This window comes from Marinobacterium sedimentorum (assembly GCF_024267675.1).
In the GTDB taxonomy this organism is placed as follows: domain Bacteria; phylum Pseudomonadota; class Gammaproteobacteria; order Pseudomonadales; family Balneatricaceae; genus Marinobacterium_A; species Marinobacterium_A sedimentorum.
This window is the reverse complement of record NZ_JALDYX010000003.1, coordinates 228,212-271,140: the sequence shown is the minus strand read 5'-3', so window position 1 is coordinate 271,140 and position 42,929 is coordinate 228,212. Positions and strand designations below refer to the sequence as shown.

At 58.9% G+C, this 42,929-nt stretch carries 31 protein-coding genes (1 of these 31 cut by a window edge); 25 read left to right on the top strand and 6 right to left on the bottom strand.

From position 1 onward, the window contains the following. Positions 1 to 130: 130 nt before the first annotated feature. A complete protein-coding gene (locus MRS74_RS05455) occupies positions 131 to 745 on the bottom strand; it encodes a riboflavin synthase subunit alpha (RefSeq protein ID WP_254579263.1) in 615 nt (204 codons plus the stop codon). Between the two features lie 79 nt (positions 746 to 824). On the opposite strand from MRS74_RS05455, the gene MRS74_RS05450 reads away from it, so the two are divergent. After that, on the top strand, positions 825 to 1,733 hold the full coding sequence (locus MRS74_RS05450; RefSeq protein WP_254579262.1) for a TIGR01777 family oxidoreductase: 909 nt from the start codon (positions 825 to 827) through the stop codon (positions 1,731 to 1,733). Between the two features lie 119 nt (positions 1,734 to 1,852). Here MRS74_RS05450 and MRS74_RS05445 read toward each other — a convergent pair whose 3' ends face one another. Further along, on the bottom strand, positions 1,853 to 3,607 hold the full coding sequence (locus MRS74_RS05445) for a BatD family protein (protein ID WP_254579261.1): 1,755 nt from the start codon (positions 3,605 to 3,607) through the stop codon (positions 1,853 to 1,855). 535 nt (positions 3,608 to 4,142) lie between these two features. On the opposite strand from MRS74_RS05445, the gene MRS74_RS05440 reads away from it, so the two are divergent. Together MRS74_RS05440 and MRS74_RS05435 are read left to right on the top strand one after the other, a co-directional pair. Next, entirely contained in the window at positions 4,143 to 4,367 is a 225-nt protein-coding gene (locus tag MRS74_RS05440; RefSeq protein WP_254579260.1) for a DUF2835 family protein, read from the top strand. Positions 4,368 to 4,454: 87 nt separating this feature from the next. Further along, positions 4,455 to 5,489 carry a quinone-dependent dihydroorotate dehydrogenase gene (locus MRS74_RS05435; protein ID WP_254579259.1) on the top strand — a complete coding sequence of 345 codons (1,035 nt, stop codon included), beginning with the start codon at positions 4,455 to 4,457 and terminating at the stop codon, positions 5,487 to 5,489. A gap of 77 nt (positions 5,490 to 5,566) precedes the next feature. On the opposite strand, the gene rmf is transcribed toward MRS74_RS05435, so the two are convergent. Next, positions 5,567 to 5,773, bottom strand: a complete 207-nt coding sequence (gene rmf, locus MRS74_RS05430) for a ribosome modulation factor (RefSeq protein WP_254579258.1) — start codon at positions 5,771 to 5,773, stop codon at positions 5,567 to 5,569. A gap of 339 nt (positions 5,774 to 6,112) precedes the next feature. Between rmf and rlmKL the strand changes: the two genes are divergently transcribed. The 3 genes from rlmKL (at position 6,113) to MRS74_RS05415 (ending at position 10,888) form a co-directional block, all read left to right on the top strand. Next, the gene (gene rlmKL / locus MRS74_RS05425) at positions 6,113 to 8,248 is read left to right on the top strand and encodes a bifunctional 23S rRNA (guanine(2069)-N(7))-methyltransferase RlmK/23S rRNA (guanine(2445)-N(2))-methyltransferase RlmL (RefSeq protein ID WP_254579257.1); all 2,136 of its coding nucleotides are present in this window, start codon (positions 6,113 to 6,115) and stop codon (positions 8,246 to 8,248) included. 367 nt (positions 8,249 to 8,615) lie between these two features. Beyond that, positions 8,616 to 9,824 carry an ammonium transporter gene (locus MRS74_RS05420; RefSeq protein WP_254579256.1) on the top strand — a complete coding sequence of 403 codons (1,209 nt, stop codon included), beginning with the start codon at positions 8,616 to 8,618 and terminating at the stop codon, positions 9,822 to 9,824. Between the two features lie 134 nt (positions 9,825 to 9,958). Next, positions 9,959 to 10,888, top strand: coding sequence for a malate dehydrogenase (locus tag MRS74_RS05415; RefSeq protein WP_254579255.1), 930 nt, complete (start codon positions 9,959 to 9,961; stop codon positions 10,886 to 10,888). Positions 10,889 to 11,011: 123 nt separating this feature from the next. Here the strand turns inward: MRS74_RS05415 and gltA are convergent, their stop codons facing one another. Further along, entirely contained in the window at positions 11,012 to 12,292 is a 1,281-nt protein-coding gene (gene gltA / locus MRS74_RS05410; protein ID WP_254579254.1) for a citrate synthase, read from the bottom strand. Positions 12,293 to 12,705: 413 nt separating this feature from the next. On the opposite strand from gltA, the gene sdhC reads away from it, so the two are divergent. The 17 genes from sdhC (at position 12,706) to MRS74_RS05325 (ending at position 40,132) form a co-directional block, all read left to right on the top strand. After that, on the top strand, positions 12,706 to 13,083 hold the full coding sequence (gene sdhC / locus MRS74_RS05405) for a succinate dehydrogenase, cytochrome b556 subunit (RefSeq protein ID WP_254579253.1): 378 nt from the start codon (positions 12,706 to 12,708) through the stop codon (positions 13,081 to 13,083). Continuing rightward, positions 13,077 to 13,424, top strand: coding sequence for a succinate dehydrogenase, hydrophobic membrane anchor protein (gene sdhD / locus MRS74_RS05400; RefSeq protein WP_067292754.1), 348 nt, complete (start codon positions 13,077 to 13,079; stop codon positions 13,422 to 13,424). Before sdhC ends, sdhD begins: the two co-directional genes overlap by 7 nt. 3 nt (positions 13,425 to 13,427) lie before the next feature. Continuing rightward, the gene (gene sdhA / locus MRS74_RS05395) at positions 13,428 to 15,200 is read left to right on the top strand and encodes a succinate dehydrogenase flavoprotein subunit (protein WP_254579252.1); all 1,773 of its coding nucleotides are present in this window, start codon (positions 13,428 to 13,430) and stop codon (positions 15,198 to 15,200) included. Positions 15,201 to 15,212: 12 nt separating this feature from the next. Beyond that, complete coding sequence (locus MRS74_RS05390; protein WP_067292746.1) at positions 15,213 to 15,917, top strand: succinate dehydrogenase iron-sulfur subunit; 705 nt, start codon at positions 15,213 to 15,215, stop codon at positions 15,915 to 15,917. Positions 15,918 to 16,252: 335 nt separating this feature from the next. Then, positions 16,253 to 19,084: a 2-oxoglutarate dehydrogenase E1 component gene (locus MRS74_RS05385; protein WP_254579251.1), complete on the top strand. Its 2,832-nt coding sequence runs from the start codon at positions 16,253 to 16,255 to the stop codon at positions 19,082 to 19,084. A 51-nt stretch (positions 19,085 to 19,135) separates the two neighbouring features. Continuing rightward, positions 19,136 to 20,353, top strand: coding sequence for a 2-oxoglutarate dehydrogenase complex dihydrolipoyllysine-residue succinyltransferase (gene odhB / locus MRS74_RS05380; RefSeq protein ID WP_254579250.1), 1,218 nt, complete (start codon positions 19,136 to 19,138; stop codon positions 20,351 to 20,353). Between the two features lie 42 nt (positions 20,354 to 20,395). Next, complete coding sequence (gene lpdA, locus MRS74_RS05375) at positions 20,396 to 21,835, top strand: dihydrolipoyl dehydrogenase (protein WP_254579249.1); 1,440 nt, start codon at positions 20,396 to 20,398, stop codon at positions 21,833 to 21,835. Between the two features lie 143 nt (positions 21,836 to 21,978). Beyond that, complete coding sequence (gene sucC, locus MRS74_RS05370) at positions 21,979 to 23,145, top strand: ADP-forming succinate--CoA ligase subunit beta (protein WP_254579248.1); 1,167 nt, start codon at positions 21,979 to 21,981, stop codon at positions 23,143 to 23,145. Beyond that, a complete protein-coding gene (gene sucD, locus MRS74_RS05365; RefSeq protein ID WP_254579247.1) occupies positions 23,145 to 24,026 on the top strand; it encodes a succinate--CoA ligase subunit alpha in 882 nt (293 codons plus the stop codon). The genes sucC and sucD overlap by 1 nt, the downstream gene beginning before the upstream one ends. Before the next feature lie 189 nt (positions 24,027 to 24,215). Beyond that, on the top strand, positions 24,216 to 24,794 hold the full coding sequence (locus MRS74_RS05360; RefSeq protein ID WP_254579246.1) for an LON peptidase substrate-binding domain-containing protein: 579 nt from the start codon (positions 24,216 to 24,218) through the stop codon (positions 24,792 to 24,794). Positions 24,795 to 25,534: 740 nt separating this feature from the next. Beyond that, entirely contained in the window at positions 25,535 to 26,476 is a 942-nt protein-coding gene (locus MRS74_RS05355; protein WP_254579245.1) for an SDR family oxidoreductase, read from the top strand. A gap of 745 nt (positions 26,477 to 27,221) precedes the next feature. Then, positions 27,222 to 33,341, top strand: a complete 6,120-nt coding sequence (locus MRS74_RS05350) for a type I polyketide synthase (RefSeq protein ID WP_306421957.1) — start codon at positions 27,222 to 27,224, stop codon at positions 33,339 to 33,341. 148 nt (positions 33,342 to 33,489) lie between these two features. Continuing rightward, positions 33,490 to 34,797: an aminotransferase class I/II-fold pyridoxal phosphate-dependent enzyme gene (locus tag MRS74_RS05345; protein WP_254579244.1), complete on the top strand. Its 1,308-nt coding sequence runs from the start codon at positions 33,490 to 33,492 to the stop codon at positions 34,795 to 34,797. A 10-nt stretch (positions 34,798 to 34,807) separates the two neighbouring features. Continuing rightward, on the top strand, positions 34,808 to 35,617 hold the full coding sequence (locus tag MRS74_RS05340) for an outer membrane lipoprotein-sorting protein (protein ID WP_254579243.1): 810 nt from the start codon (positions 34,808 to 34,810) through the stop codon (positions 35,615 to 35,617). Beyond that, positions 35,614 to 36,807: a hypothetical protein gene (locus MRS74_RS05335; RefSeq protein WP_254579242.1), complete on the top strand. Its 1,194-nt coding sequence runs from the start codon at positions 35,614 to 35,616 to the stop codon at positions 36,805 to 36,807. The genes MRS74_RS05340 and MRS74_RS05335 overlap by 4 nt, the downstream gene beginning before the upstream one ends. Positions 36,808 to 37,050: 243 nt before the next feature. After that, a complete protein-coding gene (locus MRS74_RS05330; protein WP_254579241.1) occupies positions 37,051 to 39,366 on the top strand; it encodes an efflux RND transporter permease subunit in 2,316 nt (771 codons plus the stop codon). A gap of 1 nt (position 39,367) precedes the next feature. Beyond that, positions 39,368 to 40,132 carry a thioesterase II family protein gene (locus MRS74_RS05325; protein ID WP_254579240.1) on the top strand — a complete coding sequence of 255 codons (765 nt, stop codon included), beginning with the start codon at positions 39,368 to 39,370 and terminating at the stop codon, positions 40,130 to 40,132. A 43-nt stretch (positions 40,133 to 40,175) separates the two neighbouring features. On the opposite strand, the gene MRS74_RS05320 is transcribed toward MRS74_RS05325, so the two are convergent. Further along, positions 40,176 to 40,592: a group II truncated hemoglobin gene (locus tag MRS74_RS05320; RefSeq protein ID WP_254579239.1), complete on the bottom strand. Its 417-nt coding sequence runs from the start codon at positions 40,590 to 40,592 to the stop codon at positions 40,176 to 40,178. A gap of 105 nt (positions 40,593 to 40,697) precedes the next feature. Next, positions 40,698 to 41,015, bottom strand: coding sequence for a DUF3301 domain-containing protein (locus MRS74_RS05315; RefSeq protein ID WP_254579238.1), 318 nt, complete (start codon positions 41,013 to 41,015; stop codon positions 40,698 to 40,700). A gap of 192 nt (positions 41,016 to 41,207) precedes the next feature. Between MRS74_RS05315 and MRS74_RS05310 the strand changes: the two genes are divergently transcribed. Then, complete coding sequence (locus MRS74_RS05310; protein WP_254579237.1) at positions 41,208 to 42,680, top strand: protein adenylyltransferase SelO; 1,473 nt, start codon at positions 41,208 to 41,210, stop codon at positions 42,678 to 42,680. Positions 42,681 to 42,808: 128 nt separating this feature from the next. After that, positions 42,809 to 42,929, top strand: the beginning of a protein-coding gene (locus MRS74_RS05305) for a DUF599 domain-containing protein (RefSeq protein WP_254579236.1). It continues 605 nt past the right edge of the window; 121 of the gene's 726 nt are visible here — the first part of the coding sequence; the start codon lies at positions 42,809 to 42,811; its stop codon lies off the right edge, out of view.

Genomic DNA, 42,929 nt, shown 5'->3' with positions numbered 1-42,929 from the left:
AGTGTAAAGAACCGCTTTAGCGGGGTCGCAGACCGAGGAGCCTGCGACGAGTCAAGAACAGCACAAAAAACAGCCCCTCTCATTGTTAAAGAGTCAGGTGGTTCGCAGTAGGTTGAGTTCCGGCAGCCTCCTAGTCCTTCGGCTGCGCTGCAAGGTAGCGCTCCACCGTATCCACTATTGCCTGGGTGTGCGGGTCGACTTCCAGATTGACGCGTTCACCCACCCGGGCGCTGCCAAAGCGTGTAACCGCCAGGGTTTCGGGAATCAGATAGACATTGAACTGGCCGTTCTGCACCTCCCCAATGGTGAGGCTGCAGCCATTGAGTGCCACAAACCCCTTGGGGAGAATGTATTTGCAGAACGTTGGTGGTACGGCAAAGCTGATGATGCAGTTGTGCTCTGTGCTTTCAATGCTGACGATCTCTGCAGTGGCATGGACATGCCCCGACAGCAGGTGGCCGCCGATTTCATCGCCAAAGCGCGCCGCGCGCTCGAAATTAACCTCGTCACCCAGATTAAGTTCGCCGAGGTTAGTGGCGCGCAGGGTTTCGACTATCAGGTCAAAATCGACCCGGGTGCCTTCGAAGCCGGTCACCGTCAGACAAGTGCCATTCACCGCAATACTGGCGCCCTGTTCGAGCTGGTTGGCGCGCGCGGGCGGCAAATCCAGACTGAGTTGCATAAACTGGGGGTGTCGTTGCAGTGCAACGACACGGGCTTTGCCCTGAACGATACCGGTAAACATGGCTGTCTCGTGTGGCTGAATTAAAGAGACCGAAGCTTAACTGAAAAGCAGCGCGCTTAGGAAATCCTGGGGAGCATGAATGAAGGTTTTGATCAGTGGGGGCAGTGGTTTTATCGGCACGGCGCTGGTGCGTGATCTGGTGGCCGCCGGGCATGAAGTGCTGGTGCTGTCGCGCTCGGTGAAACGTAGCGCGAGCAGGCTCGGTGTACAGGAGAAGGTGCAGGTGCTGGGCAGCCTGGATCAGATCGCCAGCAGCGATATTATCGATGCCATCGTCAACCTGGCTGGTGCTCCCATTGTCGGGCGGCGCTGGAGCGATGCGCGCAAGCGTTTGCTGCGTGCGAGCCGGCTCGAAACCACCGAGGCCTTGCTGGATCTGATCCGGCGGCTGGATAAGCGCCCGGAGGTGCTGGTGAGCGGCTCGGCGGTGGGTTACTACGGCAGTCACAACACGGATATGGCCCTCACTGAAGCTGCAGATGACTACAAGCCCGGCTTTTCGCATCAGCTGTGTGCCGACTGGGAAGCCTGTGCGCTGCAGGCCGAGGCGCTTGGCGTGCGTGTCTGTCTGTTGCGCACCGGTATAGTGCTGGGGCACGGCGGGGCGCTTGGCAAGATGTTGCCGGCTTTTCGCTGCGGTCTGGGTGGGCCCATTGGTTCCGGGCGCCAGTGGATGTCCTGGGTCGGGCTGGAAGACGAAGTGGCAATTATCCGTTTCCTGCTGGAGCAGCGTACCCTGCGCGGGCCCTTTAATGCCTGTGCACCGGAGGCGGTCACCAATAACGCTTTCGCTGCAGCGCTTGGCGCGGCACTGCAGCGTCCGGCCCGCATGCGTATGCCGGCGCCGGTACTGGAGTTGTTGCTGGGGGAGGCCAGTGAGCTGCTGGTATCGGGCCAGCGGGTTTACCCAAGGCGTCTGCTCGATGCAGGGTATGAGTTTCGCTGCACGTCGCTTGCGAGGGCGTTAAAAACGGCCATTGCACGCTGAAGTGTGTGTTATGCGATATGGCTGTGAGCTGTGGCTGTGAGCTGTTGAGCTGCCCCCGTTACTGCAACGAGCTGGTAAGGCAGACAGGGGAGCGCTCAGGTTGATGAGTGGGAGTCTCGCTATCCGGATGCGAAGTGCAGCTCCGGCAGCGGTGCGGCTTCGTAGCCTTCGGGACGTCGGTCTCGCAGTTTCTCAATAGCTTCCAGTAACAGATCACCCTGCCAGAGTGCCTTGTCGTCCTGATGAACGTGTTGTTCGAGATCAAGAATCAGGAAGTCGAGCGTCTGGCTGCGGGCAGCATCACTGATATCTTCACTGTTAAAAATATGCTGATCCGGCCAGAAATTCTGTGCCCATTCAACCAGTCGCAACTTGGCCACTGCCGGGTTGTTCTGCTGGCAGGCCATGGCCAAGGCCTGGAAAGTGTTTTTCTCTGCCATCTGATGGGCCATCAGCAGTTTGCGGCGGCGGCGCATTTCTTCCTGCTGTGCCTGCTGTTGTTCTTCCATGCGCAGCTGACGCAGGTGGTTGAAGGTGTACAGCCAGCCCAGGGACGAAATCAGGCTGATGACGGTGAGAAGGCCGATAAGCAGCCGACTTTCGTTCAGCGCCTGTTGCAGTCGCGCAACCGAAGCTGCGGTCTCGGCCGCTGTCTTGATCGCTGTATTTTCTGCTGCAGTGCCTGCGGCGGTAGTGATATCGGCTGTGGGCTGGGGCATTGCCGCGGCCATGGCCAGGGCTGCTTCGGCGGCCGGCGAGCGCGGCTTCACCTGTAGCAGGTGTTCGGGCAGGGTGACATTGCGTGCGCTGTCGGTGTTCAGATCCCACCAGGTAATATCGATTGGCGAAAGTGTCAGAGCGCCCGCTGTGTGGGGGTGCAGGACGATATGTTCGGTACGCCGGCTGGTCAGGCCCTGTTCGGACACATCTTCAACCAGTTCAACGCTGTCGACACTGATAGTAAAGTTGGCACCCGCAGGTGGCGCCAGTGAAGGCAGGCGGGATGCAGGCAATCCAGTCGCCGTCATGCTGATACTGTAACTCAGGCTTTCGCCAAGGCTGGTTGCAGCGGTGTTGGGTAGCGCGCCGGTTTGCCAGTCATCGTTCAGCGTCAGTGCGGTTGCCGGCAACCAGTAGCCGCGGGCACTCTGGTAGGCTGGAGGGATAACGGCGACTTCCAGTGGCCGTGCCTGCATCTGGATCTGGCTGTTGTCCTGCCTGGCGCGGCCTTCGAAGATAGGGCCGTCCAGTGTCAGGGTGCCGGTTTTGCCTGGGAACAAAGCATAACGTTGTTCGATAACTTTATAGTTGCGCCCGCGTACCTGCTGGGCGAAGCGTACCTGCTCGCCCAGTGGTTTGATCAACGCGCCGGGCAGGTAGGGGTCTGTCAGCTGGGTATCGGGCAGCAGTTCGATGGCGTGGTACAGGCGCAGCGTGTAGATAAGTTGGCTGTCCTGATAGACCTCGTTGGTGTCGAGGCTTGCCTCGATAAAAACCTGCTCGCCCTGCAGGCCGCTTTCACGGGCGGCGCCGCTTAACACCTTAAGGTGCAGGTTATCGCTGGATTCAAGTCCGAGCTGCAGCGGGGGGATACTGATTTCGCCGGTCGATTTTGGACGCAGCAGAACTTCCCAACGGGTACGATACTGGCTGTCACCGCCGGCGTGGCTCGAGAGCGTGAGCTGTTTGCTGCCCAGAAACTGGAAGTTGCGGTAAAGCGGAGAGAAGTCAATTTCCTGCTGTATGCGAGAGTCGGCCTCAAGCGTCAGACGAACCGTGTCCTGCGCCGTGATCGTATTTCGATCAAGGTAAGCCGACACGTCAGCGAAGACGGGCAGGCAGATGAGGTTCAGTACTAACGGCAGCTTGCGCATAGTGCCTTTAATTCAGCTGGCTGTGAAAGACCCGTCAGGGTCACTCCGGTGCATGCAATCAAGCGGAAGATACGCTCAAAATGGCCCAGAGTTTCAGGTCCGCGTCCTGTGTCATTATCAGGTAACCCCCCTCGTATATCAATGACTTGTTGGAAATCACGGCTGTTGCGAAGCCTGGCTCGGCAGATGCAGCGGCAAGCCTTTTTTACACCTGCCAACTCCTGGTGTCGTTAAAAAGAGACTGCTGCCTCAAAACAATAGCAGAGCATAGCAGCCAGGGCGCGGTTTCGGGGCTGCTAGAGCCCATTTATCAAGGGCTGCAGCGGCCAGTGCAATGTCGTCTTGCGGCACAAACGAAGGTGCTAATGTACTGCTTCGTCCTAATGGGTGCTCCCTGCGGGCGACTCGCTAAAAGCGCCTCTAAGAGCGAAGCAGTACACCAGGGTATGCCGAGTCGAAATAGGGCCTGCGATGGTGCATTATCAAGCGGCGTGAGATGGTGCATGGTGTTTTGGTTTACGAGTCAGGGTAAAAAATGGCACAGGTTGAGTTTGATCTTGCAATCAGTTGGGAGGAATACCTGAGGCACTATCAGGCACAGGGCCGACTTCAGGTAACGGTGATGGCGCTGGACGGGCGGCGGGTGCGTTTTCCTGCCGGTATTTTGCAGCGCTTTGTATTGAGCGATGGCGTGCGCGGGCGTTTCGTGATTCATTTTGATCAGCAGGGGCGGCTCAGCTCCATTGCACGACTGCGATGATGTCTGCCGTTCTGGTGGGCGGGTGTTCAGGAACCACCGTGTCGCCTATAATGCCGCCTTATTTCCGTAAACCCTATTGGATAATCCATGTTGTATCAGCTTGCGCGTTATTCGATGTTCAAACTGGAGCCCGAGCTGTCCCATGATCTGGCTCTGGGGGGCATGAACCTGATGGCGAATCTGGGCATGCATCGTCTGCTCGGAGCGAGGGCGGAAAGTTGCCCGGTGGAAGTCATGGGCATTCGCTTTCCCAATCCCGTTGGGCTCGCCGCTGGGCTGGATAAAAACGGTGTTGCCATCGATGGCCTGGCGGCAATGGGGTTTGGCTTTATTGAGGTGGGTACGGTAACACCGCGCCCCCAGGCAGGTAATCCGCGTCCTCGCATATTCCGCATTCCGGAGCACAAGGCGATCATCAACCGCATGGGATTTAACAATCTGGGTGTTGATCAGCTGTTGAAAAATATTGAACGCAGTCGCTTTGACGGCGTGCTGGGGATCAATATAGGCAAGAACAAGGATACGCCTAACGAGCGGGCGGACGAAGATTACATTTATTGCCTGCGCAAGGTCTATGCGCGGGCGAGCTATATCACGGTGAATATCTCATCACCCAATACGCCCGGGTTGCGGTCATTGCAGTTTGGTGAGTCGCTCAACAGCCTGCTGAACCGCCTCAAGCTGGAGCAGGCGCGCCAGGCCAGGCTGCATGATCGTTATGTGCCGATAGCGGTGAAGATTGCGCCAGACATGACGCACGAAGAAGTCATCATGGTGGCCAAGGCGCTGAAAACCTATGAGCTGGACGGTGTTGTTGCGACCAATACGACGCTGTCGCGCGACGGGGTCGAAGATTCCCCGCTGCGTCGCGAGGAGGGCGGCCTTAGTGGGGCGCCGGTACGCAACAGTTCTACGCGTACTATTCGACAGCTGGCGGCTGAGTTGGGCGGTGCCTTGCCCATTATTGGCGTCGGCGGTATTACCGAGGGCTTTGATGCGGCTGAGAAAATGGAAGCGGGTGCCAGCCTGGTACAGATTTACAGCGGTTTCATTTACCAGGGCCCCAGGCTTGTGAGCGATTCGGTTGAGGCGATCAGGGCGTTGCAGGCTCGGCAGCGCTAGCTTTACGGTCTGCCTGATGGCAAATGGCTCCCCGCGGGGAGCCATTTAAAATCCTAAATTAGGTTGTTCGAGCTGTATCAGTGAAGTGATGGGTTAGCTTGTATTGCAGAGACGCCGGATTGACCGCTCCAGTGGGCCTCTCGTCCCTCGCGCCATCCACTCATCCAATGTGTACGTAAAGCGATCTCGCTGACTGGACAGGTGCTTTTGGATTTACCGTCTAAGCCCGCCTGAAAGCCGCGGTTAAACAAAGTAGAGGTTTTATCGCGTTTCTGTGTCTTCATAGTACGCCTCTCTAAAATTCTAAATCCGGGAACAGGCCTAACCGTCCGTTCCCAGCAGGTGTGGCTGATCCTCTCGTGCACCACAGCTTTCATTGATAACGGAATTCGGTGGCAGTTACGATCCTAAAAAACTATGAGGATGAGCAAGGTAATAGCGTCTATTCTCAAAATGGCTAAAAACATCATGTTTATCAGTAAGTTAAATTACTGTCGCCAGATATAGTCAGTTAATGAATTATTTTCATTACTAAAGTATTTAGTTTGAATGAATTTCTCGATTCAGCTGCGTGCCGCAATTTCCGGGGCTGGCTGTGTGAAACAACTTGAAGAGCGTGGCTGATGAATTTTTTTGTGACCTGCCCCAAGGGTATCGAAGGACTGCTGCTGGATGAGCTGAAAATGCTCGGCATGGCGTCGGTGAAGGAAACGCAGGCAGGGGTCTATTTTGACGGCGAACTGAGGGATGCCTACCGGGTCTGCCTGTGGTCGCGCCTGGCCAACCGCGTATTGCTGCCGTTGCAGGTGAGTCCGGTGAATACGGCCGATGAGCTGTATGAAGCTGTGCAGCAGGTGCAGTGGCTCGATCACCTGCGCCCCCTGGGAACCCTGTCGGTGGACTTTACCGGGCGCACGGAGCAGATCATCAATACGCACTTCGGTGCTCAGCGGGTCAAGGATGCGGTGGTGGATCAGATTCGCGCGGCAACGGGGAACCGTCCGACCGTGGATCGGGCGGAGCCGGATCTGGGTATCAATGTGCATCTTTACAGTGGCAAGGCCACTATCGCGCTGGATCTGTCCGGCGGCAGTCTGCACAGGCGCGGTTACCGCAAACGTGCCGGCCAGGCGCCGATGAAGGAGAACCTGGCGGCGGCGGTGCTCTATCGTGCCGGCTGGCCGCAACTGGCGGCAACGCATCCGCAGCTACTGGATCCGATGTGCGGCTCAGGCACTTTGCTGATAGAGGCAGCCATGATGGCGGCGGATGTCGCGCCGGGTTTGCTGCGTCAGCGTTTTGGTTTCAGTCGCTGGCTGCAGCACGACAAGGGGCTCTGGCGTGAGTTGCATGCAGAGGCTGTGCAGCGCCGTGATGCCGGGCTGGCGGCGCTGACAGTGCGCTTCACGGGCTATGATCGCGATGCTTCGGTGTTGCAGATTGCGGCGCAAAATTCCGAGCGTGCGGGGCTTGCCGGGGTTATCGACTGGCGCGAGCAGGACATGGTGGAGCTGGGTGCGCCGGCGCCGGGTCCGGGGCTGCTGGTGACTAACCCGCCTTACGCCGAGCGTATCGGTGATGAAACCGAGCTGATGTACATGTATCGCCAGATGGGTGAGCGACTGAAGCGGCAGTTCGGTGGCTGGAAGGTGGCGATCTTCAGCGGCAATGCGGAACAGTGCAAGGTTATCGGCCTGAAGGTCGATCGTCAGTACAAGCTGTATAACGGTGCTATCGAGTGCGGCCTGTTTCTGTTTACGCTGCACGCCGAGCGGGATCGCCCCTTGCCGCTGGAGCAGGGCGCGCCTGTCAGTGAGCAGGCGCAGATGTTTGCCAACCGTCTGAAAAAGAACCTTAAGGCTCTGTCCAAGTGGCTCAAGCGCGAGCAGATTGAATGTTATCGCCTCTATGATGCCGACATGCCGGAGTATGCCGTTGCAGTGGACTGCTACGGTGACTGGGTGCATGTGCAGGAGTATGCGCCGCCAAGCTCAATCGACCCGCGCAGGGCCTTCGAGCGGCTGCAGGATGTCATTAGCGTTATTCCCGAGGTGCTCGGCGTCAAGCCGGAGCGCGTGGTGCTCAAGCAGCGCAGGCGCCAGCAGGGCTCAAGCCAGTATGGTCGCCAGGGGCAGACTGATCACTTTGTTGAGGTGCAGGAGCATGGCTGCAAATTGCGAGTCAATCTGCATGACTACCTCGATACCGGGCTCTTCCTGGATCACAGGCCCGTGCGGCGCCGTATTCAGGCACTGGCGCTGGGCAAGGATGTGCTGAATCTGTTCTGCTATACCGCCACCGCATCGGTGCATGCCGCTATGGGGGGTGCTGAATCCACCACCAGTGTGGACATGTCGGCGACATACCTGGGCTGGGCGATGAAGAACATGGGGCTGAACGGCTTTGCCGGTGGTGCCAATCAGTTTATTCAGGCGGACTGTATCAAGTGGCTGAATCAGCCCCGTGCGGCGGCGTTTGATCTGATTTTCATGGACCCGCCGACTTTCTCGAACTCGAAGCGCATGGAAGAGGTGCTGGATATTCAGCGCGATCATGTATCGCTGGTGCAGGCGGCCATGAAGCTGCTGCGACCGGGCGGCGTTTTGCTGTTCTCGAACAACTACAGGCGCTTCGTTCTCGATTATGAAGCGCTGGCCGATTTTGATATTCAGGACATAACCGCCAAGACGCTGGACCCGGACTTCAAGCGCAGCAAGAGCATTCATGTGTGCTTCGAGATCCGCCATCGCGCCGGCTAACGGTCGCGTTGCCAGGTTGTGTGTTGATGTGACAGAGTCTGAGCGCCGTATCCCCGGGATACGGCGTTTTGCGTTGTGGAGGGGGCAGGGCGGCGCCAGGTGAATGCCTGTGGTCGATATAGTGGCACAAATAATGCTTTAAATTAGGGCAGGTTGTTCCAGTATGCTCTATTTGAGTGCTCACTGAGTTCCAGTCAGGTGCGTCGGGCGCTCGATGAATGGCGCTTTGTGAAATTATGGCAAGGCTGAAGGGAGGCGGGTTCTGCTAAAGCGGGGCTTGCACTGGGATGGGGCGGTTAATAATAAAATGCACCCTTATGGTGCTTGTCGGGCCGTTTGGATGGCTCGAGACTCTAGGAGGCTGTTCTTGGATACTGTTAGCAGTGCGGTTGAAACCCTGGTTCAGAGTTCGAATACGCTGTTCATTCTGCTGGGTGCCATCATGGTGTTTGCCATGCATGCGGGCTTTGCCTTTCTGGAGGTCGGCACGGTTCGGCACAAGAATCAGGTCAATGCCCTGGTCAAGATCATGACCGATTTCGGCGTCTCGGCCTTGGTGTATTTCTTTGTCGGTTATTGGGTGGCCTATGATGTGACTTTCTTCGCCGATGCGGCAACGCTGGCGCAGAATAACGGCTACATCCTGGTCAAGTTCTTCTTTTTGATGACCTTCGCGGCGGCAATTCCGGCCATAATTTCCGGCGGTGTGGCTGAACGTGCACGCTTCTGGCCCATGCTGACGGCATCGGCGCTGACGGTCGGGTTTGTGTATCCATTCTTCGAGGGCATTATCTGGAACGGCAACTACGGCTTTCAGGCCTGGCTGGAATCGAGTTTTGGGGCGCAGTTCCATGATTTTGCAGGCTCGGTCGTCGTGCATGGTGTTGGTGGCTGGATAGCGCTGGTGGCGGTGCTCTTGCTGGGGAACCGCTATGGTCGTTACCGTGGCGAGCGGCTGGTGGCGCATCCGCCGTCGAGTATTCCGTTTCTGGCTCTTGGTGCCTGGATTCTTTGTATCGGCTGGTTTGGCTTTAATGTGATGTCGGCGCAGACGCTGGACGGTATTTCCGGTCTGGTGGCGGTGAACAGCCTGATGGCCATGGTCGGTGGCATCATTGTGGCTCTTGTGCTGGGGCGCAATGACCCGGGCTTCATTCACAATGGTCCGCTGGCGGGTCTGGTGGCGGTCTGTGCTGGTTCCGACCTTCTGCACCCCATTGGTGCGCTCGCGGTGGGCGGTGTTGCCGCCGCCATTTTTGTCTGGCTGTTCACGCTGATGCAGAATCGCTGGAAGATTGATGATGTGCTGGGTGTATGGCCGCTGCACGGTGTCTGTGGCGCCTGGGGTGGTATTGCGGCGGGCATCTTCGGCAGCGAGGCGCTGGGTGGTCTGGGTGGGGTGAGTCTGCTGTCGCAGCTGCTCGGAACCCTGGCCGGTGTTACTGTGGCGCTAGTGGGTGCTGCGCTGGTGTACGGCGGCGTCAAGCTGGTGGTCGGGCTGCGGCTGTCGCAGGAACAGGAATTTAACGGGGCGGATCTGAGTATTCATAGCATCGAGTCCACGTCCGTGGAGTAAGGGCACCTGAGCTTTGCATGTCACTTGGTATTACGGCCACCTTCGGGTGGCCGTTTTTGTTTAAGGGGTAATACTTCTCAGTAGAGGTGCGGCGTGCTGCGCAGAGTGCGGCGATGCCGGCCGGGAGGTGGGTGATGAACAAGATATCGATTGTGGGTGCGGGTCTGGTGGGTGAGGCGGCGGCTCAGGTGATCGCCCGGGATGAGCTATGTAGTGAATTGATGCTTATCGATGTGCAGGGGGATCTGGCGCAGGGCAAGGCGCTGGATGTTTGGCAGGCGGCGGTGGAGGCGGGGTCTGATACCTGGGTCTATGGTGGCTCCAGTGCTGAGCTGCTGCAGGACTCCGAGCTTGTCGTCATTACTGCAGGCATGCCGCGCAAGCCTGGGCAGTCGCGCCAGGCGGTGTTGAGTACCAATCTGCCGATTCTGGATGCCATCATGCAGGATGTGAATCGGCACGCGCCCTCGGCGATGGTGCTGGTGGTGTCCAATCCGGTCGATGTGCTGACCTACCGGGCCTGGGGTATTAGCGGTTTGGGGCGCAATAAGGTATTTGGTCAGGCCGGGGTGCTGGATACAGCCCGCATGAAGTGCTTTATTGCCGAAGAGACCGGTTTTTCAGTGCGCGATATCAGCGCTCTGGTGCTGGGTGGTCATGGCGACAGCATGGTGCCGCTGATGCGCTACTGTGCGGTGGCTTCGGTGCCGCTGTCGCATTTTCTGTCGCAGCAGCAGATAGCGCGCATTGTTGAGCGTACGCGTCAGGGTGGCGGTGAAATACTTGGTTTGAAAAAGCAGGCCAGTGCCTGCGATGCGCCGGGTGTGGCGATCGGGAAGATGGTTGATGCCATCGTCAACGGGCGCAACCGCATTTTGCCGGTGGTGGCGATTCTTGAGGGCGAGTACGGGCGCACTGATATTGCCATGGGTGTGCCCTGTGTGCTTGCGGCAGAAGGTGTGACGCGGGTGGTCGAGCTTGCGCTGGATGAGCAGGAGCAGGTGATGTTTGATCGCTCGGCTGATCAGGTTGCACGGGATATCGATGAGATGCGTGCGCTGTAGCCAATATCTGAGGTGGCTATGGGCTGTCGTACTGGCGGGGGCGGTCTGAAATGATCGAGCGCCAGTCCCTGGCGCTGCGGTCATGGGGCTGCAGCGGGTCTGTGACCGGCTGCAGCGGTGGCGTTAGAGCAGCGGGTAGTTGCGCTTTTTCGGGCCTGTGTACAGCTGACGCGGGCGGCCGATGCGGTTCGGGCTGCTGTGGAATTCGCTCCAGTGGGAGATCCAGCCAATGGTGCGTGACAGCGCGAAGATCACGGTGAACATGCTGGTCGGAATGCCAATGGCCTTGAGGATGATGCCGGAGTAAAAGTCGACATTGGGGTACAGTTTGCGCTCGACGAAGTAGGGATCTTCCAGGGCAATCTGTTCCAGGCGTTTGGCGATCTTCAGCAGGGGCTCGTTCTCGACACCCAGTTCCTTCAGGACCTGGTCGCAGGTCGCTTTCATGACCTTGGCGCGCGGGTCGAAGTTGCGGTACACGCGGTGGCCAAAGCCCATCAGGCGGAAGGGGTCTTCCGGGTCCTTGGCGCGGGCCACAAACTCGGGGATCATGGCTTCGTCACCAATCTCTTCCAGCATGGTCAGTACGGCTTCATTGGCGCCGCCGTGCGCCGGTCCCCAGAGTGCAGCAATACCCGAAGATATGCAGGCAAAGGGGTTGGCGCCGGAGGAGCCCGCCAGGCGAACCGTGGAGGTTGAGGCGTTCTGTTCGTGGTCGGCGTGCAGTACAAAGATGCGGTCCATGGCCTTGGCCAGTACCGGATTGGGTTTGTATTCCTCGCAGGGTGTACCGAACATCATGTGCAGGAAGTTTTCGGCGTATCCCAGATCGTTGCGCGGGTACATGAACGGCTGACCGATGGAGTACTTGTAGGACATGGCGGCCAGGGTTGGCATCTTCGCGATCAGGCGGAAGGCGCAGACTTCGCGGTGGTGCGCGTCGTTGATGTCCAGGGAGTCATGGTAGAACGCCGACAGGGCGCCGACGCAGGCAACCATGATGGCCATTGGATGGGCGTCACGACGGAAACCGTTGAAGAAGTGGCTCATCTGCTCGTGAACCATGGTGTGGTTCTTGATGATGTGGATGAATTCTTTCTTCTGCGCTTCAGTCGGCAGCTCGCCATTGAGCAGCAGGTAGCACACTTCCAGGTAATCGGATTTGTCTGCCAGCTGTTCGATGGGGTAGCCGCCGTGCAGCAGGATGCCCAGGTCGCCGTCGATATAGGTGATTTTGGATTCGCAGGCAGCTGTGGAGACGAAGCCGGGGTCGTAGGTAAACAGACCTTTGCCGGTGAGCGGGCGGACGTCGATTACGTCTGGGCCTTCCGTGCCGGAGTAAACGGGCAATTCGATAGCTTCATCAAGACCGTCGACTGTCAACCGTGCTTTCTTGTCAGCCATTTGCGGCTCCTATCTTGTCGTAAGTATTACCGTGGCACGCTCATGGCATGCCACATCCCAATGTCTGGGCCCGATTTGGACTCACCCAATATAGAGATTGAATCAGGATTGTCAATTAGCTGAAGGGGTCTTATCTTCGCAGTGCAGCAAAAATCGGAGAAAGCGGCAACGAGACTGCTTGCGGCTATACGTCATTAGTTGTAGAAGCAGGCAGAATGGGTGTTGGCGGGCATTTGGCGCGGTTAGCCCGGTCGCTGTTGCATTGTAATCTGTGGGGGGAGTGCTTATACTCTCGCACCGAAGTTGCGGCGCCAACGGTGGTTTTCGCGGCTTCGACGACAGGGGTATTTACTCTCTGAGCACTTCCTAGCAACCCTGTTCTGCAATAGAACAGCAAAGTGTGAACTAGAGCCGTGAACAAAAAAAGACCTGTAAACCTAGATCTGCGAACTATTAAACAGCCCCTTCCGGCGATCTCTTCAATTTTGCATCGCATTACGGGTGTCGCGTTGTTCTTCGGCGCCATCTTTATGTTGTATGCATTGGGATTGTCACTGGAATCCGAGGCTGGATTCAACGAAGCAGTTGTCATGTTTGAAGACAGCTTCTTTGCAAAACTGATAGCGTGGGGATTGCTGTCAGCACTGGTATACCACTGCCTGGCGGGCGTTAAACATCTGGTGATGGACGCTGGCTATTTTGAAGAACTGGAAAGCGGTCAGCTGGCAGCGAAGGCAACTCTGATTGCCGGCGGTGTTTCGATCCTTTTGGTGGGGGTGTGGGTATGGTAACCAGTATCACGAGTTTTGGCCGCAGCGGCCTGTATGACTGGATGGTACAGCGGGTAACCGCTGTCGTTCTGGTTGCCTATGCCGTGTTCATGATTTTCTATCTCGCGTTTGGTGATGAGCTGACGTTTGAGCAGTGGAAAGGACTGTTCGACGGTACTGCAATGCGCATCTTCACCCTGCTGGCTCTGTTGTCCATGGCAGCGCATGCCTGGATCGGGCTCTGGTCAGTATCAACCGACTACATCAAGCCGACTGGTGCGCGTTTTCTGTTCCAGTCCGTCTGTGGTCTGCTGACCTTTATTTATGTCGTGTGGGGCATTCAGATTCTGTGGGGTATCTAAGCGATGACTAAGCTGCGTACGCTAACTTTCGACGCAATTGTAGTCGGTGGCGGTGGTGCGGGTATGCGTGCAGCACTGCAGCTGGCTCAGTCCGGATTGAATACGGCCTGTGTCACCAAAGTGTTTCCGACCCGTTCGCACACAGTGTCCGCCCAGGGCGGCATTACCTGTGCGATTGCCAGTGCTGATCCGAATGATGACTGGCGCTGGCACATGTACGACACCGTCAAGGGCTCCGATTATATCGGTGACCAGGACGCGATCGAGTACATGTGTTCAGTCGGCCCCCAGGCTGTTTTTGAGCTGGACCACATGGGTCTGCCTTTCTCCCGTACGGAAATCGGTCGTATCTATCAGCGTCCTTTCGGCGGTCAGTCGAAGAATTTCGGTGAAGGTGGCCAGGCTGCTCGTACCTGTGCAGCGGCCGACCGTACCGGTCACGCGCTGCTGCACACGCTGTATCAGGGCAACCTGAAAGCCGGCACGGTGTTCCTGAATGAATGGTACGCCGTTGACCTGGTGAAAAATGCCGAAGGCGCAGTCGTTGGCTGTATCGCCATCTGCATCGAAACCGGCGAAACCGTTTACATCAAGGCCAAGGCTACTGTTCTGGCGACCGGCGGTGCGGGTCGCATCTATGCGTCCACCACCAATGCGCTGATCAATACCGGTGACGGTATGGGCATGGCGCTGCGCGCAGGCGTGCCGGCGCAGGATATGGAAATGTGGCAGTTCCATCCGACCGGCATCGCCGGTGCCGGTGTGCTTGTGACTGAAGGTTGCCGCGGTGAAGGTGGTTACCTGATCAACAAGGACGGCGAGCGCTTCATGGAGCGCTATGCGCCCAACGCCAAGGATCTTGCCGGTCGTGACGTGGTTGCGCGTTCCATGATTCTGGAGCTGCTCGACGGCCGTGGCTGTGGCCCGGACGGCGATCACGTTTTGCTGAAACTGGATCACCTGGGTGAGGAAGTGCTGCACTCCCGTCTGCCGGGTATCTGCGAGCTGGCCAAGACCTTTGCTGCTGTGGATCCGGTGAAAGAGCCGATCCCGGTTGTTCCGACCTGCCATTACATGATGGGTGGCGTTGCTACCAATATCGGCGGTCAGGCGATCGGTATGGATGCTGATGGCAATGACATCATCATCGATGGTCTCTTTGCCTGTGGTGAAGTGGCCTGTGTATCCGTACATGGCGCCAACCGTCTGGGCGGCAACTCGCTGCTGGATCTGGTGGTATTCGGCCGTGCGGCCGGTATCCAGATCGAGAAACAGTTGCAGCAAGGCTACGAATGTCTGGATGCGACCGAAGCCGATATCGAAGCGGCCATGACGCGTCTGAACCGCCTCAACAACAGCACCGGCGGCGAAAGCGTGGCTGAGGTTCGCAAGGATCTGCAGAACACCATGCAGCTGTACTTCGGCGTGTTCCGCGATGGCGAGAGCATGCAGAAGGGTCTTGAGCTGCTCAAGGGACTGCGCGAGCGCGTTGGCAACCTCAATCTGGAAGACAAGTCCGGCGCCTTCAATACCGCGCGTATTGAAGCTCTGGAGCTTGAAAACCTGATGGAAGTGGCTGAGGCGACTGCCATTGCTGCCGAGGTCCGCAAGGAATCCCGCGGTGCGCATGCGCGTAACGACTTCGCCGAACGTGACGACGAAAACTGGCTGTGTCACTCCCTGTTCCATCCGGGAGACAAGCGCATCACCAAGCGTGCGGTGAATTTTGCGCCCAAGACCATGGAAGCTTTTCCGCCGAAAATCAGAACTTACTAAGGGGCTGTTACGATGCTGGTAAGTGTATATCGCTACAATCCTGAGACTGACGATGCGCCTTACATGCAGGATATCCATATCGATATCCCCGGTGGCAAGGACATCATGGTGCTGGATCTGCTTCAGCTTCTGAAGGACAAGGATCCGTCCATGGCCTATCGTCGCTCCTGCCGTGAAGGCGTGTGCGGTTCAGATGGCATGAACATGAACGGCAAGAACGGTCTGGCCTGCATCACGCCGCTGTCTGCGGTGGTGGAGAAGGATAAGCTGGTTCTGCGCCCGCTGCCGGGTCTGCCGGTCGTGCGTGACCTGGTGGTCGACATGGGTCAGTTCTACAAGCAGTACGAGAAGATCAAGCCGTTCCTGATCAACGATACGCCGGCGCCGGCGATCGAGCGTCTGCAGTCGCCCGAAGAGCGTGCTGAGCTGGACGGTCTGTACGAGTGTATTCTCTGTGCATGCTGCTCCACTGCCTGCCCGTCTTTCTGGTGGAATCCGGACAAGTTTGTCGGGCCTTCCGGTCTGTTGCAGGCTTACCGCTTCCTGGCGGACAGCCGTGATACGGCAACCCGGGAGCGTCTGGCGGAACTGGATGATCCGTTCAGCGTCTTCCGCTGCCACGGTATCATGAACTGTGTCAGCGTTTGTCCCAAGGGGCTCAACCCCACCAAGGCAATCGGCAAGATCCGGAACATGTTGCTACAGCAGGCGACCTGATCCGATGAAAAAAAGCGGCACCGGTGGTGCCGCTTTTTTTTGTGTGTATAAAGAGGGTCGCTGGTGGCGAGTTCGAGCAGTCGGAAAAAGGTGGGTCGGCCAAGGCGTAGAAATATGCGGCGGTTGATTGAGTTTTTTTTGTCGCATGCCACGCGGCTTTGATGTGTAAAGCCTGTTACAAAAGGCGTACAATACTGCCCCGCGTTTATGCGCTTTTTTGATAGGCGTGAGGCGACACAAAACGGTAACAAAAAGGTGGCATCCAGCGGATGTTACGAAAGGAACTGGTGCAACCTTTCGTGCTGGTGTACTCCTTGAGCCAGGGTGATCAAAGAATGCAAGATGGCGTAATGGAGCAGCTGTGGAAGAACGCTCACCTGTATGGTGGCAACCTTTCATACGTCGAACAACTTTACGAAACCTACCTTATGGATCCGAACGCCGTTCCCCAGGAATGGCGCGAAGAGTTTGACCGGCTTCCCAAGGTCGGCGAGCACATTTCACAGGATGTGCCTCACTCACCGATCCGTGAACACTTCCTCTACCTCTCCAAAAACCAGGGTCAGTCCCGTCCGGTTGAAGTCAGCAGCGTCTCGTCCGAGCATGAAAAGAAGCAGGTGCGTGTCCTGCGGATGATCAACGCTTATCGCGTGCGTGGGCATCAGGCCGCGGACATAGATCCGCTGGATCTGCACAAGCGCGAGCCGGTGCCGGATCTGGATCTGCGTTTTCACGAGCTGAGCGAAGCGGACTACGACACTGTGTTTCAGCTGGGTTCACTCTTCTTCGGCACAGAAGAAGCGCCGCTGAAGCAGATCGTCGAGGATCTGAAGCGTACGTACTGCACCACTGTCGGTGCTGAGTACATGCACATCGTTGATACCCAGGAAAAACGCTGGCTGCAGCAGCGCATCGAGCCGGTGCGCTGCCATCCTGTGCTGGATCCGCAGGAACGCACGCATATTCTTGAACGTCTGACGGCGGCCGAGGGTCTGGAAAAATACCTCGGTGCCCGCTACGCCGGCGCCAAGCGTTTTGGCGTGGAAGGCGGCGAAGCGCTGATTCCTCTGATGGACCAGTTGGTGCAGCGTGCGGGTCGTGATGGCGCCAAGGAAGTCATTATCGGCATGGCCCACCGCGGTCGCCTGAACGTTCTGGTGAATATTTTTGGCAAGAACCCCGCCGAGCTGTTCGGCGAGTTCGAAGGCAAGAAGATGATTGAATCGTCCGGTGACGTCAAATACCACCAGGGCTTCTCGTCTAACGTGATGACCCCGGGCGGCGAAGTCCACCTGGCCATGGCGTTCAACCCGTCGCATCTGGAAATCGTTTCTCCGGTGGTCGAGGGGTCGGTGCGTGCGCGCCAGGATCGTCGTGAAGATCCCATCGGCAGCACCGTTGTGCCGGTGTCGATTCACGGTGATGCGGCGTTCGCCGGGCAGGGTGTGGTCATGGAGACATTCCAGATGTCCCAGACCCGCGCCTACAAGACCGGCGGCACCATTCACATCGTGATCAACAACCAGGTCGGTTTTACCACGTCCCGCAAGGAAGACGCGCGTTCAAGCGAGTACTGCACCGATGTGGCGAAAATGGTCCAGGCGCCGATTTTCCACGTCAACGGCGACGATCCCGAAGCGGTCAGCTTTGTAACCCAGGTTGCACTGGATTACCGCAACGAGTTCAACAAGGACGTCGTTATTGACCTGGTGTGCTACCGCCGCCGTGGTCACAACGAAGCGGATGAGCCGTCTGGCACCCAGCCGCTGATGTACGCCAAGATCAAGACCCAGAAAACCACCCGCGAACTCTATGCCCAGCGCCTGATCGACTCCGGTGTCATAGACGCCGATGAAAGCAAGGCTCTGGAGCAGGAATACCGTCGCGCGCTGGAAAATGGCGATCACGTTGCCAAGGCGCTGGTGCTTGAGCCCAATACTGAGCTGTTCGTCGACTGGCGTCCGTACCTGGGCCATGAGTGGTCCTTCGAGTGCGACACCAGCGTTGACATTAAACTGCTGCAGGAGCTGGCCAACAAGGTCTGTGAAACGCCGGAAGGTTTTGCGGTACAGCGTCAGGTGCAGAAGATCTATGAAGATCGCAAGCGCATGGCGGCTGGCGCAATGGCCCTCAACTGGGGCTTCGCCGAGACCATGGCCTATGCCACGCTGCTGGCTGAAGGCTACCCGATCCGCCTGACCGGTCAGGACGTGGGCCGTGGTACCTTCTCCCATCGTCATGCCGTTCTGCATAACCAGAAAGATGCCAGCTGCTACGTGCCGCTGAAAAATCTGGCGGAAGATCAGCCGAACATGACCATCCTGGATTCCTACCTGTCGGAAGAGGCAGTGCTGGCGTTCGAGTATGGCTATGCCACGACTATCCCCAACGCGCTGGTGATCTGGGAGGCTCAGTTTGGTGACTTCGCCAACGGTGCCCAGGTGGTGATCGATCAGTTCATCACCAGTGGTGAGCAGAAGTGGGGCCGTCTCTGCGGTCTGACCATGCTGCTGCCCCACGGCTTCGAAGGTCAGGGTCCGGAGCACTCCTCTGCCCGTCTGGAGCGCTTCCTGCAGTTGTGCGCCGAGCACAACATTCAGGTCTGCACCCCGACGACGCCGGCACAGATTTTCCACTTGCTGCGTCGCCAGGTGGCACGCCCGCTGCGCAAGCCGCTGGTTGTCATGTCGCCCAAGAGCCTGTTGCGTCACAAGCAGGCGACGTCGACGCTGGAAGACCTGGCCGAAGGCACCTTCCTGCCGGTTATCGCCGAGGTGGATCAGCAGGATGCCGCCACGGTGAAGCGTCTGGTGCTCTGTGGTGGCAAGGTCTACTACGACCTGTACAACCGCCGCGCCGAGCAGGGTCTGACCGATGTCGCTGTTGTGCGCATCGAACAGCTGTACCCGTTCCCGGAGGCTGCGCTGGCGGAGGCAATTGCCGGTTACACTAACCTGGAATCCGTCGTCTGGTGTCAGGAAGAGCCGATGAACCAGGGCGCCTGGTATTGCAGTCAGCACCACATGCGCAATGTGTTGCAGCGTCACAATCCGGCACTGCACCTGGGTGGTGTCGGACGTCCGCATGCGGCAGCGCCTGCGGTGGGCCATATATCGGTGCATATCGAGCAGCAAGACGCGCTGGTCAACGAAGCACTCAACGGTTAATGACAGGTCGTATCGCGGGATACGACCTTGCGGAGCACACAAGGAAACAACATGTCCATCGAAATCAAAGCCCCGACTTTTCCGGAATCCGTCGCAGACGGCACAGTAACGACCTGGCACAAGCAGCCGGGCGAAGCCTGTGCGGCCGATGAGCTGATTGTCGATATCGAAACCGACAAGGTTGTACTGGAAGTGGTTGCGCCGGCTGACGGTGTAATTACGGCGATCCTCAAGGGTGAAGGCGAAACCGTCCTCAGCGATGAAGTGATTGCACAGTTTGAAGCCGGCGCTGCCGGCACCAGCGCGGGTGCAGCGCCTGCTGCCGAAGCGGCTGCCGCTGGCGACGCCGACAAGGTTGGCCCGGCTGCGCGCAAGCTGATCGACGAAAACAACCTGGATGCCAGCCAGATTGCCGGAACAGGCAAAGGTGGCGGCATCACCAAGGAAGACGTCCAGAACTTCATCAAGTCCGGCGCCAAGGCTCCGGTTGCCGCGGCAGCGCCTGTAGCGGCTGCGGTCAAGGCCGCTCCGGCACCGACTGTTGCCGTCAGCGTTGCTGCCGGTGAGCGGGTTGAAAAGCGTGTGCCCATGACCCGTCTGCGCGCCACCATCGCCAAGCGTCTGGTGGAAGCACAGCAGAACGCCGCCATGCTGACGACCTACAACGAAGTCAACATGAAGCCGGTCATGGAGCTGCGCAAGCAGTACAAGGATCTGTTCGAGAAAGTCCACGGCGGCACCCGCCTGGGCTTCATGTCGTTTTTCGTCAAGGCGGCCACCGAAGCGCTGAAACGCTTCCCGGCGGTCAATGCCTCTATCGACGGTAATGACATGGTCTATCACGGGTACCAGGATATCGGCGTTGCAGTGTCCACCGAACGTGGTCTGATGGTGCCGGTCCTGCGTGATACTGACAGCATGAGCCTGGCCGACGTCGAGTCCACCATTGCTGATTTCGGCAAGCGCGGACGTGACGGCAAGCTGGGTCTCAATGACATGCAGGGCGGCACTTTCACCATCACCAATGGTGGTGTCTTCGGCTCCCTGATGTCGACCCCGATTCTGAACCCGCCGCAGACTGCGATCCTCGGCATGCACAAGATCCAGGAACGCCCGATGGCGGTCAACGGTCAGGTTGTTATCCTGCCGATGATGTATCTCGCGCTGTCATATGATCACCGTATGATCGATGGCAAAGAGGCTGTCCAGTTCCTGGTCACTCTCAAGGATCTGCTGGAAGACCCGGCCCGCATGCTGCTGGACGTGTAAGGCAGCCAACCGTACTTCTAGAGCATTTAAGGATAGGAAGATATGTCTGATAAATTTGACGTAATTGTTATTGGTGCGGGTCCTGGCGGCTACGTGGCGGCGATTCGTGCGGCTCAGCTGGGTCTGAAAACGGCCTGTGTCGAGAAGTGGATTGATGGCAAGGGTGCCACCGTTCTGGGCGGAACCTGCCTGAACGTGGGTTGCATCCCGTCCAAGGCGCTGCTGGAGTCGACGCACAAGTACCACGAAGTGAAGGACAATGCGTCCGTTCACGGTATCAACGTCAGTGATGTTCAGATGGACGTCAAGCAGATGGTAGCCCGCAAGGACACCATCGTGAAAAACCTCACCGGTGGTATCGCCGGCCTGTTCAAGGCCAATGGCGTTACTCTGCTGGCGGGCGCGGGCAAGTTGCTGGCCGGCAAGCAGGTTGAAGTCACCGCCGCCGACGGTTCCGTCAGCGTACATGCGGCTGAAAATGTGATCCTGGCGTCCGGCTCTGTGCCTGTGAACATTCCGCCTGCACCCCTGACCGACGGTCTGATCCTGGACAACGCCGGTGCCCTGAACATCGATGAAACCCCGAAACGCCTCGGCGTTATCGGTGCCGGTGTCATCGGCCTGGAGATGGGGTCTGTTTGGGCCCGTCTGGGGTCTGAAGTCACCGTACTGGAAGCCATGGACAGCTTCCTGGCCCTGGCTGACCAGGACGTTGCCAAGGAAGCCGCCAAGCTGCTCAAGAAGCAGAAGCTGGATATCCGTCTGGGCGCCCGCGTAACTGGCACCGAGATTCTGGATGGCAAGGAAGTGAAGGTGAAATTCACCGACGCTGAAGGCGACAAGGAAATCATCGTCGACAAGCTGATCGTGGCTGTTGGCCGTCGCCCGCTGACCCAGAATCTGCTGGCCGGCGACAGCGGTGTCGAGCTGGACGAGCGCGGCTTCATCAAGGTTGACGAGCAGTGCCGTACCGACATGCCGGGCGTATTCGCCATCGGTGACTCGGTACGCGGTCCGATGCTGGCGCACAAGGCGTCTGAAGAAGGCATCATGGTGGCCGACATCGTGGCGGGCCACAAGGCGCAGGTGAACTACGATGTGGTGCCCAATATCATTTACACCCATCCGGAACTGGCCTGGGTCGGCAAGACCGAACAGGAACTGAAAGCGGCTGGCGTGAAATACAAAACCGGCAAGTTCCCGTTTGCGGCGTCCGGCCGTGCCATGGCATCCAACGACACGGACGGTTTCGTCAAGATCATCTCTGACGAAACAACCGATCGCGTTCTGGGTGTGCACATGGTCGGCGGTATCGCATCCGAGCTGATCGCGCAGGGCGTCATCGCGATGGAGTTCTGCTCCACTACCGAAGACCTGCAGTTGACCATGTTCGCGCATCCGACCGTCAGTGAAGCGGTGCACGAAGCGGCTCTGGCGGTAGATAACCACGCGATTCATATCGCCAACCGCAAAAAGAAATAAGCCGGTAACACGAGCTTATGAATGGCCGGACACGATTCCGGCCATTCCTATTAGACGCTTGTCGTATAAACGAGTGAGCCAGAATTCTGTATGCTTGCCTGGCGGGCACAGAATTCATAATTGACCAGACAACGGACAAGAGCATGAACCTTCACGAGTACCAGGGTAAACAGCTGTTTGCCACCTATGGTCTGCCGGTTTCCAAAGGATTCGCGGTAGATACTCCGGAAGACGCAGCTGCAGCGGCGAAAAAGATTGGCGGCAGCCAGTGGGTTGTCAAGGCGCAGGTGCATGCCGGTGGCCGAGGCAAGGCTGGCGGCGTCAAGCTGATCACCTCTCCGGAAGAAGCCAGCGCCTTTGCTGAAAAATGGCTGGGCAAAAACCTGGTGACCTACCAGACAGATGCCAACGGTCAGCCGGTTTCCAAGATTCTGGTTGAGACCTGCACCGATATCGCTCAGGAACTCTACCTGGGTGCGGTGGTAGACCGCTCTTCGCGTCGTATCGTGTTCATGGCGTCCACCGAAGGTGGTGTCGAGATCGAGAAGGTTGCAGAAGAGACGCCGGAAAAGATTCTCAAGGCCACCATTGATCCGCTGACCGGCGCACAGCCCTACCAGGGCCGCGACCTGGCGTTCAAGCTGGGTCTGCAGGGCGACCAGATCAAGCAGTTCGTCAACATCTTCATGGGTCTTGCGAAGATGTTTGAAGAGAAGGATCTGGCACTGCTGGAAATCAACCCGCTGGTCATCACCGATGCCGGTAACCTGCACTGCCTGGACGCCAAAATCGTTCTCGACGGCAACGCACTCTACCGTCACAAGGATCTGCTGGAAATGCACGATCCGTCCCAGGATGATGCCCGTGAAGCCCGTGCGGCCGAGTGGGATCTGAACTACGTGGCGCTGGATGGCAACATCGGCTGCATGGTTAACGGCGCAGGCCTGGCCATGGGCACCATGGACATCGTCAAGCTGCACGGCGGCCAGCCGGCCAACTTCCTCGATGTTGGCGGCGGTGCCACCAAGGAGCGTGTGACTGAAGCCTTCAAGATCATCCTGTCCGACGACAATGTTAAAGCCGTATTCGTTAACATCTTCGGCGGTATCGTGCGCTGTGACCTGATTGCCGACGGTATTATCGGTGCGGTTAAGGAAGTGGGCGTTAACGTGCCCGTGGTTGTACGCCTCGAAGGCAACAACGCGGAACTCGGTGCACAGCGTCTGGCGGAATCCGGACTGGATATCATTGCAGCAACCAGCCTGACCGACGGTGCTCAGCAGGCGGTTAAAGCAGCGGAGGGTAAATAATGTCGATTTTGATCAACAAGGACACCAAGGTCATCTGCCAGGGTTTCACCGGTGGCCAGGGTACCTTCCACTCCGAACAGGCAATTGCATACGGCACCAAGATGGTCGGTGGCGTAACGCCGGGCAAGGGCGGTACCGAGCACCTGGGTCTGCCGGTGTTTAACACCGTACAGGAAGCGGTTGACGCCACTGGCGCCGATGCCTCCGTGATCTACGTACCGGCACCCTTCTGCAAGGATTCCATCCTGGAAGCCGCCAATGCAGGCATCAAGCTGATCGTCTGCATCACCGAGCACATCCCGGTGATGGACATGCTGCAGTGCAAGGTCAAGTGTGACGAGCTGGGCGTGCGCCTGGTGGGCCCGAACTGCCCGGGCGTGATCACGCCGGGTGAATGCAAGATCGGCATCATGCCGGGTCACATCCATCTGCCGGGCAAGGTCGGCATCGTGTCCCGTTCGGGCACCCTGACCTACGAAGCGGTCAAGCAGACGACAGATGCAGGCTTCGGCCAGTCTACCTGTGTCGGCATCGGTGGCGACCCGATCCCGGGCTCCAACTTCATCGACATCCTGGAGATGTTCGAGAAGGATCCGCAGACCGAAGCCATCGTCATGATCGGTGAGATCGGCGGCTCCGCCGAAGAAGAAGCGGCAGCCTACATCAAGGCCAACGTCACCAAGCCGGTTGTATCCTACATCGCGGGTGTTACGGCTCCGGCCGGCAAGCGCATGGGTCACGCCGGTGCGATCATCTCCGGTGGCAAGGGTACTGCGGACGAGAAATTCGCAGCCCTGGAAGACGCTGGCGTCAAGACTGTTCGCTCCCTGGCCGATATCGGCAAGGCGCTTGCCGAACTGACTGGCTGGGAAACGAAGTAAAAATCGTCTGATTTCAGGCGTTTTAAAAAGGCAGCTTCGGCTGCCTTTTTTGTGCCTGTCTGGTGCAGACTGAGTAATTGAAGGCTGAATGCTGAGCCAGGCATCCGGGCTGCGGCAGCGTGCGGCGAACAGGGGTGAACTGCTGGGGCCCGGAATTCGTATACTTAGACCAAAGCGCCTGGAGGACTGATGGATATATTGCCGCTGTTTCCGCTGCCGGTTGTGCTGTTCCCCGGTTCACGCATGCCGCTGCAGATTTTTGAGCCGCGCTATCTGCAGATGGTGTCGGAGTCCTTTCGTCGCCAGAGCGGCTTTGTCATTGTACAGACCTGCGTCGATCAGACGGCTGTGAACGGACAGACGCCGTTTTACGATATTGGTGTCTACGCAAAGATTATCGACTGGGATCAATTACCCAACGAGCGTCTGGGGATTGTGGTGCAGGGCTTGCGCCGGGTGCGTATCGGGCCCGTGCAGGTGCGGCCTGATAATCTGCAGCTGGCGGACTGCGACTGGCTGGAGCTGGAGGCTGCCGAACCTGTACCTGCGCTATACGAGCCATTGCAGCAGCTGCTGTGTCAGATGCTCAAGCATCCCTCGTTCGCGCCCTTTGCGGCAGATACCGATACGGATGATGCGGTTGTGGTGGCCTATCGCCTGGCCGACTGGTTGCCATTTTCCGCCGCAGACAAGCAGGAGCTGCTGAGCTGTGATGGCCCGGTGGCACGACTCAAGCTGATTCATGAGTCCATTGACTGGGAGCATTAGCAGGTTGTTGGAGTTGCTACAGCCCGGTTAAAAATCGGCTCACAGGCTTTGCCTGAGCGTAGGTTGGGGCAGAACGGGGTTTTGCTCTGGTCACTCGGTTTAAAGTTCAATGCCTTCGTATGAACCCCGTACTCTTTAATTAATACCCGTGAGGCGTCAGGGATGGTCGCACCGCTAGGATCGGAGTTCGCGGGTGCGCTCTGCCATCTGACTTTGTCGGCCTCAGTGAAGCTTTCACTGGGTATGCCATGCCTGTTGTCTTATGGGGAATCATTATCAACCCGGCGGGATAATACAGGCAGCATGGACGCTTCGTCACTGGCCGCAAGCCAGTGCGAACGCCAGGTTAATAGCCGCAGTTGATCCATACACCGGAGGCTAATCTCTGCCACGCTATGAGGCAGCTCGATGGTGTCTGGACATAAAGACTCAGCTGCAATCATAGCCGGAACGGTCGCATTTTCCGGCGGTGTTACAAGGTAATTCCTGTTGATAAAGGCGCTTATCTTTCCGGCGTGGCCCGGGCAGTCGCGAGCGCCCGAAAACTCTTGGCTAAGTGGCGAACGCGTGCGAACCTTCCCGCGGATTGCGTGGCGGCTGTTCGAGTCGATAGGGGAGGCGAAAACAATGATCGCGTTCTCGGGTCTGCATTATTCACGTTCAAGGCCTGACCTCAAACGCTAATTACTCTATATTCGCTCTTCCAGCCGCTGAATCCTCTTTCGAATACAAGGATATTTATGAAAAACCAAAGGAACATCGTCTTCGGTACAGGACCTCTTGGCTTATGGGTTGCTCAAATGCTGCTCGAGCAGGATAAGGAGGTGGCTGTCGTTAACCGCAGCGGGAAGCTGGGTCATAAGATACCGGCGCGGATCAAGGTTATCCAGGGGGATGCCAATGATTCTGAAAAGGTCTTTGAGATCTGTAGAGGGGCGGATGCGGTATTTCATTGTGCAATGCCGCCTTATCCAGAGTGGCCCGAAAAGTTTCCTTCACTGACAAAAGGAATCCTTGATGGCGTGAAGAGAGCAGGCTGCAAATTAATATATGCCGATAATCTGTATGGCTACGGCGATACGAAAGGCCTGCCATTAACGGAGTCGCTTGCGTATAAAGCGACCGGCCACAAGGGAAAGGTAAGAGCGTCCATGGCGCAGATGCTGTTGAACGAGGCCGATATGAAGGTCGTGATTGCAAGAGCGGCTGACTTTTATGGGCCCCTGGTCACGAATTCAGCCTTCGGTGAAATGTTTTTCACGGCGGCCCTGACCGGGAAACCGGCCAACTTGCTGGGTAATGTAGATTTGCCGCATACCTATACATATATAAAGGATTTCGCCAGGGCGTTGGTCAGGCTGAGTGACCAGGACGACGTCTTTGGCCAGGTGTGGCATGTCGCCAATCCTCCAACCGCTACAACGCGACAGCTGGTTTCACTTGTCCAGGAGCATATACAGAAACCGGTGAAGATACGGTCTGCCGGAAAGCGCATGGTTTCGTTTTTGGGTCTTTTCAATCCCATGCTCAAAGAGATGAAAGAGATGATGTATGAATGGGAGCAGCAATACATTGTTGATCACGCTAAATACGAGGATCGGTTTGGCAACGATAGTACACCCCATGAAATAGCTATCAGGGAAACCGTTGAGTGGTACCGCGCCAGCCTGGATATCAGATGAAAAGATTGGCCGCGTGGCCTTCAATTGGCTGGCCTATTGGCGCGAATATTCGAAGATGCTTAATTGTCGCCATGTAGAGACGGTCGTGGTAGTGGATTCCGTGCCCAGTGGGAAATATGCCCATTGGGTGCATCTAATTAGGTATCCTGAATATAAAACAAATGTTTGAAAGATACGGAGATATGCGTTAGATTCGCCTGCGTTTAAGCAATATGCAGATTAAGTTGGTGTTCTGCTAAATAGGATATCTAAGGCTGCCGGGGCTCAACCAAGCGCCCCTTGCCAAATCTTTAAAGCTACAAGATAACGTTTTTCGTAGCAGGCTTTTATCACAAAAATAATCATGGACGGTATCACGTAGTATGATAATTTCGATTTTCACGTAACTAAAACGCAATATATGACAGTTATCGTGCTGCAGGCGGTAAAGCCCTGGCTATCGGTTACCCAAAAACGGGTGGTCGCTGAGGTGCAGCAGATGGATATTGTTCGAATATTGCTGTCTTGATAGCGGTCAGCGGCTTTAAACAAATTTTTTGCCGCGGTCGCCTTTATCTGGCGAATGTCTGCTGGATATTTTCGAAGGCGTGCTCGGCTACGCAATAAACGCTTCTATTTCGGCAATCGCAGGAAAATCCTGTTTACTTTCGTATCGGGTGGGTTGGCGGTTAGTTGTTGCGTTTGGAGTTGGGCGGCAGGAGCAGCGACCTTTATGGATAAATATTTTAGGTAAAGGAGTTCGGTCATGGGAAATGCTGATGGCGCAGCTAGCGATTATGGGCAGATGAAAGTCGCGGTTGTTGGCGCTGCCTGTAAGTTTCCAGGCGGATCTAATAATCCAGAGTCGTTCTTTAAAAACCTCCTGTCCGGGAGAAACTATGCCAGCAAAATTCCCATGGATCGCTGGTCTCTGGAGAAGTACAGCAACAGCAGCGATGCTGCGGGCAAGGCGTATGTCGAGTCCGGCCACTTTCTGCACGACTACGACTACCGTGGCTTCGATGCCGAGTTCTTCAACCTGTCGCCACGTGAAGTCGAATTCCTCGATCCGCAGCAGCGGATGCTGCTGGAGCTGAGCTGGGAAGCGCTGGAATCTGCCGGGCTCGACCCGGAGCGGATGGCGGGCTCCGACACCGGCGTCTTTGTCGGTGGATTCACGGTTGACCATCTGCTCAACCAGTTGGGGGCGGGCGCCAGGGACACCATAGGTTCCCACAGCGCCGCCGGCGCCACTCTCACCATGCTGTCCAACCGAATTTCCTACGCTTTTGATTTTCATGGTCCCAGCTTTTCGCTGGATACGGCCTGTTCCTCATCACTGGTCGCCTTGGCCCAGGCGGTTTCGGCGATTGAGTCCAGCCAGTGTGAAACGGCGCTGGTGGGCGGCGTCAATTTCATGCTGCGCCCCGAATACAGCATCGCCATGTCGAAGGGCCGCTTTTTGGCCAAAGACGGCCGCTCAAAGAGTTTCGACGCCCGTGCTGACGGCTATGGTCGCGGCGAAGGCGGGGGCGTTGTGGTACTGAAGAGCCTGGCCGCCGCAGAGCGCGACGGCGACACTATCCTGGCGGTGGTGGAAGGGGTCGGCGTCAACCAGGATGGCCGCACCAGCGGCATCACCGTGCCCAATCCCGGCGCACAGCGTGACCTCATGAAGAAGGTATTGTCCTCCAGTGGCTGCGAGGCCGGCGAGGTCAATTACATCGAGGCCCATGGTACCGGCACAGGGGTGGGCGATCCGCTCGAAACAAAGGCGATTGCCGAGGTTTACGGTCGTGACAATGATTGCTGCGTCGGATCGGTCAAGGCGAGCATCGGACACCTGGAGGCCGCTGCCGGTATAGCCAGTGTCATCAAGTCCGTGATGATGTTGCGCAACAACCTGGTGCCGCCGGTAGCGGGCCTGGAAACCGTCAATCCCGCGATACCGCAGCGGATTTTCCTGCCCCGGTCGGCGGTGCCGCTGGCGGCCGATGGCCAGCCGGCCAAGATCGCCATTAACTCCTTTGGCTATGGCGGCACCAATGCGCACGTCATCCTGTCCGGTCGGCCCGATAATCACCGCCGCGACGACGCAACACACGGCATGACCGAAGGTCTGCGGCTGCTGCCGATCTCCGCGCGCGACGCCGACGCCTTGCGCGCCCGGGCCGCGCAGTTCGTTGCTCTGCTGGCCTCCGACGAGGTCGCGCTGGAAGACGTGCTCTTCACGGCCTCCAACAAGCGTGCTCAGCTATCGCACCGTCTGGCGGTCTGGGGCGATTCCAGGCAGTCGCTGCGTGCGGCGTTGCAGCAGTACCTAGACGGCGAGATGCCGGCGGGCGCGTCCCAGGGTGAGCGCGCCAGCTCCGGCGACAAGCGCATTGCCTTTGTCTACACTGGGATGGGGCCGCAGTGGCACGGCATGGGCCTTGAGCTCTATGAGCAAAACGCGATCTTTCGCAGCACGCTGCAGGATGCTGACGCAGCATTCAGCAAAATAGCCGGATTTTCCATTCTGGCCGAGATGCTCAAGGACGAAGAGCACTCCGAGATCAAGCGTACCGAGTATGCTCAGTCGGGTAACCTGATGGTCCAGCTGGGCTTGACCGCGATCCTGGCGGCCGAAGGGGTAAAGCCCGATGCGGTGGTCGGTCATTCGGTTGGCGAGGTGGCCTCTGCCTGGGCGTCGGGCATGTTGACCCTGGAAGAGACCCTGCTGGTGAGTTGCCAGCGCAGCCGTATCCAGGCCACCACGGCCGGGCAGGGCAAGATGCTGGCGCTGGGGGTCGGCGAGGCCACCGCGGCCGAGCTGATCGCGCCTTATGCGGGCAAGGTCTCGCTGGCTGCAATCAACTCGCCCTCCAGCGTCACCGTTGCCGGCGATGCCGATTGCCTGGACGCTATCCTGGCGTCGGCAACCGAACAAAAACTCTTTGCCCGTATGCTCGATGTGGCCGTGCCCTACCACAGCCCGGTGATGGAGCAGCTCAAGCCGGAGCTGCGCCGGCAGTTGGCCGGTCTTGCCCCGAAAGAAGCCACGACGGTGATCTATTCCACGGTGACCGGTGCCCGCTTGGGGCACAGGGCCGATGCCCGTCGCTTCGATGCCGAGTACTGGTGCGATAACGTGCGCGAGCCGGTCCATTTTGCCGCGGCGATTCGCAGCATGCTGGCTGATGGCTACACGACCTTTGTCGAGATAGGCCCGCATCCGGTACTGCGTCGCGCAATCGAGGAGGTTTTCCAGGAGCAGGGCACCGATGCCCGCGAGGTCGCCACGCTGTGGATGAACAAGCCCGAAGGCATTGCCGTGCAGCAGGCGGTGGCCGACATCTACACGGCGGGCGGCGGACTCGACTGGCAGAGTCGCGAAGGCAGGGGCCGCTTGATCGATCTGCCGGCTTACCCCTGGCAGCGCAAGCCGCTGTGGCGCGAGTCGCTGTGGCAGGCAAACGATCGCATGCATGCGCAGGTCGATCCGCTGCACGGTCGGGACGGCGCCGATCTCAACCTGAGCCGGCTCAACTACCTCGACGACCACAAGGTGGACGGAGTCGCCATTATGCCGGCCGCTGGATTCCTGGAGGCATTGTGCGAGTCGGCCCGGGAACGGTGGCCGCAACTGGATGCCGACAGCGGCTGGAGCCTGCGCAATATCGATATTATTGAGCCGCTGATCCTCGACAGGGAGCGCGCACTGCGCATGAACGTCGAGTTCGATGCGTTCACCAACGAGGCGAAACTGCTGGCCAGCGACAGCCTCTCCGAGCGCGAGGCGGTGCTTCATGCCCGGGCGCAGCTCTTCCCGCTGGCGGTCAAGGCGGTTGCGCAGCTGGGTGAGCAGGCGTTCGAGGCCTTCGACGGAGAGACGGTCGATATTGCACAGCTGTACCAGGAGCTGGGCGAGCTTTCGCTGCAATACGGCCCCGCGTTCCAGTCGATTACTGGCCTCAAGCGCAATCGTGTGAAGGGCGAGGCCCTGGTGGCGCTGGAGCGCCCCGAGGTGGCGGGCGAGGACAGCTCGATGTATGTCCTGCATCCGTCCCTGCTTGATGGCTGCTTCCAGTCGGCGATTGCGCTGCTGGAGCCGTCCGACGGCGCTTACCTGCCGGTGTCGATAGAGGCACTGCAGGTGTTCGCCGCCGCCCCGGAATGGATGCTTTGCAAGGTCTCTATCGTGGAAAAAAGCGCGGCGCAGATCGTGGTGGATTTTGCGCTTGCCGATGAGAGCGGTGCGGTGTTTGCGGTAGTGAAACGGCTCACCTATGCAGCGCTGCGGGGTGCTTTGGAGCCTGACCGCTTCCCGAAGGGCGACTACCAGCGGCGCTGGAACGAGCAGCCGGCACTCGAGAGCGTTGACCCCAACGTGACGGGCCTGGCCATCATCGCCAGCCCGGTGGAGCCGCTGGCCGATGCGCTGCTCGAGGTCTGCGCCTCGGTGGGTATCCCTTGCCAGCGCTACGCCATGGAGGAGCTGCAGGAGCCGGCCGTACTGGCACAGGCCTCACACATTGCCTACATCGCCTGGTCCGGTGTGAACCCCGAGTGCGACCCGACCGGTCAACGCAACGTCAGTGAACTGCTGGCGCTGGTTCAGGGCCTGAACGGTGCCGCTCACAACGGCAAGCTGCGCGTGGTCACCCGGCTCTCGTCGGCGCTGGTCGCGGGTGACCAAGTCATACCGGCGCAAACGGCCATTGCCGGTTTCGCCCGTGTCGCCCGCAACGAGCTGGAGGCGCAGGATATCGCCATTATCGATATCAACCAGGTCGCAACCGACGAAATCTTTGCCCAGGCGCAAAGCCTGTTCGTCGAGATCATCAATGCTGCCGTAATCGATGAAATCGCCATCCGCGACAGTCGCCGCTATGCGGTGGAGCTGCACCGCTGTGCGGCGCTGGAGTCCGCCGACAGCGTGCAGGTCGAGGATGTCACGGCGACCCCGGTCAGCCTGGTGATTGCCGGCACTGAGATCAGTGCCCGCGTACTGTCGGCCAGCCCGCGCCTGCGGGACCACGAATATCGCATCCGCATCGACCGCCTGGCCCGCCAGCAGGGTAACGAGGCGATGATGGCGGTGTGCGCTACGGTGCTCGAGTGCGGCGCCGGCACGACCCGCTTCAGCGCGGGTGAGCGCGTCGCCGGTCTGTTGCCCTACCGGCTCGCCTCGCAGCAGCTGGTATCGGAGCAGGAGGCGCTGCTGGTTAGCGCCGAAGCGGCCGGTGCGCAGGCCCTGCAGGCGAGCCACGCGATCGTGGACGTGCAGGCGGCGCTGCTGCTGGAGCACGTCTGCGCCGGCATGGCCGGTGCCGAGGTGCTGGTGGATAACGGTGCCCTGGGGGCTGCCCTTGGCCGCCGCCTGGCCCGCGCCGGCGCCCGCGTGACCCGCTTCGACCAGTTCGATGCCGCCGCCCAGCAGCGCTTTGACCTGATGGCGGGCCCGCTGGCGCAGTGGAGCCGCAGCCTTGGTTTCAGCAGCCTGGCGGAGGGCGGGCAACTGCTCGACCTCAGCTCGCAGCAGCTGGCGTTCGCCCTGCCGTCCCACTGTGGCCGCCTGGTCAGGGCGGTGTCAGACCTGGCCGGCTTTACGAAGTCGCAGGCCTATGCCACGGCACTGCAAGGTGTCATTCGCGAGGCGGCCGAGGGCGGGCTGCCGCAGGTCGCTGAGTGGACACTGCAGTCTCTGCTCGAGCAGGGCCCCGCCGAACCTCGCCCGGGCGAGTGGCAGGAGCTGCTGCTGTGCGCCGGGCAGGCGCCGTTCACGGCCATGGGCCCGGATGTACCGGCGTTTTCGGCCAATGGCAGCTACCTGATTACCGGCGGCTTTGGTGGCCTGGGTGCCGAAGTGGCGCGCTGGCTGGCCGACCATGGTGCAGGCCACATCGCGCTGGTCAGCCGCCGTGGTGGCGCTACGCCCGGAGCCGACATGCTGGTTCGTGACCTGGAACAGGCTGGCGCCACCGTCAGCACCCATGCGGTCGATATGTCTCAGGCCGACGCGGTGTCGGCGCTGATCCAAACCTTGTGCCGTGCCGCCGCGCCGTTAAAGGGCATTTTCCACGCCGCCGGGGTGCTGGACGACCAACTGCTGCTGGATATGCCGACAGAGGCGCTGGCGAGCGTGATGGCGGTGAAAGCGGGCGGTGCGCTAAGCCTGCACCGCACGCTGGAATCGCTGTCGGTCGAGCTGGAGCATTTCGTGCTGTTCTCGTCCATTGCCAACCTGGTGGGCAACAGTCGCCAGGCCAATTACTGCGCCGCCAACGGTTACCTGGATGGCCTGGCGCACCTGCGACGGGCCCGGGGCTTACCGGCGCTAAGTGTGAACTTTGGTGCCATTGCCGCCGTCGGCATGCTCGAAGAGGACGCCCGCATTGGCCAGCACCTCACGCAGATCGGACTCGCGCCTTTGAACGTGGGCACCGCTCTGCGGGGCCTGGGGCGGGCGCTGGTGCAAGGGCAGACGCAGATCGCCATTGCCGAGCAGATTGCCTGGGAGCGCTGGGCCGCGTACGAAACCGTGGGCGGCAACTCGCCAGCATTCAGCAAGCTGGTGGCTGCAAGCCGCGAGGCCGCGAATGGCGATGCTTCGCTGGTTGTGCAGTTGCACCAGGCGGTGAAGTCCAGCTCCGAGGCGGACGGCAAGGCCGTGCTGCAGAACCTGGTCGCGGACGTGATTGCCATGGTGCTGAAAACCTCGGCCGAGCGCCTCAAGCCTGACCTCGCGTTTGATGCCTTTGGCGTCGACTCGCTGATGTCCACCGAGATCCAGATCAATCTCGATCAGGCCATTGGCATTGGCTACTCGGTTGTCGAGCTGCTGGGTCACGCGACGATCAACGGTCTGGTCGACAAGGCCTTTGCCGAGATTACCGCAGCCTAGGATCAAAAAACGTATCCGCTGTTTGAACGGTCCCGGTCAATGCCCTGGCGCATCGACCGGGATCTTGCAGGGCCACCGTCAGTCATCCCGAAAACCGGGGCCCGGACAAGCAGCGAGAGGATTCACCTTTTTATTGGACGTTATTTCCGTGACCACACAAAAGTCATCCATGGATACTTTGCTCAACCAGATTCGAGCAAAAATACAGACTGCTGACATAGCGCCGGCACAGGAACATGCGCCGCTGCAGGTCCAGGATTACCCCGAGCATGCCATGCTGGGGCGCATCCACTCGCTCTACAACAAGGGTTCGACACTGCGTAACCCGTATTTCCTGCCCCGCAGCGGTACCGTTTCCAGCGTGCTGGAAATCGAGCAGGAGGAGTATGTCACCTTCTCCAATTACAACTACCTGGGTCTTTCCAACGATGAGCGCGTGAAAGAGGCCGCGTGCGCCGCCATTCACCAGTACGGCACCCACGCCGGCGCTGCCCGCATGGTGGGGGGGGAGTGCGAGCTGCACCGCGAGCTGGAACTTGCGCTCGCCGATTTCACTGGCTTTGAAGCCGCCACGGTCGGCGTGGGTGGTTACAGCACCAATGTCTCCGCCGTGGGTTACCTGCTCGACAAGCGCGACCTGATCCTGCACGACGAGTACATGCATAACAGCGGCGTGATGGGGGCCGTCATGTCCGGGGCCCGGCGCATCGCCTTCCCGCACAATGACATGGGGGCGCTCAAGCGCCTGCTCAGCGAAAATCGCAAGCAGCACCGCAAGACGGTCATTCTGGTCGAGGGCGCCTACAGCATGGATGGCGACCTGGTTGACCTGCCCTCCCTGATAGAACTGAAAAAAGAGTACGGCGCCTGGCTGATGATTGACGAAGCCCACTCCTGCGGCACCGTTGGCGCCACCGGTCGCGGCGTTTGCGAGCATTTCGGCGTGCCCACGTCCGAGGTGGAGCTTATCGTCGGCACGCTGTCGAAAAGTTTTGCCAGCTGTGGGGGCTTTCTGGCCGGCTCCAGGGAATTGATCGAACTGCTGCATCACTTCTGCCCCGGCCTGCTGCTCTACAGCACGGGGATCAGCCCGGCGAACACGGCGGCGGCGCTGGCCGCTGTGAACATTGCCAAAGCCGAGCCCGAGCGCGTGCAGCGCCTGCAGGACAATGCGCGCAGCTTCAAGCGGCTGGCCGAGGCCCAGGGCCTGGATTGCCGCACCAGCGTGCCCGGTGTGCCCATAGTGCCGCTGATGATCGACGACGACAAGGCGCTGCATTTGATGTCCAGCCTGCTCGAGCAGCGCTTTATCTCCCATGCCGTTATGCACCCGGTTGTGCCGCGTGAAGCGGCCCGCCTGCGCTGTTTTATCAGTGCTGATCACACGGAAGAGATGATGGCCCGCATGTTACGGCTCATCGCTAACGAAATAGCCCGTTCAGATAAAACCAATTGAGGAGATCAACATGTTAAAAGCTCGATATATTCCACTGACTGTTATCTCGATGATCGTCGCGAATATCGCTGTAGCCAATGCGCCGGCTGTCGATTTCGATGAACGCGGCCGCGAAATTGCTTATAGCGTCGATCGCAACGACGCGGGTTTTGAAGACTATGTCGTGGTCGGGAAAATGACCGTCAACCGCCCCGGTGGCGTAAGCGCTTCGCGAGTGTTCGAAATGAACACTCTGGAGCTGCGCGACGATGGCGACAAGCGTCTGGTGGTATTTTCACAGCCGCGTGACCTGGCCGGATTTGTCTCGCTGACCTACACCCACCCCAACGCGCCCGACGACCAGTGGATCTATCTGCCGGCGACCAATCGCTCCAAGCGGCTGGCATCCCGGGATAAAACCGGTTCCTTTGCCGGGTCGGAATTCTCCTACGAGGATATAGCCACCTGGGAGCTGTCCAACTATGACTACAAGTTCATTCAGGATGAACCCTGTGGCGAGCCGGCAACCACCTGCCACACGATCGCCAATATTCCCAAATATGAACACTCCGGTTATCAGAAGCTTGTCGAGACCATAGACCCGCGCATTTGGCAGCCCGTGCGGATTGTCTATTTTGACCGCCAGGGTCGCGAGCTGAAAACACTGGAGTTTTTCGATTACAAAGAGTACGAAAACAAGCATTGGCGTCCGGGTCGCATCGTGATGACCAATGCGCGCGACGGCTCGCACTCGGAAATCGTTTGGGAAGATTACCGCTTCAAAACGGACCTGAGCGAATCTGATCTGACCGATGCCCGCCTGGAGTACTGGTCTCGATGAGATTAAGCGTTGCCGCAACAGTGCTGCAGGCCGCAGCACTGTTGCTCTCGGTGGATGCGTGGGCAGGCCAGCCTCGCGGGAACCTGACGCTGGATATGGCCGCCTACCCGAAACAGCCGCTGTTTGACGATCAGAATGACAGCCGGCTGCACCCGAGCCTGTCGGCCAGCATCGACTGGACAGCCCGCTTGTCCAGCAACCTCAGGTTCGATTTCAGTGCCAAGGGCCGGGTCAGCACACAGGCGCAAGATCGGCTGTTCGGCGATATCAGGGAGAGCCTGCTGCGCTTCAGAGTGGCTGATATCGACGTCAAGGCCGGTGTGGTGCAAGAAAACTGGAGTGTGCTCGAGGCCTGGAACCCGGTGGACATCGTCAACCAGCGCGACCTGGTGGAAGACTTCCAGGGCGACGCCAAGCTGGGGCAGCCGGGCGTGACCGCCACGACCGTCTACAACGATTGGGTACTCTCCGCTTTCCTGTTGCCCTACAACCGCGAGCGCCGCATTGCCGAAGGCGAAGACCGCCTGCGGAACTTGCCCGCACCCCTGCAGGAGGCGGAGTTCGAGGATGGCCAGGGACGCAGCAGTGTCGCACTGAGGGGGCAGTATCGGCTGGGCGACTTCGACCTGGCGCTGTCGTACTTCAATGGCCATGCCAGGGAGCCCATCTACCGGCCGATCATTGGCAGCGAAGGGCTCGTCGGCTTCGATGAAGTGTATGAGAGCGTCTCTCAAACGGGTGCCGAACTGCTGTACGTGATCGGTGACAGCGTTCTCAAAGGTGAAGTGATTTATCGAAGTGCTGCCTCGGACGATTTTGCCGCTGCCGGCATGGGCTCTGAAACGACCTTCAATCAGCTCACCAACGGGTTCGACTCGATGACGCTGTACCTGGAGGCTTATTACGACGGGCGTAGCGATCAGGCCGCATTAGCGCCCTTTCAGAGGGATATCTATATAGGTGCGCGCTATAACCTCAACGATGTGTATGACTCGTTGGTCGACGTTCGTCTGACCCACGACCTGGAGTTTCATTCCAGCCTGGTCGATATTCGCGCGTCGCGGCGATTAGGCAAACAGCAGACCCTCGAGCTGCAGCTGCTGGCGCCTTTATCGGTGGAAAAAGACAGGGCCTTGCAGGGGTATGAAAACGATCAGTACGCCAGGCTCAGTTGGGCCTGGTACTTTTGATCCGGTGTTTCGACAGGCGGTCGGATAGCACAGCTCGGCAAAAGAATGGTGCGTTTAAATCGATAAGGCGGCTGCCGCAGACGCCCGGACACCGCTCGCTGATGGCGCCACAGAGTTAACGCGGTCATTCGGCGAATGGGGTGCGGCCTTATCAATCAGGGAGGTTTTGCGATGGGTACTTTAGGATCAAGCCGCCAGGAACAGGGCGGTACGGGTAACCCGACAGGGTTGAAGCAGTTTGTTGTGCGATACGTAACTTGGGTTACCAATCATCCGGTCAAGGTGTTGATCGGCTCTGTCATATTGGCGGCTCTGCTGATCGCCGGCATGTCGCAGCTGACATTTAGAAGCGACAACCGGGTGTTTTTCGCCGACGATAACCCTGAGCTGCAGCAGCTGGCACGGTTTGAGCAGCTGTACGGTCGGGATGACAATTTAATCTATGTGGTAAAAGCCAAAGAGGGGGATCTGTTTACCCCCGAACGGTTGAACGCGATCAATGAAATAACCGACACCGCCTGGACGCTGCCGGATGTTAAACGGGTCGATTCGGTAACCAATTTTCAGCGGGTTCGCGCTGTTGGTGACGACATCGAGATCGACCATCTGGCACGTTCCGGCGACCCCCTGACGACATCGCAGGCACGCCAGCTGAAAGCGGACGCGGCGCAGCAACCGCTGTTAACCGACCGTCTGCTGTCCAGGGATGGCAGCCTGGGCCTGGTCGTGGTGCAGTTCAGCTTCCAGGCCGAAACCGCCTCGCCACAATCTGAAGCGGCCATGGCGGCCGGCCAGGACATTCTGGATCAGTTTGTGCACCGGTACCCGGATCTTGAACTGGGGTTGTCGGGCTCGGTGGCACTCGATCATGCCTTCGTCGAAGCCAGTACCTACGACAGCTCGGTGTTGCTGCCGATCATGCTGGTCATACTGCTGTTGATCATCGTGGTGGCGCTGCGCTCTATTGTCGGGGCTATAGCGACCTTCCTGGTTATCCTGCTGAGTACGCTGTGCGCGCTCGGCCTCGCCGCCATGCTGGGGATTCCGCTGTCCTCGCCGAGCGTCATCGCGCCCAATATCATTCTCACCCTGGCAACCTGCGACTGTATCCATATCTGTGCCGGTATGATGCGCCACCGTCGCGGCGGCCACAGCCGGCAGGATGCCGTCAAGATGGCCCTGGTCGAATGCTGGTGGCCGGTCACACTGACCACCCTTACCACGGCCATCGGTTTTCTGACGCTTGCCTTCAGTGCCGTGCCGCCTTTTGCGCATCTCGGCATTATCGTTGCGATTGGCTCATGCATGGCCTGGTTCCTGTCCGTGAGCTTCTTCCCCGCGCTGCTCTGCGTGCTGCCCTGGCGCGGCAAGGCAGGCTCCTTGCCGGCTGAGCGCTTCAGTGGTGCTGTGGCCCGCATTGTCCTGGCTTACCCGCGTCTATTGCTGGGTGGCATCAGCGCAGTCGCCCTGGTGCTCTGCTCACTGGCATTCACCAACGTGCTGGACGACCGCTACGTGCGTTATTTCGACCAGAGTTTCAGCTTTCGGGAGGCCACCGATCGCATGAACGAAGACCTTGGCGGCTTCTACATCCTTGAGTTTTCGCTCGATTCCCAGGAAGCGGGCGGCATCGCAACACCGCAGTACCTGCAGGAAGTAGACGCCTTTGCCGGCTGGCTGCGGCAACAGCCAGGTGTGACTCATGTACACGGCTTGCCCGATATCATGAAAACCGTCAACCGGGCCATGCAGGGCGGCGATGCCAGTGCCTACGCATTGCCGGACAATCGTAATCTGGCGGCGCAGTACCTGGCCCTGTACGAAATGTCGCTGCCCTTCGGTACCGACCTGCGTAACCAGCTCACGGCCGACAAGCGCTACAGCCGGCTTTCGGTCAGCCTTAACGATATCTCCACCCGGGACATGACCGATCTGCAGGCGCGCGCCCAAGCCTGGACAGCGGACAATACCCGGGTGATAGCTGCATCGGCCAAGGCGACCGGGACATCGCTGCTCTTCGCCCATATCGGCAACCGCAATATCCAGGAAATGCTGCAGGGCATCGCGCTGGGCGTCCTGGTGGTGTGGATCATTTTCCTGGTGGCGTTCCGCTCGCTGGCATTGAGTTTGGTCGGCACCTTCGCCAACTTCATTCCCTGCCTGGCAACGCTCGGAATCTGGGCGCTGATCAACGGCGAGGTGGGTATGGCGGTCGCGACCGTGGCTTCAGTGACCTTTGGCGTGGTGGTGGATGCGACCATTCACATGCTCTCCAGTTTTGTGCGCATGCGGCGGGAAGAGGGGGCGAGCACCGCGGCGGCGGTAAGTGCCACCTTCGAGTCGGTAGGGCCGGGACTGGTGACGATGACGCTGTCGTTGGCGGCGGGCTTTCTTTGCCTGGCTTTCTCCGGCTTTCAGATCAACGCCTGGATGGGCACGATGGCCGCGCTGACCATTTTTGTCGCCCTGCTGTTTGATCTCTTCTTTATGCCCGCCATTCTGTTGTTGTTAAAGCCCCTTGAAAAGTGCGAGCGCACGTTAGCCGTGGAGACGCAATAACATGAGTGGTGGTTCGCTATTTGTAACGCCGCAAGTGCGGCCGGCGGCTAGCACCCGGCTGATCTGCTTCCCATTTGCCGGCGGGGATATCAACGCCTATCTGCCCTGGCTGAAACTGCTCGAGCCGCACATAGAGCTGGTCATAGTGCAGCTGCCGGGGCGTGGCAAGCGGGCTAAGGAGCGAGCTTTCACCCGCATGGATCTGCTGGTGGATGAACTCTTTGGCAACATGCTCACCAAGCTCGATAAACCGTTTGCGTTTTTTGGCCACAGCATGGGGGGCAAAATCGCCTACGAGCTGGCGCAGAGGCTGCAGCGCGAAAAGCTCCCGCTGCCAGAGCTGTTTGTCGCCTCCGGCGGCGGCTCGCCTTGTCTGCCACGGCGCGGTGCCCCCCTTCACAGGCTTGTGGACGCTCGCTTCAAAGAGAAGATCCGCGAGCTGTCCGGGGTGCCCCGGCAGGTGCTGGAAAACGAGGAGCTGATGGCTTTCATACTGCCGATCCTGAAGGCGGACTTTAAGCTGGTGGAGACTTATGTTGGCAAGTACGAGTCGCCACTGCCATCGCGCCTGGTGATTCTCGGTGGAGAAGAGGATACCTTCGTCGCCCGGGACGACCTGCTGGCCTGGCGTGACCTCTTTGTTGAAACGGAATTGGTCCGCCTGTACGAGGGGGGACACTTCTTCATCAACCACCACAGTCACGACATTGTCGGTACGCTCAACGCCAGCCTGAAGGGGGATCTGCTGCTGAACCGGGCTTCTTGACAGCTGATCCACCATGCCATCGACGGCGGGCGAGGGCGCCGACTCAGTCCCGGGTGCGGCAGCGTTCGGCCGGTACGCTCAGCGCCTGCAGCAGGTAGTGCTTGAAGTCCTCGGGCCAGGGTTGCTGTTGCAGCGCTTGGTGCATGCACAGCAGCCAGGCATCGCGCCTCAGGCTGCCGATACGCAGCTGGGCGTGGGCGGCAGGAATGCTGATAGGCCCGTATTTTTCGCGGTAGAGTTTGGGGCCGCCGAGCCAGCCGCTCAAGAAACAGCTCAGTTTGTCCCGCGATTCGGCCAGATCCTGCGGGTGCATGGCGCGGATGTCGGCGGCGTCTGCCAGGCTATCCATCTGGTCGTAAAAGGCGTCTACCAGACGACGGATGCCCGCAATGCCGCCGGCGGCCTGGTAGGATGAATCGCCATTGCCGTAACGGGGCTGGCCGGGTTCTGAAATATTCATGGCATTGTTTTCGGACATTGTTATCGGGCGTTGGTTATCGGTCAGGCTGAGTGGTGCATGCGAGCAGGTGCACCTGGCCTTCATTGTACGGCGGGCTGAGCTGAATCAAAACCGGTGTGCATCCAGTTCGATGGACAGGATTTTCTGCCCCAGTGTCACCACGCGGCCGCGGTAGCGGTTTTCACCGGTGGCGGTGAACTCGAACTGGTAGCTGCGCCAGAAACGCAAACTGCCTCGCTGGTCGCGCTTGAGCCAGATAGCCCGCAGACCCACGCTGTCATCCAGCAGCTGTACATCCAGTTCCTCGCAGCGCTTGCGGGTCGCGCGCAGGGCTGTTTCCCGTACTTTCTGCCCCTGCCACCAGTGCAGGCAGACGAAGCTGACGAGGCTGAGCCAGAACAGGTCCTGTAGCTCGATATTCATAGTGCATTATCCATTGGCAGGTTCACGCGAGTACGCGCTTCAGGGTGCTGATAATAGTTGATAGAAATGCTAGGGTATAGGGGCCGCGGCGGCACTGCTGATCTGCAGGACTCTGCGGCGGAATGCGGCAGAGCGTCCCGACGGGAGGCCGCCGAGTAACCCCAGTCCCTGATAGCTGCAATGAGACCCACCATGAGCGTGCTGCGAACCCTGGAAAACCTTAATTTTGACAACAGTTTTGCACGGCTGCCGGAGCGATTCTACCAGATCACCGAGCCGCAGCCGCTCAAGGGTGCTCATCTGATCAGTTTCAATACCGAAGTGGCGGCCTTGCTGGATCTTGATCCCTGCCAGGTAACGCCCGAGGCACTGGCGAATTACTTCGGTGGTCATGAGCCATTGCCGGGCTCGGAATCGCTGGCCATGAAGTACACCGGGCACCAGTTTGGTGTCTATAACCCGGATCTGGGCGATGGCCGCGGTCTGCTGCTGGGCGAAGTGCTGAATCAGGCCGGTGAGCGCTGGGATCTGCACCTCAAGGGCGCCGGCAAGACCGCCTTTTCCCGCTTCGGGGATGGCCGCGCGGTGCTGCGCTCCAGCATTCGGGAATACCTGGCGGGCGAGGCCATGCAGGGGCTGGGGGTTCCCACCACCCGCGCGCTCTGTCTGATCGGCAGCGATGACTACACCCGCCGCGAGGGCATGGAGCCCTGCGCCATGCTGCTGCGTGTGTCGCGCTGCCATATTCGCTTCGGTCACTTTGAATATTTTTACTACCACCGCCTGCATGATGAGCTCAAGCTGCTGGCCGATTACTGCATCGAGCGCTACTTTCCCCATCTGGCAGCGGCTGAAAACCCTTATCGTTCGATGTTTGCCGAGGTGGTGCAAAGCACAGCCGAGCTGGTGGCGCGCTGGCAGGCCTGCGGCTTTGTGCACGGTGTGCTGAATACCGACAATATGTCGTTGCTGAGCGAGACCTTCGATTACGGCCCTTACAGTTTCCTGGATGGCTACCAGAGCGATTATGTCAGCAACCAGAACGACCACCAGAAGCGCTATGCCTTCAAGGCTCAACCCGGTGTGGTGCTGTGGAACCTGGCCTGCCTGGGTCAGGCCTTGCTGCCACTGGTGGAACGGGCAGATCTCGAGGCGCAGCTCGAGCTTTTTGGCGGCCTCTATGAGGCGGCGGAACTGGCGCGTTACCGCGAGCGTCTGGGGTTTGTGAAACAGGACGACGGCGATGCCGCGCTGGTGTCTTCGCTCAAGGCCCTGATGGCGGAGCAGCGTATCGACATGACCCGCTTTTTCCGCAGCCTGAGTCGGTTTGATGGCTCCGATGAGGCGCTGGGCGCGGTGCTGGCACTCTGGCCATATCCGTCGAAAGCGACTGACTGGCTGTTGCAGTACCAGGCCCGGCTGGGTCTGGAGGCGGGTACACGCAGCCAGCGTGAGGCCCGCATGCTGGCGGTGAATCCCAAATACATACTGCGCAACTATATGGCCGAAGAGGCCATTCGTGCGGCGCATCAGGGCGATTTCACCGCGGTCAACGATCTCATGACCCTGTTGCGAAATCCCTTTGCCGAGCAGCCCGAGTTTGAGCGCTTTGCCGGCGAGCCGCCGGACTGGGCCGGCGCCATCTGCCTGACCTGTTCCTCCTGATTGGCTTGTCCTGAAAACCACTGCAGCAATGCCGGTCTCTGGCCGGCAGGGCCCAGTGCTGTCGCCCGGTGGAGGCGCGCAGTGGCTTGATTTACAATGACGGGCTTTTTGAAATCGGACGGATATTGATGACAAGCGATGTAGTGATGGATTTTCTACGCACACACTGGATTAACCTGCTGGCGCTGGGCTGGTTTCTGCTGTGCTTTCGCGGCTACATGACTTATGCGCGGGTCAAGGGGTATACCA

Bases quoted from the DNA above. Each gene is read 5' to 3' on its own strand.
- MRS74_RS05415 (WP_254579255.1), top strand. From the start codon at position 9,959: ATGAACAAGATATCGATTGTGGGTGCGGGTCTGGTGGGTGAGGCGGCG.
- sdhA (WP_254579252.1), top strand. From the start codon at position 13,428: ATGACTAAGCTGCGTACGCTAACTTTCGACGCAATTGTAGTCGGTGGC.
- MRS74_RS05325 (WP_254579240.1), top strand. From the start codon at position 39,368: ATGAGTGGTGGTTCGCTATTTGTAACGCCGCAAGTGCGGCCGGCGGCT.
- MRS74_RS05310 (WP_254579237.1), top strand. From the start codon at position 41,208: ATGAGCGTGCTGCGAACCCTGGAAAACCTTAATTTTGACAACAGTTTT.
- lpdA (WP_254579249.1), top strand. From the start codon at position 20,396: ATGTCTGATAAATTTGACGTAATTGTTATTGGTGCGGGTCCTGGCGGC.
- MRS74_RS05455 (WP_254579263.1), bottom strand. From the start codon at position 745: ATGTTTACCGGTATCGTTCAGGGCAAAGCCCGTGTCGTTGCACTGCAA.
- sucC (WP_254579248.1), top strand. From the start codon at position 21,979: ATGAACCTTCACGAGTACCAGGGTAAACAGCTGTTTGCCACCTATGGT.
- MRS74_RS05350 (WP_306421957.1), top strand. From the start codon at position 27,222: ATGGGAAATGCTGATGGCGCAGCTAGCGATTATGGGCAGATGAAAGTC.
- rlmKL (WP_254579257.1), top strand. From the start codon at position 6,113: ATGAATTTTTTTGTGACCTGCCCCAAGGGTATCGAAGGACTGCTGCTG.
- odhB (WP_254579250.1), top strand. From the start codon at position 19,136: ATGTCCATCGAAATCAAAGCCCCGACTTTTCCGGAATCCGTCGCAGAC.
- MRS74_RS05355 (WP_254579245.1), top strand. From the start codon at position 25,535: ATGAAAAACCAAAGGAACATCGTCTTCGGTACAGGACCTCTTGGCTTA.
- MRS74_RS05440 (WP_254579260.1), top strand. From the start codon at position 4,143: ATGGCACAGGTTGAGTTTGATCTTGCAATCAGTTGGGAGGAATACCTG.
- MRS74_RS05450 (WP_254579262.1), top strand. From the start codon at position 825: ATGAAGGTTTTGATCAGTGGGGGCAGTGGTTTTATCGGCACGGCGCTG.
- MRS74_RS05320 (WP_254579239.1), bottom strand. From the start codon at position 40,592: ATGAATATTTCAGAACCCGGCCAGCCCCGTTACGGCAATGGCGATTCA.
- MRS74_RS05360 (WP_254579246.1), top strand. From the start codon at position 24,216: ATGGATATATTGCCGCTGTTTCCGCTGCCGGTTGTGCTGTTCCCCGGT.
- gltA (WP_254579254.1), bottom strand. From the start codon at position 12,292: ATGGCTGACAAGAAAGCACGGTTGACAGTCGACGGTCTTGATGAAGCT.
- MRS74_RS05315 (WP_254579238.1), bottom strand. From the start codon at position 41,015: ATGAATATCGAGCTACAGGACCTGTTCTGGCTCAGCCTCGTCAGCTTC.
- MRS74_RS05340 (WP_254579243.1), top strand. From the start codon at position 34,808: ATGTTAAAAGCTCGATATATTCCACTGACTGTTATCTCGATGATCGTC.
- MRS74_RS05390 (WP_067292746.1), top strand. From the start codon at position 15,213: ATGCTGGTAAGTGTATATCGCTACAATCCTGAGACTGACGATGCGCCT.
- rmf (WP_254579258.1), bottom strand. From the start codon at position 5,773: ATGAAGACACAGAAACGCGATAAAACCTCTACTTTGTTTAACCGCGGC.
- MRS74_RS05335 (WP_254579242.1), top strand. From the start codon at position 35,614: ATGAGATTAAGCGTTGCCGCAACAGTGCTGCAGGCCGCAGCACTGTTG.
- sucD (WP_254579247.1), top strand. From the start codon at position 23,145: ATGTCGATTTTGATCAACAAGGACACCAAGGTCATCTGCCAGGGTTTC.
- MRS74_RS05385 (WP_254579251.1), top strand. From the start codon at position 16,253: ATGCAAGATGGCGTAATGGAGCAGCTGTGGAAGAACGCTCACCTGTAT.
- MRS74_RS05435 (WP_254579259.1), top strand. From the start codon at position 4,455: ATGTTGTATCAGCTTGCGCGTTATTCGATGTTCAAACTGGAGCCCGAG.
- MRS74_RS05445 (WP_254579261.1), bottom strand. From the start codon at position 3,607: ATGCGCAAGCTGCCGTTAGTACTGAACCTCATCTGCCTGCCCGTCTTC.
- sdhD (WP_067292754.1), top strand. From the start codon at position 13,077: ATGGTAACCAGTATCACGAGTTTTGGCCGCAGCGGCCTGTATGACTGG.